Origin of the sequence: Spectribacter hydrogenoxidans, assembly GCF_031846275.1 — a bacterium.
Taxonomy (GTDB): Bacteria; Pseudomonadota; Gammaproteobacteria; order Nevskiales; family Salinisphaeraceae; genus Spectribacter; species Spectribacter hydrogenoxidans.
Genome location: NZ_JAVRIB010000010.1, coordinates 1 through 57,671 on the forward strand (window position 1 = coordinate 1; position 57,671 = coordinate 57,671).

A 57,671-nucleotide genomic window follows, 5' to 3' on the forward strand; every position below is an offset into this window, starting at 1 on the left:
GAGGGGTGGCGGCGCGTTGGTGCTTCGCGGAAGAACCCTCTCCCTGGCCCTCTCCCGCTTGGCGGGAGAGGGGATGGCTTCGGGACAGGGTGGTGGTCGTTCAGTCTGCCCAGGGAATATTCGCGGCCCAGCTCACCGCGATGGCCTCGCGGATGGCGGCGACGTCGGCATCCGGCACGGCGGCCGGGTCGCCCACTTCCCGGGTTTCGTAATGGAACACGTACAGCCGTGACACGAACTGGCCGAAGGGCAGCGAGGATTCGCCTTCCAGTTCGCCGTGGCCGCGGGTGGTGGTGACCACGCCCTGCCCCCAGTCCTGGCCGCGGTCGCGGTTGGGGTTGTAGAAGTACACCCGCCACTCGCCCTCGGGGCCACGCTCGATGCGCTCGATGGCAATGGCGTGCCAGCCCACGAATTCGCCGCGGTAGTCGGTGACCGCTACGCCGCAGGGCTGGACGTACACCAGTTGCCGCCCGCCGTTGTAGACCGGGTGGTAGGCGGCGTGGAACAGGCGGATGAAGTCGTCGCAGCCGCTGACGGCCTGGTCGTCGTCCAGCACCTCCGCGAAGCCGCGTTTGACCCACCAGCCGTGGAATTCGGGATTCACCCAGCGGTGGCCGTCACCCGGCCGGTCGATGGTGCGGCGGCTCATTTCCATGTAGACGCGGTCCAGGTGCGACGTGAGCACCAGCGATACCGGATCCAGCTCGGTGTGCAGCGACTTGGCCAGACCGGCGTCCAGACCGGCCGAGGCGATGGCGTCGCCCTCGAAATGCATCAGCAGCTCGCCGTCGCGGGCGGCGCGGGCGATCAGTTCCAGCAGATAGCCGGCGTCGTTCTGCGCCCACATGCTGATGGCGCGGGCGGCCTGACAGGTGGGGTTGTGGCCCTGGTCCACCCCGCGCGGCTGACCCAGCACGGATAGCGTCCCGGCCACCAGCAGCACGTTGGCGGTGGGCGGGGTCGGCCATTCGCTGGTAGCACGCAGCTGTTCGGCCACGTCTTCGTTCATGGGCAGCACCATCAGCCGGCGCAGGCCCGGCGGTACCGGGTCGAAGAACAGCGTGCCCTGCTCCAGCAGCCGGCACAGGCCATAGATGCAGCGGGCGGTCTCCGGGAAGATGGCGTAACCGATGATCTCGCTGACCAGGTCGCCGTGCGTTACCAGCACGACCCGGCCCACCGGCCCCAGGGCCAGCGCGTCGGGCAGGCGCTCTGGGGCATTCTCGGCGAGATAGCGCAGCAACAGCGCATGCTGCGGGGCAACCAGCCCGGTGCCGGCCATGGATTCTCCGAACACGCGGGCTTCCACCGCCAGCGTTTCCGGGTCCAGCGCGGTCAGCGCAGCGGTGTAATCGTCACCGGCGTGTTCGCGGGCCAGCTCGGTGGGCCCGTGCAGGGCGTCGATCAGCCGGCGGGCGCGGGTTTCGCTGTCGTCGCCGGTCGCGGCGTCGGTTTCATTTAGCGCCCGGTGCGCCGCATGCAGCAGATGCTCGATACGCTGGACCATGATCGGCCGTTGCTGCAGCACGCGCTCGGCCTCGTCCACCAGCGCGGCCAGCAGGCCGCTCATGCCCAGCGTGCGGACCAGAAATGCGAACAGCCGCTGCAGCCGCGGCCGCATCGGGTTGGGCTGTTCGCGGTCGGATTCGGTGGCGGTGGGGAACAGCAGGTCCAGATTGCTGGCCAGTACTTCGTCCAGGAAACGCCGCGCCGCCCCGGCGTCGAAATCCGGCGCGGGCTCGGCCTCGCCGGTGGCAATGGCCAGCAGACGCAGCTGATTCAGGCATTCCAGCGCCGGCATCATGCCGCCGCTGAGCAGCGTGACCCGCACCAGCCGGGGTTGCAGGTTGGCCGGCTCGGCCCAGTCCCCGCCCAGGAACACGCCGGCGCTGTCGAAGCGCGGCGCCAGGCGGTAGAGCGCGGCCACCCCGTCATCGCTGTCCAGCAGCCGGGGTACCAGCGCCAGCAGGCGGGTCTGGTGCATGCCCTTGCCGAAGCTGCGGGCAGCGGCCAGGTTGTCGAGCATGCGCTCGAACTGACCGATCTGCCGGTCGTTGGCCGGTGGAGGCGCGTTGTGCGGGTCGGGAGTTGCCATGAAAAGCGGCGGCCGGGTGGGTGCCGGTCCGCGACGAAGTCCGCCTGTGATATCGGCCGGCGACGATAACACAAGGGCCCGCGGGGGTTTCAGGCGATGGCGGTGATCACCAGTTGCAGGTTGTCCATCGCCTGATAGCGGTTGACGTCGAGCCGGTAGACGGCATGGATGCGTTCGCCAACCTTGTGCTCCTGATTGAAGGCGATGGCCGACAGGGCGGCGCCGCCCTCGGCCGGCATCAGGGTCAGCTTGAGATGCCGTTCCCCGACGATGCGCTGATCCAGCACGCGGAATTCGCCGTCGAACGCCGGTTCCGGAAACCCGGCGCCCCAGGGGCCGCCCTCGCGCAGGGCCCGGGCGGTGTCCAGGCTGAAGTCGTCGCCGCTCAGGGCGCCGTCGGTATCGATGATGCCGTCGAGCATCGCCGGGGTGACCCAGCGGTCCACTTCAATGGCAAAGGCATCGCGGAAACGATCCAGGTCGTGTGCTGCCAGGCTCAGGCCTGCCGCCATGCCGTGGCCGCCGAACTTGTCCACCAGCCCGGGATGGGCGGTGGCCACGTTGGCCAGCACGTCGCGGATGTGCACGCCCGGCACGGACCGGGCCGACCCCTTCAGCCCGCCCGCGCCGGCCCGGGCGAACGCCACAACCGGCCGGTGGTAGCGCTCGCGAATGCGGCCGGCCACCAGCCCCACGATGCCCTCGTGCCAGTCCGCCTGATGCACGCAGAGCCCGGACGGCAGACCGGCGTCGCCCAGGTCCAGGGCTGCCAGCGAGGTCAGCGCCTCGTCCTGCATCTGCGACTGACGTTCGCGGCGCTCGGCGTTGAGTTGTTCCAGCACCAGCGCGGCCGAATCGGCCCCATGGGCATGTGCCGCCAGCAGGCATTCCACCCCCAGCGCCATGTTGTCGAGCCGCCCGGCCGCGTTAAGACGCGGGGCCAGGCCGAAACCGATGTCGGTGGCCACCAGCCGGTTCAGTTCGCGTCCGGCCATCTGCGCCAGGGCGGCAATGCCCGGCCGGGCGCGACCGCGGCGAATGCGCTTGAGGCCCTGGGCCACCAGCACGCGGTTGGTGTGGGTCAGCGGCACCACGTCGGCCACCGTGCCCAGGGCCACCAGATCGAGATAATCCGCCAGCACCGGTTCCGGCTGCTCGCGGAACCAGCCGCGGTCGCGCAGCCGCGCCCGCAGGGCCAGCATCACGTAGAAGATCACCCCCACGCCGGCCAGCGCCTTGTCCGGAAACGGACAGTCCTTGCGATTGGGATTGACGATGGCATCGGCGGCCGGCAGTTCGGGCGGCGGCAGATGATGATCGGTCACCAGCACCCGGCAGCCCAGCGCATGGGCGGCCGTCACGCCGTCGTGACTGGCGATGCCGTTATCCACGGTAATGATCAACTCGGGGGCGAATTCGCTGGCCGCGGCCACCACCGACGGACTCAGCCCGTAGCCGTGCCGGGCCCGGTCCGGCACCAGATAGTCCACCTGCCGGGCGCCGAAGGCCCGCAGCAGGTGCACGGCCAGGGCGGTGGCGGTGGCGCCGTCGGCGTCGAAATCCCCCACCACCAGAATGCGCTGGTCGGCGGTCAGCGCCTGTTCGATCAGATCACAGGCGGCGTCGATATCTGCCAGCTGGCGGAAGTCCGGCAGACGGGCGAGGTCCAGTGACAGCGCGTCGGCGTCCCCCACCCCGCGGGCAGCGTAGACGCGGCGCAGCAGCGCCGGCAACGAGGCCGGCAATGCGTCGATGGCAGCCTGAAGCGGGCGGCGGCGCAGCACCAGCCCGGTCCCGTCCCGGGCCGGGATGCGGTGGAGTTCGGCGTCGGCCACCAACCTCGGCGTCAGACCGCTTCGCCGATCACCGCGCTGACCGCATCCAGCGTGGCCGGCACGGTTTCGATCTTGCTGCCCTGGCTGATGGCGATGTCCGGGTCCTTCAGGCCGTGGCCGGTGAGGGTGCACACCACGCTGGTGCCGTCGGCAATGCGGCCACGGCTGATATCGCGCAGGGCCCCGGCCAGTGAGGCGGCCGACGCCGGTTCGCAGAACACGCCCTCGCGGGCGGCCAGCTGCTTCTGGGTGGCCAGGATTTCCTCGTCGGTGAGTTCATCGAACCAGCCGCCGGATTCCTCGCGCACCACCCAGGCGGCATCCCAGCTCTGCGGATGACCGATGCGGATGGCGGTGGCCACCGTGTCGGGCTCATCCACCATCGAACCGCGCAGGAACGGCGCACTGCCATTGGCCTGGTAGCCCACCATGGTGGGGCGCTCGCCGTTGCCGCCGCCGGCGTAGGCGCAGCGCCCGCCGCAATAACTGCAGGCCTTGGTGACCGCGTCGTGATGCGTGGCGGCGCATTCGCTGTAGCCGATCCAGTGCGCGGTGATGTTGCCGGCGTTGCCCACCGGCAGACAGTGATAATCCGGGGCGCGGCCGAGGTCCTCGACGATCTCGAACGCGGCGGTCTTCTGCCCCTGCAGGCGGTAGGGGTTGATCGAATTGACGATGGTGACCGGCGTCTGCTCGGCCACTTCGCGCACCAGCCGCATGCCGGCGTCGAAATTGCCCGCGATCTGGATGATGCGGGCGCCGTGCATCATCGCCTGGGCGAGCTTGCCCATGGCGATCTTGCCGTCCGGGATGAGCACAAAGGCGGTAATGCCCGCCCGTGCCGCATAGGCCGCCGCCGCGGCCGAGGTATTCCCGGTGGACGCGCAGATGATGGCCTTGGCGCCCTCCGCCACCGCCTGGGTCACGGCCATGGTCATGCCGCGATCCTTGAACGAGCCGGTGGGATTGAGCCCCTCGTACTTGACGTACAGCTCGCCGCCGAAACCGATGTCCCGCGGGATGTTGTGCAGGCGGATGAGCGGCGTCGCGCCCTCCCCCAGGCTGATCAGGCGGGCATCATCCGCGACCGGGAGGCGATCCCGGTAGCGCTCGATCAAACCCGTATAGCGTTGGCTCATCAGGACAGTCTCCGCGGCACCCGGGCCGAACCGTACTCAAATCGAAACACGAAACACCAAACTCCAAACGGCAACGCCTAGTCCTCGAACTGCGCCACGCGCATGTGCACCAGGCCAGGCCGCGTGTACGGCAGATCATCCAGGCTGTCGAAGAATTTCATCATCTGGCCCTCGATCACCGGCTTGGTGACGATGATGATCAGGGCGTCGTCGCCGGCGGTTTCCGGATCCTTCTGCAGGATCGCCTCGATGCTGATCTCGTGCTGGGCCAGCAGGCCGGTGATCTGGGACATCACGCCCGGCTCGTCAGCCACCTGCACCCGGAAGTAGTGGCCGCAGAAGAAGCCTTCGTTGCCGAGGATCGGCGTGTCGGTGATCTGGTCCGGCTGGAAGGCCAGATGCGGCACGCGGCCGGTCGGGTCGACACTCATGATACGCACGGTGTCGATCAGGTCGGCCACCACCGCCGAGGCGGTGGGACCGGCACCGGCGCCGGCGCCATAATAGACGGTCGGCCCGACGGCGTCGCCGTAGACCATCACGGCATTCTTCTCGCCCTCCACATTGGCCAGCAGCGCCTTTTCCGAGACCAGCGTGGGGTGCACGCGCAGTTCGATGCCGCCGTCGTTGCGCCGGGCGATGCCCAGGTGCTTGATGCGGTAGCCCATTTCCTCGGCATAGGCGATGTCGTCGGCGTGGATGCCGCGAATGCCCTGGGTATAGATGCGGTCGAACGACAGCGGAATGCCGAAGGCGATGGAACCGAGGATCGCCAGCTTGTGGGCCGCGTCGATGCCGTCCACGTCGAAGGTGGGATCGGCTTCGGCATAGCCCAGCGCCTGGGCCTCGGCCAGGGCCTCGGCGAAATCGGCGCCCTCGAACTTCATCTGGCTGAGGATGAAGTTGCCGGTGCCGTTGATGATGCCGGCCAGCCATTCGATGTGATTGGCGGCCAGGCCCTCCCGGATCGCCTTGATGATGGGGATGCCGCCGGCCACGGCGGCCTCGAACGTCACCACCACGTCGTGCTTGTCGGCGGCGGCGAAGATTTCGTTGCCGTGCAGCGCGATCAGGTGCTTGTTGGCGGTGACCACGTGCTTGCCCTGCTCGATCGCGGCCATCACCAGCTTGTAGGCGTCATCCTCGCCGCCGATCAGCTCGAGCACCACGTCGATATCCGGATCGTTGACCACCGCGAACGGGTCGGTGGTCAGGGTGATGCCGTCGGTGGGGCATTCCCGCGGCTTATCGAGGTTCTGCACTGCCGCGTGGGTGATGCGCACCACGCGGCCTGCGCGCCGCCCGATCTCCTTCGCGTTGTGCGCCAGCAGGTTGACGGTGCCGGCACCCACGGTGCCCAACCCCAACAGACCGACATTGACCGGTTTCACGCTGATCTCTCCCTTTGTTTGTTTGACTCGCAGCGCCGCCTGCAGCGGCGGCGCCGGGATTGGCCGGTTCAGGCCGTCGTCATGCCATCGCCGAATCGCGCCGCAGCATGCGCTTGATGTTGCGCAGCGCCTGACGGATTCGCTGTTCGTTCTCGATCAGCCCGATGCGGACATGATCATCACCGTACTGGCCGAAGCCCACGCCCGGCGACACCGCCACCTCGGCATCGCGCAGCAGCCGCTTGGAGAATTCCAGCGACCCTTCCGCGCGGTACATCTCCGGCACCGGCGCCCATACGAACATCGTGGCCCCGGGCTTTTCCACCTCCCAGCCGATTTCGTTGAGCCCGTCGCAGAACACGTCGCGGCGAGCCCGGTACATCTCGCGGATTTCGCCCACGCACTCCTGCGGGCCGTTGAGGGCGGCGATGGCCGCTACCTGCACCGGCGTGAACATGCCGTAATCCAGATACGACTTCATCTTGGCCAGCGCCGCGATCAGCGTGGGGTTGCCACACAGGAAGCCGACCCGCCAACCGGGCATGTTGTAGCTCTTGGACAGCGAGAACGACTCCACCGCCACTTCCCTGGCGCCCGGCACCTGCAGGATGGATGGTGCCTCGTGGCCGTCGAAGACGAGATCGGCGTAGGCCAGATCCTGCACGATCCACAGATCGTACTCCCGTGCCATCGCTACCGCCTTTTCGAAGAACTCCAGCGTGGCGCATTCCGTGGTCGGGTTGCAGGGGAAATTCAGCAGCATCATCTTCGGGCGCGGCCAGGACTCCTTGATCGCCTTTTCCAGCTCCTCGAAGAAGTCGGACCCCGGCGTGAGCTGCACATGGCGCACGTCCGCACCGGCAATCACCGCGCCGTAGGGATGGATCGGATAGGCGGGATTGGGCACCAGCACCTGGTCGCCGCGTTCCAGCGTGGCCAGCATCAGGTGGGCCAGGCCCTCCTTGGAGCCTATGGTGACGATGGCCTCGCTATCCGGATCCAGCTCGACGTCGTAGCGCCGCTTGTACCAGTCGCAGATCGCCAGCCGCAGCCGTGGAATACCCTTGGAGACCGAATAGCGGTGGGTGTCCCCGCGCTGGGTGACTTCCACCATCTTGTCGACGATGTGCTGCGGCGTGGGCTGATCGGGATTGCCCATGCCGAGGTCGATGATGTCCTCCCCGCGCGCTCGCGCCGCCTTCTTCAGATCGTTGACGATGCTGAATACGTACGGCGGCAGCCGTTCGATACGGGGGAAGCTGGCTTTCGAGGAGGACAAACGCGTGGGCTCCGGCAACGGGCTGGTCACGAATGAATGAGCCGCCCCGAGGGCGGCCCATCCCCGCGCCGCACCTGCGACGCAATGGCGGAATTTTGCCAGAAAGCCCGCCTCGCAACCAGATCAACGCGGCGGCAGCACCTCGCGTGGATTGATCGGGGCGCCATCGCGGCGGACTTCGAAGTGCAGCGCCGGCTGCTGATTCGGGCCCACCCCCATTTCCGCGATCGCCTCGCCCACCTTCACCTGCCGCCCCTGTTCCACCAGCAGCTTGCGGTTGTAGCCGTAGGCGGACAGGAAGTGCTCGTCGTGCTTGATGATCACCAGATTCCCGTAGCCCTTGAGTCCGGTGCCGCTGTAGACCACCCGGCCGGCCTGGGCGGCATGCACCGTGTCACCCGCCTTGCCACCGATATCGATGCCGCTGAGCGATTCGCCGCCGGTATAGGCCCGCAGCACGGCGCCGCCGGCCGGCCAGCGCCAGCCGTCCGGCCGCGGGCGGCTGGCAGGCGGTGTGGGACTCGGTGCCGGCGCCGGCGTGGGTTTGGTCGCGGGCTGCTCACGGCGCGAGGCAGACGAGGACGTTTCCTCTTGCGACGATGACGGCGTTTCGGCACGCACCGGGCCGTAGGGGTCCAACGTGAGTTCCTGGCCGGGATAGATGGTGTAGGGCGGGTCGATACCGTTCCAGCGGGCCAGGTTCTGCCACTTGATGCCGTAATCCCAGGCGATCGAGTACAGCGTCTCGCCCCGCGCCACCGTGTGCAGTTCGGGCCGGAACGTCTGCCGCAGAGAGCAGCCCGCCAGCAGCGCTGCTACCAGCAGCGCTACAACTGGTACCAGAGCACTCCGACGGCGATGAGCAGCACCATTGTCCATCCGATCCAATCGACGTACCGCAACAGTCGACGCTCCAGCGCCGGGCCGAACCAGCGCACCAGCGCCGCCACCAGGAAGAACCGCCCGCCACGGCCGATGGCCGAGGCGGCGACGAACGGTAGCAGCGGCATGGCGCCGGCACCTGCCGCAATCGTAAACACCTTGTAGGGAATGGGCGAGAAACCTGCCACCAGCACCGCCAGGAAACCCCATTCGGCAAACCAGTCGCGCACCCGGACATAGCCCTCCCAGTAGCCCATCGTCTGCATCCAGACGGTGGCCGCGTCGAGCAGGAACACACCGATAAAGTAACCGGCCACCCCGCCCAGCACCGAGGCCAGCGTGGTGATCGCTGCCAGCCGCCAGGCACGTTCCGGCCGCGCCAGGCACATGGGCGCCAGCATCACGTCCGGCGGAATGGGAAAGAAGGAGGATTCGGAAAAACTCAGGCCCGCCAGCCACCAGGTGGCGCGGGGATGGGCCGAGGCTCGCAATACGGCATCGTAGAGCCGCCGCCAGACGCGCGTCATTCGAGGCCGGCCACCAGCGGCACGAAACTCACCGGATCGAGCTCGCGGGTGGTGACCTCCCGGCCCTGGCGCTGCATCACCATCAGCCGCTGATTGCCCGGCGCGCCGACTGGTGCCACCAGCCGGCCGCCGTCGGCCAGCTGATCGAGCAACGCGGCGGGGACTTCCTCGCCCGCGGCCGTGATCAGGATGCCATCGAACGGCCCGTAATCGGGCAGGCCCAGGGTGCCGTCCGACAGCCTTACCCGCACGTTGATGTAGCCCAGCTCCCGCAGGCAGGCCCGGGCCCGCTGATACAGCGGCGGGATGCGCTCCAGGCTGTAGACCGAGCGCACCAGTTCCCCCAGCACCGCGGCCTGATAGCCGCTGCCGGTGCCGATTTCCAGCACCGTGTCCGGCGGTTCGCCCTCACCCAGGAGCAGCGCGGTCATGTGCGCCACCACGAACGGCTGGGAAATGGTCTGGGCGTGGCCGATGGGCAGGGCCGTGTCCTCGTAGGCCTTGTAGGACAGCGCTTCGTCGATGAACGCGTGGCGCGGTACGCGTGCCATCGCCTCCAGCACGGCCTCGTGGGTGACCCCGGCCCGGCGCAAGCCGGCCACCAGCCGGTCGCGCGCCCGCTGCGAGGTCACGCCCAGGCCACGGGCATGCGGATGCCGCGTGACGCTGGTCACAGCCCCTGCACCCACCCCGCGATCTGGTCAAGCGCGGCGAACCGGGTGACATCGGTCTGGATCGGCGTCACCGACACCCGCTTGTTGGCCACCGCGTGGAAATCGGTACCGGCGCCGGAGTCGGACTCGGCCCCGGCCGGGCCGATCCAGTAGATGGGATTGCCGCGCGGATCATTCTGGCGCACCACCCGTTCGGCACGGTGGCGGTTGCCCAGGCGCGTGGCCTCGTAGCCGGCCAGCTCGTTCAGGGGGCAGTCGGGGACATTCACGTTGAGAATGGTATCGGCCGGCAGCGGGTCGCGCTGCAGCAGATCGACGATGGAAACCGCCACCTGCGCGGCGGTGTCATAGTGGGACGGCGACTCGCCGTGCAGCGACACCGCCACCGCCGGCAGGCCCAGAAAGCGGCCCTCGGTGGCAGCGGCCACGGTGCCCGAATAGAGCACGTCGTCGCCCAGATTGGCGCCGGCGTTGATGCCGGAGACCACCATGTCGGGCTCCCAGTCGAGCAGGCCGGTGAGCGCGATGTGCACGCAGTCGGTGGGCGTGCCGTCCACGCAGTACACCGACGCCTCGTCGGAACGGACCCGCAGCGGCTGTTCCAGCGTCAGGGAATTGCTGGCGCCGCTACGATTGCGGTCGGGCGCCACGGTGACCAACTCATGACCGGCCGCGGCCAGGGTCTGGCGCAGGCAGGTCAGGCCGGGTGCGTGGCACCCGTCATCATTGGAGAGCAGAATGCGCATGCAGGGTGCTGACAATAGTTATAAAGTGGCGCCGGATAACGGCGCGGCAGCAGCCGTTATGGTAGCGCATCGGGCCGTCAACCGCTGATCACCATGGATCGAAAGTCGACCAGGACACTGACTCCGGAAGAGCGCGAACTGTTCCGCCGCGAGGCCGCCGACGCCGCACCCCTGAGTGCCAGCCAGCGGCGCCGCCCGGAGCCGACGCCCCCCTCGCCCCGCCCGCTGTCGCGCGAGGCCGACGAGGCCGCGGTGATCGCCTCCCTGCTCGATCAGGACCCGGAGGACGTGGAAACCGGCGAGGAATTCATGTTCCGACGGCCCGGTATTCAGCTGGCTACCCTGCGCCGTCTGCGCCGCGGCCAGTACCGCTGCGACGCGGAACTGGATCTGCATGGCCAGTTCGTGAGCACCGCCCGCCATGCGCTTGCGGTATTCCTGGCCGAGGCCCGCGACCTCGATCACCGCTGCGTGCGCATCATCCATGGCAAGGGTCTGCGCTCGGGCAACCGCGGGCCGGTGCTGCGCCAGAAGGTGGCCGGCTGGCTGCGCCAGCGCAACGAGGTGCTGGCCTACTGCTCGGCCCGCCGGGTGGACGGCGGCACCGGGGCGGTCTACGTCCTGCTCAAACGCGCTTGAGCAGCTTGTCCAGCCGCTTGCGCAGTATCTCGAACGGCTGATAGCCCTCGGTGAGACGCTTGTAGCCCTGGGGATGGCTGAGAATCACCGCCGGCATGCCACGCATCCCGAACTGGTGCCGGCGATGGAAATCCTCCTGGGTGGCCTCCCGCGTGTTCGGATCATTCAGGCAAGCGGCAAACGCCGCGGCATCAGAGGTCAGGCCCTCCGCCAGTTCGAGCAGCACGGCCTCGCGGGTGACGTCGCGGGCCTGCCGGTAGAAGGCACCCTGTAGCCGGTCGAAATAGGCCAGCGCCATGTCCGGGGCCAGCCGGCGCATGGCCACCACCGCCCGGCAGGCCGGCTCGGTGTCGTAGACGAAGCCCTCGGGCATGGCACCCTCGAACTCGAATGTCAGGCCGGTATGGGCCTGGACCTCCGCCCAGTGATGCAGCACCCAGCGTCGCTGGCCCGGCGGCAGCACCATGGCATTGCCCGGATACAGGCCGCCGGTGATCAGCTCCACGCCGATCCGGTCGCCATAGGCGGCCACCAGTCGGCGCATTTCCGGGCCGAATCCATAGCACCAGGAACACATCGGGTCGGCAATGTAGAGCAGGCTGGTGTCGGTCATGCCGACTCGGCGGATCGCTCTCTCGAGGGTTCGGTGACACTGGCAATCTCGCGCACCACCATGGTGGCAAAACTGCCCGCGGGCAGCGAGAAGGTCATTCGCAGACAGGCCGCGCCCGGCCAGTCCCAGACCAGATCCGGCACCACCGCCCGCAGCGGCCGGCGGGCCGCGTCCACCTTGTGCCTGACCAGGCCGTCCAGCCACGCCTCGAACGGCGCGATGACTTCATTCTCCAGTACCAGCACCTCACCCTCGACTTCGGCCCGACCGCGGCCGGGCAGCGGGCCGCTGGGATGAATGTCGAATTCCGCCAGCCGGCGTTGCAGGGTGTCGCCGGCGATTTCATCACCCGGCGGCTGAAAGCCGCTCTGGCTGCCGGCCAGACAGACGAACTCGCCGGGCAGCAGCTGGTTCCAGTCGCCACGCTCGACCCGCCGCGCCAGCACCTGGTTGAACATGTGGGAACGGGCGGCCGACAGCGCGAAGCTGCGCCCCGACGGCTTCATCCGCCGGCCGGCGAACAACTGGTCGACCAGGTCTAGATTGCGGGCCCCGTGGCCGAAGCGCTGGGCACCGAAGTAGTTGGGAACCCCGGTGTCACGCACCCGGACGAGTGCCTGTTCGATGTCGTCACGATCGCCCTCGACCGATCGCAGGCAGAGCTCGAACCGGTTGCCGCGATGGGTGCCGCGGCGCAGCTTGCGGTCATGGCGGGTCATCGCCAGCCATTCGACGCCGTCCAGATCGGGCGGATCCGCCGGCGCCTGCTTGATCGGCATGGGCAGGGAGAACCACTGGGTGGTGACGGCGTGCCGATCCTTGAGGCCGGCCATGCCGATATCCCGCGAACGCAGGCCGTAATGATCGGCCAGCCGGTCCGCCAGCGCCACGGTGTTCCAGCCGGTCTTGCGGGCCTGCAGCCAGAGGTGCTCGCCCTCCCCGGTGAGGGTGACGGGCATCAGTTCCTCGACCCGGAAGTCGGCATCCTCGGCCCGCATCAGGGCGCGGGCATCCGGTGCCGGCCCGGCAGTGGGCAGCGGGATAACCGGATCGGGTCTGGCGGCAGGGACGCCGGTCAACGGCGATCGATGACCAGGTAGAACTGCTCGCCTTGCTTGATCATGCCCAGGTCGGAGCGGGCACGGCCTTCCATCGCCTTGCCGCCGTCGTCGAGTTCGGCGATTTCGGCCGCCATCGCGTCGTTGCGGGCGCGCAGCACCTCGTTCTCGCCGGCCAGGGTCTCGATCTCCTGGCTCAGCCGGTGGGTATCGGCATACCCGCCGTCACCGACCCACAGCCGGAACTGCAATCCGGCAATGAGCAGGCACAGCGCAATGATGGCGATGCGATCCATGGACGGAGTGTAGCGCCCTGACGGGGCAAATGCACTGGCCCGGCCGTCACTGATGGTCAGACCGGAAACGCCTCGCGGCCGGGGTATTTCGCCCGTTCGCCCAGGGCCGCCTCGATGGCCAGCAGCCGGTTGTACTTGGCCACCCGGTCGGAACGGGACATGGACCCGGTCTTGATCTGGGTGGCGCGGGTGGCCACGGCCAGATCCGCGATGGTGGCGTCCTCGGTCTCCCCGGAGCGGTGTGACACCACCGCAGCGTAGCCGGACCGGGTGGCCAAATCGATCGCCCGCAGGGTTTCGGTGAGGGTGCCGATCTGATTGGGCTTGATCAGGATGGCATTGGCCACGCCGGCGTCGATGCCCTGGCGCAGGATGCGGGTGTTGGTCACGAACAGGTCGTCGCCGACCAGCTGCACCTTGTCGCCCAGCCGCTCGGTGAGCAGCTTCCAGCCATCCCAGTCGTCCTCGGCCATGCCGTCCTCAATGGTGAGGATCGGATACTCGTCCACCAGCCCGGCCAGATAATCGACGAAACCGGGGGCGTGGAAGTCCTTGTTCTCGGAGGCCAGATGGTAGCGGCCGTCGCGGTGGAACTCGGTGCTGGCCACGTCCAGCCCCAGCCAGACGTCCTTGCCCGGCTTGTAGCCGGCCCGTTCGATCGCGGTGACCAGCGTCTCCAGCGCCGCGGCGTTGGAGGGCAGGTCCGGGGCGAAACCACCCTCGTCACCCACCGCGGTGCTCTGCCCACGCTCACCCAGCAGCTTCTTCAGGTGCTGGAAGATCTCGGCACCGCAACGCACGGCATCGGAAAAGGATTTCGCGCCGACGGGCAGGATCATGAATTCCTGCAGATCGACGTTGTTATCGGCATGGGCGCCGCCGTTGATTACGTTCATCATCGGCACCGGCAGCTCGCGGGCATCATCGCCGCCGAGGTGCTGATAGAGCATCTCGCCGGCATCGGCTGCAGCCGCATGCGCGGTGGCCAGCGACACCCCGAGAATGGCGTTGGCGCCGAGCCGGCCCTTGTTGTCGGTACCGTCGAGATCGATCATGCGCTGGTCCAGACCGGCCTGGTCATCGGCGTCGAAGCCCTTGAGCGCCCGGCCGATTTCGCCGTTCACGCTGGCCACGGCCTTGGTCACGCCGCGGCCCAGGAATCGATCCTTGTCACCGTCGCGCAGTTCCACGGCTTCCAGCGAGCCGGTGGAGGCCCCGGAGGGCACCATCGCCCGGCCCACAGCGCCAGACTCGAGCACCACCTCGGCGGCTACCGTGGGATGCCCGCGGGAATCGATGACCTGAAGACCCTTGATCGACTTGATTTTCGACATAAACGATTTTTACCAACTAACTAAATTAAAACGATTCTTCGAGATACGGATGACGTTTGGCCACACTGTCCAGCGCCTGCAGTGTCTCCAGCAATTCCCGTACACGGTTCAGGGGCAGCGAATTCGGCCCATCGCAAAGCGCTTCGTCGGGCCGCGGATGAGTTTCCATGAATACCCCGGCGACGCCGGCCGCCACCGCGGCCCGGGCCAGCACCGGAATGAATTCGCGCTGGCCGCCGGATACCGCCCCCTGCCCACCGGGCAACTGCACCGAGTGGGTGGCGTCGAACACCACCGGGCAGCCGTGGTCGCGCATGGCGGCCAGACCACGCATGTCCACCACCAGATTGTTGTAACCGAAACAGAAACCCCGCTCGCACAGCAGCAGCCGATCACCGCCGCCGGCAGCCACCGCCTTTTCCACGATGCGGGCCATGTCCCAGGGCGACACGAATTGCCCCTTCTTCAGATTGACCGGCCGGCCGGTCGCGGCCACCCGCTGGATGAAATCGGTCTGCCGGCACAGGAAGGCCGGGGTCTGCAGCACGTCCACCACCTCGGCCACCGGGGCGATCTGTTCCTCGGTGTGGACGTCGGTCAGCACCGGCACGCCGATCTGCTCGCGCACCGACTGGAGGACTTTCAGGCCTGCCTCGAGGCCGGGCCCGCGGTAGCTGTCGTGGGAGCTGCGGTTGGCCTTGTCGAACGAGCCCTTGAACACGTAGGGAATACCCAGCTCGCGGGTGACCTCGGCCAGATGCCCAGCCACGTCAAGCGCCAGTTGCGGGGATTCCAGCGTATCCGGGCCGGCGATGACGAACAGCGGCGCCCGCGGCCCCACTTCGAAACCACAGAGATTCATGCGATCCGGCGTTCGCGCGCCGCCGTCACGAATCCGATGAACAGCGGATGTCCGTCGCGCGGTGTGGAGGTGAATTCGGGATGGAACTGGCAGCCGAGAAACCAGGGATGGTCGGGCAACTCCAGGATTTCCACCAGATCGTCCTCGATCGAAAAGCCCGAGAACTTGAGCCCGTGATCGGCCAGCACCTGCCGGTACTGATTGTTGAATTCGAAGCGATGGCGATGGCGTTCAAGTACCTCATCGCGCCCGTAGAGCCGCGCGGCGAGGCTGCCGGGGACCAGTTCGCAGCGCTGTTCGCCCAGGCGCATGGTGCCGCCCAGATCCGAGGTTTCGCTGCGCCGTTCCACCCCGCCACCGACGTCGTGCCATTCGGTGACCAGCGCGATCACCGGTTCGGTGGCATAGGGCTGGAATTCGGTGCTGTGGGCGCCGGTCAGACCGGCCACATGCCGGGCGAACTCGATTGCCGCCACCTGCATGCCCAGGCAGATCCCCAGATACGGGATTCCCGATTCACGGGCATGGCGCGCCGCGGCGATCTTGCCCTCGATGCCGCGCTCGCCGAAGCCGCCGGGCACCAGCACCGCGTCACAGCCGTCCAGCACACTCGGGCCCTCGGATTCGATCTGTTCGGAATCCACGTAGCGGATGTTGACCCGCGTGCGGGTGTGCAAACCGGCGTGGGCCAGCGCTTCGTTGACCGACTTGTAGGCGTCGGCCAGATCCACGTACTTGCCCACCATGGCGACATTGACATCCACGTCCTGGCGGGCGCGGGCGGCCACCAGTTCGCCCCAGCCGGACAGATCGGCGGGACCGGCGCTGAGGCCGAAATGCTCGATCACCAGCCCGTCCAGGTGCTGCGCCTGCAGTAGCGAGGGAATCTTGTAGATGTCGTCCACGTCCTCGGCAGCGATGACGTGGCGCTCGTTGACGTTGGTGAACAGCGCGATCTTGCGACGCTCACCATCCGGCAGCGGTCGGTCGACCCGGCATACCAGCACGTCCGGCTGGATGCCGATCGAGCGCAGCTCCTTGACCGAATGCTGCGTGGGTTTGGTCTTCATCTCCCCGCTGGAGGAGATGTAGGGCACCAGCGTGAGATGCATGAATAGCACCCGGTCGCGGCCCAGTTCCACCCCCAGCTGACGGATGGCCTCGAGAAACGGCAGGCTCTCGATATCGCCGACGGTGCCGCCGATCTCCACCAGACAGACCTGGGCTCCTTCCGCGCCTTCGAGAATGCAGCGCTTGATCTCGTCGGTGATGTGGGGAATCACCTGCACCGTGCCGCCCAGATAGTCGCCGCGGCGTTCCCGGCTGATCACGTTGTTGTAGATCTGGCCGGTGGTGAAGTTGGAAAGTCGCGAGGTACGGTGCTTCAGGAAGCGCTCGTAATGCCCCAGATCCAGATCGGTTTCCGCGCCGTCGCGGGTGACATAGACCTCACCGTGCTGGAACGGGCTCATGGTGCCCGCATCCACGTTCAGGTACGGGTCCAGCTTGATCATGGAGACTTCGAGTCCGCGCGATTCCAGCAGCGATCCCAGCGACGCGGCGGCGATGCCCTTGCCCAGCGAAGACACCACCCCGCCGGTCACGAAGATATAGCGAGTCGCCGACGATTCGGAGGTCATGCGGGTCCCGGAAGCGAGAAGGTAAGCGGAAAAAGTCCGGCGCGAACGCGTCAGCGCGCCATGCTAGCCCAATCCTCCCGCCCTCACAACGTGGCGGGCGGCCATCCGGGCAGGCGGACCGCCCAGCGCAGCGGCGGCAACACCGCGCCATCCGGCAGTTCGGCGGGGTCGGCAACCAGCCAGTCGGCCACCGCCACCAGGCGCTCGTCGGCGAACACCAGCGGCAGGCGTTCGCGTACCCAGGGCGGGACGCCCGCCTGCCGGCAGAGCTCGCCCAGGGATGCGTGATGGGCACGTCCCGGTAGCCGCAGGCGTTCGCCGCCGCGCCGCAGTTGCACCCGCAGCGGGGCCGGGCACGGGGCCTCGGCGCGGAGTTCTCCCAGTCCGACCGGCAGGGCCAGCGGCCGGTCGCCGTCCCAGTCCGCCTGCCAGCTGGCCGGCACCGGCGGCAACGGGGCGAAGGCGAACAGCCGGCCGCCGAAACGGCGCAACTCCGCCCCCGGCCAGGCAACCCGCGGCTGGCGTGAGGCGGCAGCATGCAGCGCCTGTTGCCGAATCTGGGCCAGATGGCGCTGGTCCGGACAGCTCAGACCGATCTCACGCAGCCAGTATCGCAGCAGGTTGCGTTGACGGTCGGCTCCGAGCTGGCGCAGGGCCTCGACATCGAGTGCCTCGCCCCGGGCGCTTCCGGCCAGATCCACCGCCGCGAGTTCATCGAGCAGCCGGCGCGCTTCCGCGGCGCCGGCCGCGGCGCGTGACAGCGACGTCGCCGCCGCCGGCCAGCGTGCCGCCAGCGGCGGCCAGACCCGCTGGCGGAGGTAGGTGCGGTCCACCGCATCGTCGTGATTGCTGGGATCCTCGATCCAGGTCAGCCCCAGCTCCCGGGCCCGGGCCAGCAGATCCACCCGGGTGACGTGCAGCAGTGGCCGCGCCGGCCGCCCAGCCGTGGGGCCGTCGGGCATGGCTGCCAGCCCGGCCACGCCGCTGCCGCGCAGTGCCTGCAGCAGGAAGGTCTCGGCCTGATCGTCGGCATGATGAGCGGTAACCAGCTGCTCACCCGGCTGCAACGCTGTGACCAGGGCCCGGTAGCGGGCCTCGCGGGCCGCCGCCTCGGGACTGTCCCCCTGCCCGCTCGGCACCTGCACATCTCGCCGCTCGAGGACCAGATCCAGCCCCGCGCAGACTGCCGCGCAGTGCTCGGCCCAGCGGACGCAATCCGGATGCATGCCGTGACAGACGTGAACGGCTCGCACGCGACCCGGAGCGATTGCGGCGAGTTCGTGCAGCAGTACCGAGGAATCCACGCCGCCGCTGAACGCCACCAGCCAGCGGCCATCATCAGCCGAGTCGACCAGACCGGTCAGGGCGTCACGGATTCGCTGGCGCGGCGAAGCCACCGCGGCGTCCGGTTCAGGCCTTGAAGTCGCCGAAGCGCATCAGGCGTTCATGCCGGCCGTTGACCAGGTCGGTACCACCGGTTCCCAGCAACTGGTTGACCGCGGCGTCCAGGCGCTCGCCCAGACGGTTGGCCATGGCGCCGAAATCACGGTGAGCGCCGCCCAGCGGCTCGGGGATGATCTCGTCGATCAGCCGGTGCTCATGCAGGCTCCGGGCGGTGAGCTTCATCGCGTCGGCGGCCTCCTGGGCCTTGTCCGAACTCTTCCAGAGGATCGAGGCGCAGCCTTCCGGGGAAATCACCGAGTAGACACTGTATTGCAGCATCGCCACGTGATCGCCGACCCCGATGGCCAGCGCCCCGCCGGAGCCGCCTTCCCCGATCACGGTGCAGACAATAGGGGTACGCAGGCGCGACATTTCCAGCAGGTTGCGGGCAATGGCCTCGCTCTGGTTGCGCTCCTCGGCGCCGATGCCGGGATAAGCGCCGGGGGTGTCGATGAATGTGAGCACCGGCATGCGGAAACGCTCGGCCATCTGCATCAGCCGCAGGGCCTTGCGATAGCCCTCCGGCTTGGGCATGCCGAAGTTGCGATGAATCTTCTCCTTGGTATCACGGCCCTTCTGATGGCCGATGACCATCACCGGCCGGCCGCCAAGGCGGGCCGGGCCGGCGATGATGGCGGGATCGTCCGCAAAATGGCGGTCGCCGTGCAGTTCCTCGAAGTCGCTGAAGATGGCGTCGATGTAGTCGCGGGTGTAGGGCCGCTGCGGGTGCCGCGCCAACTGCGTAATCTGCCAGGGCGAGAGCTTGCCGAAGATTTCCTCGGTGAGACTGCGGCTCTTGCTTTCGAGGCGGCCGATCTCCTCGTTCAGATTGACCTCGCTGCCGTCGGCAACGAATCGCAGTTCTTCGATCTTGGCCTGCAGTTCCGCGATCGGTTTCTCGAAATCCAGATACTCGAGGTCTTTGGTTGCCATGCCGTTCCTGTTGTTCTAATCAATCGCCGTCAGGCTGCGGATGCGTCGCCGCGGCGGCGGTAGCGGATGTCCACCGACTCCGGCCCCAGCAGACCGCGCAGGTCCTGCAACAACGCTTCGCAGGCCCGCACGCGCCGATCCGGAATGGTCAGAACCCCCCGACCCACCGCATTTTCGTACCGCACGATGATCCGGCAGCCGCCCTCCGCGCCATACCGGTCGAGACAGCCCACGAGTTGCTGCAGGTCCGGCGACGACGACGCCGACAACTGTAACAGCAAGCGGCTGGCAAAACGTTCCCGGGCGGCGTCCACGTCCATGATCTCGTCGGGCTGGACGCGGTAGGCCTCGGTGTAGTCGTCCCACTGCAGCTGGCCCCGCACCACCAGCAACCGATCCTGCGCCAGCAGATGCTCGAACCGGGCGGCCTTCTCCTCGAACAGCGGGCACTCGATGCGGCCGCTGCGATCATCCAGGGTGATGATCACCCGCCGGGCACGACGCACGCGGCGCAGTTCCACCACCAGCCCGGCGATCACCACCTCACGTCGCCCGTTGCGCTCGCCGGGCCGTTCGCCATCGCCCACCAGATCGCTGATGCGGCCGCTGGTGAAGTGACGCAGCTCGTGTTCCCAGGCATTGATGGGGTGGCCGGTTAGATACAGCCCGAGGGTGTCACGCTCGGCCTTGAGGCGCTCCTCCTCGGGCCATTCCGGCAGCGTGGCCAGGGCCGGGCCGGCGGCGTGATCCGGGATCGGATCCAGCCCGAACATGTCGTTCTGACCCACGGTGGCGGCGCTGCGGTGCTGAACCGCCGCGGCCAGCGCATCACCCAGACCGGCCATCAGGCTGGCACGGTTGGGGCCCAGCGGGTCCAGTGCGCCGGCGCGAATAAGGGCCTCGAGGGTGCGGCGGTTGAGCTTGCCGGTATCGATGCGGCGGCAGAAGTCGTGCAGATCGGCAAAGGTGCCGCCCGCCTCGCGCTGGCCGATCATCGCCTCGATGGCGCCGCGCCCCACCCCCTTGATCGCCCCCAGGCCGTAGCGGATGGTGCCGTCGTCGACCACGGAGAAGTCGTACGCCGAGGCATTCACGTCAGGGCCCAGCACCTCAATGTCCATGCGCTGGCACTCGTCGATCAGGGTCACCACCTTGTCGGTGTGATCCATGTCCGCCGACAGCACCGCGCACATGAACGCGGCCGGGTAATGGGTCTTGAGCCAGGCGGTCTGATACGAAACCAGTGCGTAGGCCGCCGAGTGCGACTTGTTGAAGCCGTAACCGGCGAACTTCTCGATCAGGTCGAAGATGTAGGCAGCGGTGTCGCCTTCCACCCCCTGGGCCTCGGCGCCCTCGACGAACACCGCCCGCTGCTTGGCCATTTCCTCGGGCTTCTTCTTGCCCATTGCCCGGCGCAGCAGGTCCGCCCCGCCCAGGCTGTAACCGGCCAGTTCGCGGGCGATCTGCATCACCTGCTCCTGGTAGAGAATCACCCCGTAGGTGGGCTCCAGCACCGCTTGCAGGCGGGAATGCGGGTACTGGATCTTCGCCCGGCCGTGCTTGCGGATGATGAAGTCCTCCACCATCCCCGATTCCAGCGGTCCGGGCCGGTAGAGCGCCACCAGGGCCACGATATCCTCGAACTGGTCCGGCAGCAGTCGCTTGATCAGTCGCCGCATGCCGGCCGATTCCAGCTGGAACACGGCGGTGGTGTGGCCGGACTTGAGCAACTGGTAGGTGGGCGCGTCGTGCATCGGCACGTGGCGGATGTCGATGGCCGCCCCGCCCTGGGCCTCGAGCCGCCGATTGGCGATCGCCACGGCGCGATCGATGATGGTGAGCGTACGCAGCCCCAGGAAATCGAACTTGACCAGGCCCACCGCCTCGACGTCGTCCTTGTCGAACTGGGTCACCCGGTTGCCGCCGTTGGGTTCGCAGTACAGCGGGGTGAAGTCGATCAGATCGCTGGGGGCGATCACCACCCCGCCGGCATGCTTGCCGGGATTGCGGGTGAGCCCCTCCAGCTTGAGGCACAGGTCGATGAGGTAGCGGACCTCGTCGTCGTTGTCGTAACCCTCGCGCAGCTCGTCGGACTCGCCCAGCGCCCTTTCCAGGGTCATGTCGACGGCAAAGGGCACCTGCTTGGCGATGCGGTCGACATAGCCATAGGGATGCCCCAGCACCCGGCCGACATCGCGGACCACCGCGCGGGCGGCCATGGTGCCGTAGGTGATGATCTGGGAGACCCGGTCCTCGCCGTAGCGCTGGGCCACGTACTCGATCACCCGGTCCCGGCCGTCCATGCAGAAATCGATATCGAAATCCGGCATGGAAACCCGTTCCGGATTCAGAAACCGCTCGAAGAGGAGGTCGTAACTCAATGGGTCCAGGTCGGTAATACCAAGCGCATAGGCCACCAGTGAACCGGCGCCGGACCCGCGCCCCGGCCCCACCGGCACCGCATTGGCGCGAGCCCAGGCGATGAAGTCGGCCACGATCAGGAAGTAGCCGGGAAACCCCATCGACTCGATCACGCCGAGCTCGTGATCCAGCCGCTGGCGGTAGGTGGACTCGGCCGCCGTGCGTGCCTCCATGTCCGGGAACAGGTCCGCCATCCGTGCGGCCAGGCCGACTTCCGATTCCGACCGCAGGTGCGACGCCGCAGTGTGACCCTCGGGGACCGGGAAGTCCGGCAGGAAGTTCTCTCCCAGCGACAGCGTGAGATTGCAGCGCCGGGCCACCTCTACCGTGTTGGTCAGGGCCTCGGGCAGATCGGAGAAGGCCGCCGCCATCTCCTCGGCCGTTTTCAGGTACTGGTCCGCGGTGTAATGACGGGTGCGGCGGGGATCGGCCAGCGTCGTGCCCTGGTGGATGCACACCCGGGCCTCGTGGGCCTCGAAATCGTCGCCGTCGAGGAAACGCACGTCGTTGGTTGCCACCACCGGAATGTCCAGCGCCAGACCCAGTTCCAGGCTGGCGGCCACGCAGGCCTCCTCCCCGGCCCGGCCGGTGCGCGTCAGTTCCAGGTAGAAGCGGTCGGGAAAGCGTTGCTGCCAGCGCCCGGCGGCGGCTCGGGCCAGGTCCGGCTTGCCGGCCATCAGCAACCGCCCGATCTCGCCGTGATCGGCCCCGGACAGGGCAATCAGTCCGTCCGTGCGGCCATCCAGCCAGTCCGGATGGGTGATGGCCTGTCCCCGCTGCTGCCCCTGCAGATAGGTCTGGGTGAGGATTTCGCAGAGGTTGCGATAACCGCGGCCGTCCTGGCACAGCAGCGTGGCCCGGGCCGGGCCCTCGTCGGCGCGCTCGCGCAGCCACAGGTCGGCGCCGATGATCGGCTTTATGCCGGCGGCCAGGGCCGCGCGGTAGAACTTCACCATGCCGAACAGATTGGCGTTGTCGGTGATCGCCACCGCCGGCATATCGGCGTTGCGCGCGGCCTCGAGCAGCGGCTTGATCCGCACCAGCCCGTCCGATAGCGAGTATTCGGTGTGCAGTCGCAGATGGACGAATTCGGCCGGCATGGCGAGGGATGTTAACGCAGCGTCCGGTCTCCGGTCAGCGCCGTGCGTGCGGCCATGGCCCGGCGCACCGGCGCGAAGCTTTGCCGGTGTGCGATGCAGGGTCCGAGCCGCTCGAGCGCTGCCCGGTGCGCAGCGGTGGGATACCCCTTGTGTTGCGCGAATCCATAGCCGGGGTGGACCTCGTCCAGCGTCACCATGAGCTGATCGCGGGCCACCTTGGCGAGAATCGATGCCGCGCTGATGGCCGGTTCCGAGGCGTCTCCGCCCACGATGGCGCGCGCCGGCAGCACCAGCGCCGGGCAGCGATTGCCGTCCACCAGCACCAACCCGGGCTGCGGGGCCAGACGTGCCACCGCCTGCTGCATGCCCAGCATGGTGGCCTGGAGAATGTTGAGGCGATCGATATCGCCGGGCGATACCACGGCCAGTGCCCAGGCCACGGCGCGGATGCGAATCTCCCCCGCCAACCGCCGGCGCGCGCTCTCGCTGAGCGTCTTGGAGTCGGCCAGCCCGGCGAACTCGCCGTCCGGCAGGATCACGGCAGCCGCCACCACCGGCCCGGCCAGCGGACCGCGGCCGGCTTCGTCTACGCCGGCAGTGCGTGCCACGGAGGCGATTCGATGATTTCGGCCACGGCCCGGGCAGCACCCTGATTGGCGCCGCGGCGCAACTGCTCGTGCAGACTCTCGAACGCGTCGATCTGATCCGTGCGCGCAGCCTGCGAGGTCAGCAGTCGATACAGCCAGGGCCCGAGCACCTCCGGCCGTGCCTCGTTCTGAAGCACTTCAGGTACCAGCATGCGGTCGGCCAGGAGGTTGGGCATGCTAACCCAGCGCACCTTGATCAGGTCCAGGGTGCGGGCGATGTGGTAACTGACCGGCGACACCGCATAGGCCACCACCATCGGGGTCTTGGCCAGCAGCGCTTCGAGAGTGGCCGTGCCCGAGGCAGTGAGTACCACTGACGCCGCCCGCATAACCTCCCGCGCGCGGCCGTTGATCAGGGTGATATCCAGCTCCGGCGCCAGCGCCTGCCGCTGCGCCTCGATCTTCGCCCGCAGCGAGGGCTTGGCTACCGGGATCACGAACCGGACCTCGGGCAGACGCGCGCGCAGCCAGCGGGCGGTGGCCAGAAACCGCGGGCCGAGGCGGTCGACTTCGGCATTGCGGCTGCCCGGCAGGATCCCCACCCAGGGCACGTCCGGCGCCAGACCCAGGGCACGCCGGGCGCTGTCGCCGTCCGGGTGCAGCGGCAGTTCGTCGGCCAGCGGATGGCCGACGAAGCGCACCGGCACGTGATGGCGCCGGAAGAAGGCTTCCTCGAACGGGAAGATCGACAGCATCATGTCGGCAGCCTCGCGCAGGTGGTAGACCCGCCGTTCCCGCCAGGCCCAGGCCGTGGGGCAGACGTAGTGGACCGTGGGAATGCCGGACAGCCGCAACCGCCGCTCCAGGCCGGTGTTGAACGAGGGTGCATCGATGCCGATGAACACGTCCGGTCGCCAGGCGATGATGCGCTGGATCAGATGGCGGCGCAGGCGGATCAGACGGGGAATTTCCCGCAGCACTTCACCAAGGCCGAACAGGGACAGGTCATCGATGCCGGCCAACGCCTCGCACCCGGCCTCCACCATGGCAGGGCCGGGTACGCCGAGAAACCGGGCATGGGGATAGCGGGCCTTGAGCGCCCGCAGCAGGCCGCCCCCGAGCGTGTCGCCCGAGAGCTCGCCCGCCACCACGGCGATCCGCGGGCCGGTATCGCGCATGGCTGCTACCGGATGATGCCGCGCTTGGAGCGGTTCAGCGACGCGAGGAAGATATCCGCCGCTGGATTGGCCTCGGCCAGCGGCGCCAGCGTCTCCCGGGCGGTGTCGAACAGCAGCTTGGCGCGATAGACAGTGCGATAGGCCTGCTTGACCGACCGCACGTCCTCTTCGGTATAGCCACGCCGCCGCATGCCCACGGAATTGATGCCGTGAGGCTGGGCGGTGTAGCCAGAGCAGCGCACGAAGGCGGGTACGTCGCGGGTCACCCCGGTGCTGTAGCCGAGATAGGCCAGCGTGCCTACCTGGGTGAACTGGTGCACCATCGCGAAGCCGGCCAGGATGCAATGGTCCGCCAGGTTCACATGACCCGCGAGACTGGCACCGTTGGCCATGGTGATGCCGTCGCCCAGCACGCAGTCATGGGCAATGTGAACGTAGGCCATCAACAGATTGTGATGACCGATCCGGGTCACCCCTTGGTCGAAGAGCGTGCCCCGGTGGATGCTGCAGAACTCGCGGATGGTGTTGCCATCGCCGATCTCGACCCGGGTGGGCTCGCCCTTGTAACCGCGGTGCTGCGGCTCTTCGCCCACGGAGCAGAACTGGAAGATGCGGTTGTCGCGGCCGATGCGCGTGTGGCCGCTGATCACCACGTGCGGGCCGATGCGTGTGCCGGCCCCGATCTCGACGTCCGGGCCGATCACGCTGAACGCGCCAACCTCCACGTCGTCTGCCAGCTGCGCCTCCGGATCAACCCTGGCGCTGGGGTCAATCACCGCCATCGCTGACTCCATCGGGGCGTGCGGGCGTCGCCATGAGGTCCGCCGCACAGGCCAGTTTGTCTTCCACCCAGGCCTCGCCCCGGAACTTCCACAACCGGCGCTTGGCCGAAATGATCTGCACTTCCAGCCGCAATTGATCGCCGGGCATCACCTGACGCTTGAACCGCGCCTTGTCGATGCCGGCGAAGTACACCAACGTGCCTTCGTCACGGGTGTTGGCCGTACGCATACCCAGAAGCAGGCCGGCCTGGGCCAGCGCTTCCAGGATCAGCACGCCCGGCATCACCGGCTGGTCGGGGAAGTGCCCCGGGAAGAAGGGTTCGTTCATCGAAACGTTCTTCAGCGCCGTAATGCGCTCGCCCGGAATGCACTCCAGCACCCGATCAACCAGAAGAAAGGGAAACCGGTGCGGTATCTGCTGCAGAATCCCGATGATGTCGTCGCGGTGGTTCAAGCCCTGTCTCCCTTGTCATTATCCGGTTTTTCGAGCGCCCGCAGGCGCTGTTCCAGGCGGTCCAGCTTGCGGATCAATGCCAGCCGCCGACGCCAGTCCCCGGCCGGCATCGCCTTGAGCGTGGAGGAATACACTCCCGGCTCCGTGATGTCCGACGGCACCTGCGTGGCGCCGGTCAGTACTACGTCATCGACGATGCGCAGGTGGTCTCCGATACCCACACCGCCCCCAATCATACAGCGCGCTCCCACCTCGGTGCTGCCGGCTATTCCAGTACACCCGGCGATCACCGTGAGGGCGCCGATGCGGCAGTTGTGCGCAATGTGCACCTGGTCGTCCAGCTTGACCCCGCGCTCCAGTAGCGTATCGCCGATGGTGCCACGATCGATGGTGCAGCCGGCGCCGACCTCGACGTCATCCTCGAGCCGCACTCCGCCAAGTTGCGGAATCTCAACCCAGCCATCATGGTCACGCGCCAGCCCGAAGCCGCGACCACCTATGATCGCTCCAGGTCCCACCCGCACACGGGCGCCGATAACCACCTCCCGGCCGAGAACGGCATTCGCACCGATCCGGCAATCCGGTCCCACGTGGCTGTCTGTCTCGAGCACACAGCCAGCCGCCAGCAGCGTTCCGGCCGCCACACTGGCGCCCGCCTCCACCACCACATGCGGCCCCACCGTCGCCCCAGGGTCAACGCTGGCGTCAGGGTCGACGAAGGCCGAGGGATGCACTCCGGGGGGCGGATGCGGCGGCAGAAACAGAGCAGCCACCCGAGCATAGGCGAGCTGGGGATTATCGGCGATCAGGGCCGGTACCGGACAGCGCTCCGCCATAGTCGGGGCCAGGACCACCGCGCCGGCGTACGTCTGCTCGAGAAACCCGGCCTGCTTGGGGTCGGCCAGGAAACTCAACCGCCCGGGCATGCCGGGCTGCAGTGAACAGACACCCGCGATGAGGCCATCCCCATCGCCCTGAAGGGTCAGCCCGAAACGCTCGGCAATGTCGCGGAGTGGAAACGCCACCTAGGGACGGCGTGGCTGATGCCTAGCGCGACTTGAGACGCTCGAGAACCTGGCCGGTGATGTCGACCTGATCCGTTGCAAACAGCACGCCGTCGCCGAGGATGAGGTCATAGTCACCGGATTCGGCGAACTCCTGGATCACCTCGCGCACGTCGTTGCGCAGGCCTTCCAGGGCCTTCTGCTCGGCGCGCTGAACATCCTCGTTGAATTCCGACTGGGCCAGTTGCAGTCGACGCTGCTGGTCGCGAATGCTCTGTTCGAGTTGATCGCGGGCTTCCGCACTCATCACCGAGCCGTCACGCTGCAGGCGCTGCACGTCCTCGCGCAGCTTTTCCTGGCGGGACTGGAGATCGTCTCGGCGGCTGGTGAATTCTTCTTCCATCTCGGCACGGGCGCGCTGGGCCTGCGGCGACTGGCTGACCAGCTGCGGGAGATTCACCACCGCGATCTTGAGCGACCCCTGCGCATGTGCCACGCCGCCGGCCAGCAGCATGGCTGCTACAACCGTCGTCAGAAATTTGGTTCCTCTCACGATTTAACCTCTCCAATGGTTTGATTGCATCCGGTCCGGGCGCCTTCACCTGCCAACCGCCGCGGCAGCATGCTAGAGGCCGACGCCGAACGAGAACTGAAACCGGTCCACGCGGTCATTCGGCCGCTCGTCCACGTACACCGCATAGCTTACCCGGAGCAGCCCGAAGAATGGCGTGAACCAGTAGAACGCCGCCCCGGCGGAGCTGCGCAGGTCGTCGTACTCGAATTCGTCCGCGCCGCTGAAGACGTTGCCGACATCGTAGAACAGGCTGAGCCGAGTGGATTTATTGTCACTTTCCAGGAACGTCGGGATCACCAGTTCGTTCTGCATGGTGGTCAGGAACTGGCCGCCGAAGGGGTTGTTGAAACTGTCCCGGGGACCGAGAAAGCCGTCCTGGAAGCCGCGCACCGAGCGGGCACCGCCGGCGAAGTAGTTATCATAGGGCGGCACGTCGCGACCCTTGCCCCAGACACCGGTGTCTGCCACCCGCAGGTTGGTCTCGAACACGAACTTGTCGGACAGCCAGTCGGACCAGGTGCCCACCGCGAAAAACTGCTCGTGCGTGAAGCTGGCGTTGTAGTACTCGACATCTGAGCCCGGCAGCTTGAAGTCGAAGTTGACCGAGGTATTCGCGCCGCGGGTGGCGAAGAACGACCGGTTACGGGTATCCCGGTTCCAGCCGGTGCGCAACTCGTAGGTGAAGAATTCCCGGCCGTTCTGGCGGATGAACTGCCGCAGTTCCGCCGAGGTCAGGAAGGTAGGCTGGCCGCCGAGCGTAATGGGATCGATACGGGTGGAAATCTCGTTGGTCTCGACCCCGAAGCCGATACGGAAGTTGGAATACTCGGAAATCGGGATGCCGAAGGTCGTCGCCGCGCCGATCGAGTTGAGGTCGAACCCGGAACCGAAGCGGATGATCTCCTCGGTGTCGCGATAGAACGCGGAGATCGTCCTGGAAATGCCGTCCTCGGTGTAATACGGATCGGTCCAGCTGCCGGACAGGGTCCGCGCGAAACTATTGGTTTCCGCCTGCAAGCGCAGGCGGTTGCCGGTACCGCGGAAGTTGCTGTGGCTGACACTGCCGTTGATCAGAAAGCCCTGGGCATCCGAAAACCCGACGCCGAACTGCAGAGTGCCGGCGGGCCGCTCGGACACGCTGAAATCGACATCCACCAGATCCTCCGAGCCGGGCACCGGTTCGGTTTCGACGGTGGCCTGCTCGATGAACTGCAGCCGTGCCAGCCGAACCCGCGAGCGTTCCACTGCGCGCCGGGCGAAAGTGGCACCCTCGAACTGGCGCATCTCGCGGCGCAGGGTCTCATCGTTGGTCTTCTGGTTGCCCGAGAACTGGATCCGGCGCACGTAGGCCCGTTTGCCCGGTTCCACGAAGAAGGTGACCTCGACGGTCTTTTCCTCGTCATCCGGCCGGGTGAGCGGGTCAACCTCGGAGAACGCATAGCCGAAATCGGCCAGGCCGGAGCTGATGCGATTGGCGGTATCGGTAACCAGCTGGCGCGAGAAGGTCTGACCCTCCCGGGCACTGACCAGGGCGCGCAGATTGGACTCGGGGACGATCAGATCACCCGCGAACTCGATGTTGCTGATGGTGTAGGCATCGCCTTCATCGACGTTAATGGTGAGGAAGATGTCGCGCTTGTCCGGCGACAGCGACACCTGGATGGAGGTGACGTTGAAACGGAGATAGCCCTGATCCTGATAGAACGAATTCAGCGTTTCCATATCCCCGAGAAGTTTCTCGCGGGAGTAATTGGCACGGCTGCGCCAGAAGGTCAGCGGATGGGCGTAGAAGGGTTTGACCGATTCCAGCGAGATGACATCCAGCAGTTCCTCGTCGCTGAAGTCCTCGTTGCCGACGATGTTGATGTCCGCAATCTTGGCGACCTGCCCTTCCTCGACGTTGATCGCGATGTCCACGCGATTGCCGTCGAGTTCGGTCACCTCAGTCTCCACGTTCACGGCGTAGAAGCCGTTGGCGTAATACTGACGCTGAAGCTCCAGCCGGAGCTGATCCAGCAGCGCCCGCTTGTAGAGTTCGCCCTCTGCCATGCCCTGCTGGCGCAGGCTTTCCTTGAGTTCGTCGCCACCGATCTGCTTGTTGCCCTCGATGGTGAAGGAGGCGATCTCCGGCCGCTCACGCACGTTCACCACCAGCGTGTTGCCGTCGCGACCGAGGGAGACGTCCTCGAACAGGCCGGTGTCATAAAGTGCGCGAATTGCCTGCGCACTGCGGGACTGGTCCACGCGGTCACCCACCGACAGCGGCAGATAGGTCAGCACGGTGCCGGACTCGAGCCGCTGCACACCCTCGACGCGGATTTCCTCGGCGGTAAAGGCGCTGAACGCCCATGCCCCCTGCCCCGCGAACAGCATCAGACCCGCGAACAGGACGAGACGACGACTGGCCGCCGCAATCACGATGGAAACCGGATGCTGTGGCGGCAAACAGAAGCCAGCAGGCAGCGCATGAAGATGCTCCCGAAGATCAAAGGCCCACGTAGTGCCCGGCCGTCAGCCGAGCAGTCGCATGATGTCGTTGTAGAAGGCCAGACTCATGAGCATAAGAAGCGCCAGCATCCCGGCCTGCTGGCCGATGATCTGGGCTTGCTCGGAGAGCGGCCGTCCGCGAATGATTTCGACGGCATAATACATAAGATGACCGCCGTCTAACACAGGCACCGGCAGCAGGTTCAGCACTGCCAGACTGACACTGACCAGCGCCAGGAACCCGAGGAACGCTTCCAGCCCGATGGTCGCCGTCTTGCCGGCGTAGTCGGCAATCTGGATCGGGCCGCTGATGTTCTTCCAGGAAACGTCGCCGATGACCATGCGCCAGAGCAGACGCACCGTCAGCGCCGTGATTGACCAGGTCTCGGCCACCGCCGCCGGGATCGCGGACAACGGATCCAGCCGGGTGACGGTGCGCAGATCCTCCCACTGGCTGGCGTCGACCGATATCTGCGCTCCCAGGCGTCCCACCGGACCATCCTCGCCATCCGCCCGGGCCAGGGTTATGGACAGGGTCATCGGCTGGCCATTCCGTTCGATCTTCAATTCAATCGTTTCGCCGGGTCGCGCCTGCACCCAGTCGACCAGCGCCTGCGGGCCGTCAAGCGACTCGTCGCCGGCCGCCAGCACCCGATCCCCGGCCTGCATGCCGGCCGCAGCCGCAGCGCTGCCGTCCAGTACATCGGCAATCACCGGCACGCCGCCCGGCTGGAACGGCTGCATACCCAGTTCGGTGAACAGCGTCTCGGGTTCGGCGGACACGCCGCTCAGGTCCAGCATCACCCGCCGCTGGCCGCCGTCGGCGGCGTTCACCGTCAGCGACACCATGTCGCCATCCAGCGTGCGCTGCAGCAACGTGAGGCGCAGTTCCTGCCAGGTCGGTGTGGACCTGTCGTCCACCGCCACCACCTGATCGCGCTGCTCCAGACCCGCCGCCGCGGCTCGGGTCTCGGCCGGCACCTCCCCGATCACGGGCTTGATACCACCGACACCCAGCATGAAGACAAGCCAGTAAGCGGCTATCGCAAAGAGGAAATTGATGCCGGGGCCTGCCGCGACAATGGCAATGCGGCTGGCCACCGGCTGACGATTGAAGGCTCGGTGTGCCTGATCCGCCGGCACCTCGCCCTCGCGGTCGTCGAGCATTTTGACGTAGCCGCCGAGCGGAATCGCGGACAGCCAGTATTCGGTGCCATCACGTCCGGTCCGACCCAGCAACCGGGGCCCGAAGCCCACCGAATACCGCAACACCTGAACACCGAGCCGCCGGGCGACCCAGAAATGGCCGAATTCGTGTACCGCCACCAGCACACCGATCGCGACGATGAATGCCGGTACCGACATCAGCCAGTCAGGCATGACACTCCCCAGGTTGAAGGCAATTCGTGAACGGGCGTTGGACCGCGGGGAACCGGATTCGATCCCGACACGGCCGGACAATCACAGCGGCAACCATTGCAGCCCCAGCGAGAACAGCGGTGCCGCCGCCAGCAGGCTGTCGATGCGATCGAGCACCCCGCCGTGCCCCGGAAACAGATTGCCGCTGTCCTTCACCCCGGCATGGCGCTTGAACATGCTCTGGGTCAGATCCCCGACGATGGAGATCGCTCCGGTCAGGACCGCCAGCAGAATGAATGCCAGGGCCACACCGCCGGCCAGATCCAGCCACCAGGCCCCGAGCACCCCGGCCAGTGTGGTCAAGGCCAGGCCGCCCGCAGCGCCTTCCAGGGTCTTGCCCGGACTGACGTTGGGCGCCAGCTTGCGCCGTCCCAGCGCCCGGCCGGCGAAGTAGGCGCCGGTGTCGGCGGCCCAGATCAAAATCAGCAGAAGCAGCATCAGCGTGGGGCCGGCCGGCCCGGCGTGCAGCCAGACCAGGGCCACGAAACAGGCGCTGAGCACGAGCAGGCCGCTGATCAAGGTCAGCGCCGGGCGTCCCAGGCTGGCGCCCCAACCGCGAGGGAAGGCCGGAATCCAGCGCACCGCCGCGGCCCACCAGACCAGTGCTGCCCCGAGCCAGGTCAGGACCAGACCCGGGTGCACCAACCCGTACCAGCCGCCGAGCATCACCAGGGCCGTGACCGCCGCGCCCGCCGCACGCGGGCCGGCCTCGCGAATGCCACCCAGACGGCCCCATTCCCAGGCGCCCAGTGTCAACAGCGAGCCGAGAATCAGGGCAACACCCGCGGTGGGCAGCCAGAGGATGGCGGCCACAACCAGCGGCAGCAATGCCAGTGCCGTGAGGATGCGGGTTTTCAGCATGGGTGGGCCTCGTCGATTCCGCCGAAACGCCGCTCGCGGCCGGCAAACCAGTGCACGGCCTCGGCCAGGGCGCCGGCATCGAAATCCGGCCACAGCGTGTCGGCGAAGTAGAGCTCGGTATAGGCCAGATCCCAGAGCAGGAAGTTGCTGATCCGCCGTTCGCCACCGGTGCGGATGAACAGGTCCGGACCGCCGTGGCCGGCCAGACTGGTCGCGCCGCCCAGGGCAGCTTCGTCAATCGCCTCGGGCGCCTGCTCGCCGTCGACACAGGCCCGCGCCAGCTGCTGCGCAGCCCGGACCAGGTCCCAGCGGCCACCGAAATCCACGGCGATCAGAAGATTCAGGCGATGGTTGGCCTCGGTGAGCCGCTCGGCCCGGCGCATATCGGCCTGCAGCGCCGGCGACAGCCGCTCCCGGGCACCGATGAACACAAGCCGCACACCGCGGGCCCGCAACTCGTGAATCTCGCGGCGGATCGTGCGCTTGAAAAGCGTCATCAGCAGCGACACTTCGGCGCCCGGCCGGCGCCAGTTCTCGCTGGAAAACGCAAACAGGGTGAGGGTGCGAATGCCCAGGTCGGGCGCGGCCCGGACCACCGCGCGGGTGGCTTCCGCGCCGGCCTTGTGGCCGTGGGCCCGGGGATAGCCCCGGGCACGCGCCCACCGGCCATTGCCGTCCATGATGATGGCGACGTGGCGTGGTCCGCCCGATTCCGCCGGCATGGCAGCAGCCGTCCCGCTCAGACCGTCATCACTTCCTGCTCTTTGTTATCGAGCAGCGAATCGATCCGGCCGACATGCTCGTCGGTCAGGGTCTGGATGCGGTTCTCCGCGCTGCGGGCCTCATCCTCGGTGATGTCCTTTTCGTTGACCAGTTCCTTGAAGTCCTGGTTCGCATCCCGCCGGATATTGCGCACCGCCACCCGGGTGTCCTCGGCTTCCTGGCGCAGGATCTTGACCAGGTCGCGGCGACGCTCCTCGGTCAGCGGCGGCAGCATCACCCGGATGACCTGCCCGCTGGTGGAGGGATTCAGGCCCAGATCCGAGGTCATGATCGCCTTCTCCACCACCGGCACCATGGATTTCTCCCAGGGACTGACGGTAATGGTGCGGGCATCTTCCACGCTCACGCTGGCGGCCTGGTGAATCGGCACCTTGGCGCCGTAATACTCCACTTCCACGTGGTCCAGCAGGTTGGCGCTGGCCCGGCCGGTGCGGATCTTGCTGAAGTTGTCCTGCAGCACGCTGATGGACTTGTCCATGCGCTGCTGCGCGTCCTTGATAATCTCGTCGATCATGGCGTCTCCGTGGAACCGGTGCGATTGTCGACCAGCGTACCCACCGTGGTGTCACCACGCACGATGCGGCCGAGATCGCCGGCCCGTTGAATGTCGAATACCCGAAGCGGCAGACCATTGTCCCGGCAGAGCACGATGGCGGTGGTATCCATCACCGCCAGACGGCCATCGATGACTTCGTCGTAACTGAGGTGCTCGTGGCGTATCGCGTTCGCGTCCTTGTTCGGATCGGCGCTGTAGATACCGTCCACCTTGGTGGCCTTGAGCAGCAGATCCGCACCGATCTCGATCGCCCGCAGGCTGGCTGCCGAATCCGTGGTGAAGAAGGGATTGCCCGTGCCGGCGGCGAAGATCACCACCCGGCCCTTGTCCAGATGCCGGATGGCCCGGCGGCGGATGTAGTCCTCGCATACCTGGTTAACGCGAATCGCCGACATCACCCGGGCGGTCATGCCGGCGCGTTCCACCGCGTCCTGCAGGGCCAGGGCATTGATCACGGTGGCCAGCATGCCCATCTGGTCCCCGGTCACCCGGTCCATGCCGGCCCCGGCCAGACCCGCGCCGCGGAAGATGTTACCGCCGCCGACCACGACCGCTATCTGAACACCCAGGGCTATCTGGTCGCCGATTTCACCGGCCAGGCGGTGAATCACCGCTGGACTGATGCCGTAGTCGGATTCGCCCATCAGGGCTTCGCCACTGAGCTTGAGCAGAATGCGGCGGTGGACCGGCTTGTCGGACATGCAGTCCTCTTATTGCTTGACCAGAATCACGCAGCCATGCGGCGGCACCGTCGGGTGCGCCCGCCGGTGACGGGCGACATCCCTGTTGTTCAGGCCGAGCCCTGGGCCTGGGCCCGCACCTCGGCGGCAAAGTCTTCCTCGACCTTCTCGATCCCCTCGCCCACTTCGAAACGAGCGTAGGCCAGCAGCGTGGCACCAGCCGCTTTCAGCAGCTTCTCCACCGTCTGGTCCGGATCCTTGACGAAGGGCTGACCCAGCAGTGTGATCTCGGCGAAATACTTGCGCAGGCGACCCTCGACCATCTTCTCGATGATGTCGTCCGGCTTGCCGCTGTCACGCGCCTGCTCGATCAGGAATGCCTTTTCGCGCTGACGCACGTCCTCTGGCACGTGGTCGGGCGAGGCGTATTCCGGGTTGGTGGCAGCCACATGCATGGCGATATCCCGCGCCAGCGCCTCGTCGCCGCCTTCCAGCGCCACCAGACAGCCGATCCGGCTGCCATGCAGGTAGGCGCCGATCACGCCGTTATCCGCAGTGATGCAATGCACCCGACGCACGGAGATGTTCTCGCCCAGCTTGGCCACCAGGGCCCGCCGCCGGGCGTCGACGGTCTCACCGTCCACTTCCAGTTCGGACAGCGCCTCGGCCTCCTCGACTCCGGCCGCCAGTGCGGCGCCGGCCACCTGCTCGGCGAAGGCAACGAAATCCGCATTGCTGGCAACGAAATCGGTTTCCGAGTTCACTTCCAGCAGCAGGGCGCGGCTGCCGTCATCGCTGACGGCAGTCACCGCGCGGCCTTCCGCGGCCACGCGACCAGCCTTCTTGTCGGCCTTGGCCAGACCGTCGCGGCGCATGTTCTCCGCCGCGGCGTCGATATCGCCATCCGCGGCCTGGAGCGCCTTCTTGCATTCCATCATGCCCGCGCCGGTTCGCTCGCGCAGGGCCTTGACCTGAGATGCACTGATCGTCATGGATCTTCCTTTCAATTCGGGATGTTGTGCAGCAGACTTCAGCTCTTGTCCGCGGTGTCCTCGTCGCCTTCCGGCTTGGCCTCGGCATCCACCGCAGCCACATCCTCAAGCGACGCCGTCGCGGCCGGTTCGGCCTCGGCTTCGGATTCCTGCAACACGGTGTTCTGGGTCACCTTGGGTGCTTCCGGTTCCGGTTTGGTTCCGGACTCGACCGCTGCCGGGGCGGCCGCTTCGGTCTCCTCGACCTCGACGAAATCACCGCTGTCGTCGGGACGCACGGAGATGCCGCGACCGGCGATGACCGCGTCGGCCATGACCTGGCTGTAGATGCGAATGGCACGAATCGCGTCGTCATTGCCCGGTATTACCATGTCGACCTTATCCGGGGAGCAGTTGGAATCCACCACCGCCACCACCGGGATGCCCAGCTTGCGGGCCTCGTCCACGGCGATGTTCTCGAAACCGACGTCGACCACGAACAGCGCATCCGGCAGGCTGGTCATGTCCTTGATGCCGCCGATGCCGCGCTCGAGCTTGTCCCGCTCGCGGGACAGTTCCAGGCCTTCCTTCTTGGAAACCTTGCGGATCGAGCCGTCCTCGATCATCTGCTCCAGATCGTGCAGGCGCTGAATCGAGTTCTTTACCGTCTTGAAGTTGGTGAGCATGCCGCCCAGCCAGCGGTGATTGACGTAGGGCATGCCGCAGCGGGCCGCCTGTGTGCCGATGGCATCGCGGGCCGCGCGCTTGGTGCCCACGAACATCAGCTTGCCGCCGTTGGCGGCCAGTCGGCTGACGTAGTTGTAGGCGTCCTTGAGAAGCGGCAGGGTCTCCTCGAGGTTGATGATGTGGATCTTGTTGCGATGGCCGAAGATGTAGGGTTCCATCTTCGGGTTCCAATAGCGCGTGCGGTGGCCAAAGTGCACACCCGCTTCCAGCAGTTCGCGCATGCTGATATCGGTCATGAGTTGTCTCCGGGTTGAGCCTCCGCGCCACCCCATGCGGCAATCCCGGCTTGCAGTTGCAGGCAGGACACCCGGCCACATGTGCCGGTGGGCGTGAGAATTTTCAAAAGTACCGGCGAACCGGCCGCGTTACGAATAACGCCCGCGTTGCCGCGAGCGGCGGCGCTTTATACCATACTGCGCTTTGCCGGACCACCACATCGCCGCGGTAAACCCCCGTCGGCACTCGCCCGCGGCGCGCCCCGACCGGCCCCGCGGTATCCGCCCCGCCAACACTCGAGGCTTATGACCGTCACCATCAAGACCGCCGACGAACAGGACCGGATGCGCACCGCCGGCCGGATGGCCGCCAGCGTACTCGACATGATCGGGGAATATGTGCAGCCCGGCGTTACCACCGGCGAGCTCGATCGCCTGTGCCACGAGTACATCGTCGGCGAGCTGGATGCGATCCCCGCCCCGCTGAATTATCACGGCTTTCCCAAGTCCGTGTGCACCTCGGTGAATCACGTGGTCTGCCACGGCATTCCGGGGGACAAGAAGCTCAAGAAGGGCGACGCCTTGAACATCGACGTCACCGTGATCAAGGACGGTTATCACGGCGACACGTCCCGCATGTTCTTCGCCGGCGAACCGGGCGTGCAGGCGGCGCGCCTGTCCGACGTGGCCTACGAGGCCCTGTGGCAGGGCATCGACATCGTGCGCCCCGGCACCACCCTGGGCGACATCGGTGCCGTCATCCAGCACCACGTGGAAGCCAGCAATTTCTCGGTGGTACGCGAGTACTGCGGGCACGGCATCGGGCGTGAATTCCACGAGGACCCGCAGGTCCTGCACTATGGTCAGGCCGGCACCGGGCTAGCACTCGAGGCCGGCATGACCTTCACCATCGAGCCCATGGTCAATGCCGGGAAACGCCACGTTAAGGTGCTGCGCGACGGCTGGACAGTGGTGACCAAGGACCACACTCTGTCGGCGCAATGGGAACACACCCTGCTGGTTACCGCCGACGGAGTCGAGGTACTGACGCTGGGCCGGGACGCCTCTTGAATCCCGCGCCCGATCGCGCGCCGGCGGCAGCCGACCTGCAGGCCGAGCTGTTCGCTCACACCGAAGGCGTGGCGCCGCTGGAGATCAAGCCGGTCCGCGCCGCGCTCAAGTCGGTGCGGGAGACACTCGGCGAGGCGTTCGGGGCCGGCGTCCCCATCGACGAGCTGGTGCGGCTGCGTGCCGCCTGCACCGACCGTATTCTGGTCCGGGCCTGGCAGGAACTCCTGGGTGACAGCGACCCCCGCACCGCCCTGGTCGCGGTTGGCGGCTATGGCCGCGGCGAACTGCTGCCCAATTCCGACGTCGACCTGCTGATCCTCTACCGCGAGGGCTGTCTGGACGAGATTCGCGACGGCCTGGAGCGGTTCATCACCTTCATCTGGGATATCGGCCTGCAGATCGGCCACAGCGTGCGCTCGCCAGCCGAATGCACCGACGCGGCGGCCGATGATGTCACCGTCATCACCAATCTGATGGAGGCCCGCCGGCTGGCGGGCGATGCCGGCCTGGTGACCGAGATGGGAACACGGCTGCAGCCGGACCGGGTCTGGCCAACCGCAGCCTTCTTCCAGGCCAAGCTGGAGGAACAGCAGGCCCGCCACGCCCACTACGACGAAACCGCCTACAAGCTCGAACCCAACACCAAGGAATCACCCGGCGGCCTGCGGGACATCCAGACCATCGCCTGGGTGGCCAAACGCCATTTCGATACCGACACCCTCTACGGCCTGGTCGAGCACGGATTCCTCACCGAACGGGAATACCGGGAACTTCGCCGGGGGCAGTCCTTCCTCTGGCGGGTACGCTTTGCCCTGCACATGGTCACCGATCGCTGCGAGGACCGGTTGCTGTTCGACCACCAGGTGCGGGTGGCCGAAATGCTGGGCTACCAGGATGCCAGCCACAACTTGGCGGTCGAGCAGTTCATGCAGAGATATTACCGCAATATCAAGGCTCTATCAGCGCTTAATGATATTCTGCTGCAGCTTTTCAGCGAGGCAATCCTGCACGCTGGCGAAGACGCCGCGCCCCGGCCGATCAACGGCCGCTTTCAGGCCCGGCTGGGTTTCATCGAGGTGCGCGACGACGAAGTGTTCCGCCGTTCACCCCGGGCGCTGCTGGAAATCTTCTATCTCATGCAGACCCGCCCGCGGCTGGTGGGCATCCGCGCGCATACCCTGCGCCTGATGCGGCGGGACCGTCACCTGATCGACGAGGGGCTGCGCGGGGATGTGCGTAGCCGACGACTGTTCACCGAAATCCTGCGTCAGCGCAACGGCGTCACCCGCGCGCTGCGGCGAATGAACCGCTACGGGGTGCTGGGACGCTACCTGCCGGCCTTCGGGGACATCATCGGCCGCATGCAGTTCGATCTGTTCCACACCCTGACCGTGGACGAACACACGCTGTTCGTGATCCGCAATCTGCGCCGGCTGGCCCTGCCTCGCTTCGACCATGAACTGCCGGCGATCAGCCGGGTCATGCAGAGCCTGGACAAGCATGACCTGCTCTACATTACCGGCCTGTTCCACGATATCGCCAAGGGTCGCGGCGGCGACCACGCCGAGTTGGGGGCCGAAGACGCCGACGCGTTCTGCCGCGAGCACGGCATGGCCAGCGAGGACCGCGAAATGATCTGCTGGCTGATCCGCCAGCATCTGCTGATGTCCATGACCGCCCAGCGCAAGGACATCAACGACCCCGAGGTCGTCCACGAGTTCGCCCAGGCGGTGGGCACGGTGGAACGGCTGGACCGGCTCTACGTATTCACGATTTGCGACATCCGCGCCACCAACCCCAACCTGTGGAATTCCTGGAAGGAAAGCCTGCTCACCGAGCTCTATACCAATACCCGGCGCAACCTGGAGCGGGGCCTGGACAATCCGCTCCAGCAGGCCGAGTTGGTGGCCGAAAACCGCAGCGCGGCCGCCGCCCTGCTCACCCGCCGCAAGGTCCGCACTCCGGCGTTCAAGCAGGTCTGGGCCCGGCTGGATGACGATTACTTCCTTCGTCACAGCGCCGAGGAAATCGCCTGGCACACCGAGGCCATCGCCCGCCATCACCAGCAGGCCGATTCCTCCGATCAGTCGCTGGTGATCGTCGACAGCGTCGGCGATCAGGGCACCACGGTATTCGTCTACACCCGTGACCGGGATTACCTGTTCGGCCTGACCACCGGTGTCCTCGCACAGCTGGGATTATCGATCCTGGATGCCCGCATCAACACCACGGTGGACGACTGCACCATGGACAGCTACGTGGTCACCGAAAGCGACGGGCGCCCCATCACCGACGCCCGCCGGGGTGCGGAAATCGAGACCGCACTGGCCCAGGCCATCGCCAACCCGGAAGTCTCGGAAATCCGCGTCACCCGTCGCAGCTCCCGCCGCAGCCGCGCCTTTTCGGTACCCACACAAGTGTATTTCACTGTCGACCATCGCCACCAGCACACGGTGATGGAACTGACCACAGCCGACCGGCCCGGGCTGCTGTCGACCGTCGGTCAGATATTCCGCAAGCGCGGCATCCTGGTGGATACCGCCAAGATCGCCACCATCGGCGAACGGGCGGAGGACGTCTTCCACATCACCGACCGGGAGGGGGCGCCGATCAACGACCCGGTCGCGTTCTACCAGCTTCGCCAGATGCTGATGCGGGTGCTCGACCGGACCCGGGACGAAGCCACATGAACCCACGGCTGGCGCGTCTGCAGCCCTATCCCTTCGAGCGTCTGGCCGGGCTGCTGGCCGGGGCGGTTCCGCCTGCCGATCGGGCGCCGATTTCCCTGGGGGTGGGGGAACCCCAGCACCCGGCGCCGGACTGCGCCCGGCAAGCCATCGTCGACAATCTGGACGGCTTTTCCCGTTACCCCGCCACCCGTGGCGAGGCCGGACTCCGCGAGACGATTGCCGACTGGCTGACGCGACGTTTCGGGCTCGCAGACTGCCCGCCGGACCCCGATACCCAGATTCTGCCCGTCGCCGGGACCCGCGAAGCCCTGTTCGCTTTTGCCCAGACGGTAGTGGCCGGCCCGGACGCCCGGGTGGCCCTGCCCAACCCCGGCTATCAGATCTACGAAGGCGCGGCCCTGCTGGCCGGCGCAGAGCCCCTGTACCTGCCCTGTCGTGCAGACAACGGTTTCCGGCCCGATCTCGATGCGGTCACCGCCGCGCAGTGGCGACAATGCGAACTGGTCTACCTGTGCTCGCCCGGCAATCCGAGCGGTGCGGTACTGGATGCCGATTACCTGGCCCGGGCCCTGGCACTGGCCGAACGCCATGATTTCCTTCTCGCCGCCGACGAGTGCTACAGCGAGATCTACTTCGACGAGCAGGCGCCGCCCCCGGGCCTGCTGGAGGTGGCCGCGCGTCAGGGCAATGATCGCTTCCAGCGCTGCGTGGTCTTCCACAGTCTGTCCAAGCGGTCCAACCTGCCCGGCCTGCGCTCGGGCTTCGTGGCCGGTGATGCCGACGTATTGCGGCAGTTCCTGCGCTACCGCACCTATCACGGCGCCACCCTGGGCCCGCCGGTGCAGGCCGCCAGCCGGGCTGCCTGGTCGGATGAAACGCATGTCCTGGCCAACCGCGATGCCTATCGCGCCAAGCTCGACGCCGTCCTGCCCATTCTGGCCCCGGTGCTGGACGTGACCCGCCCGGCCGGGAGTTTCTATCTCTGGCCGGCTCTGCCCGAGCAGGTCGCCGGGGGCGACGACGAAACCTTCATCCGGGCCCTGTTCGAGCAGGAGAACCTGCGCGCCGTACCCGGCCGCTACCTGGGGCGCGAAGCGGGCGGCAGCAATCCCGGCAACGGCCGGCTGCGGCTGTCGCTGGTGGCCGGCGTCCCCGAATGCATCGAAGCCGCCCACCGCATCGTCCGGGTGGCCGAACGACTCGGGGCCTGATCCACCATGACTGGCAGCGGGCCGGCCCGCTGGTAGAATCCGCGTCCTTCATTCGCAATCAGACAACCCCATGGCCGATCTGCAGACCACCATTGAACAAGCGTTCGAGCAGCGCGATACCATCCGGCCCGACAGCGCCGACGCCGCCGTACGCGAGGCCGTTTTCGAGGCGATCGAACAGATCGACCGCGGACAGGTCCGGGTGGCCGAGCCCCGTGACGGCAAATGGGTGGTCAACCAGTGGCTGAAGAAGGCGGTGCTGCTGTCGTTCCGCCTGCGCGACAACACGGTGGTCGGCGGGGCCGAAACCCGCTACTTCGACAAGGTGCCGAGCAAGTACGCCGATTTCGACGACGCCGCCTTCCGCGCGCAGGGTGCCCGCGTGGTACCGCCGGCCACCGTGCGCAAGGGCGCCCACATCGCGCCCGACGTCGTGCTGATGCCTTCATTTGTGAACATCGGTGCGTTCGTGGGCCGCGGCAGCATGGTGGATACCTGGGCCACGGTCGGCTCCTGCGCCCAGATCGGGGAAGGCGTGCATCTGTCCGGGGGCGTCGGCATCGGCGGCGTGCTCGAGCCGCTGCAGGCCAATCCCACCATCATCGAGGACAACTGCTTCATCGGCGCCCGCTCGGAGATCGTCGAAGGGGTGATCGTGCGCGAAGGCGCGGTGATTTCCATGGGGGTATTCATCGGCCAGAGCACGCCGATCTACGATCGCGAAAGCGGCGAAATCACCCGCGGTGAAGTCCCGGCCGGTGCCGTCGTGGTCGCCGGCAGCCTGCCCAGGGACGGCGGCCACTATAGTCTGAACTGCGCCGTGATCGTCAAGCACGTCGATGCCGCCACCCGCGCCAAGGTGGGCATCAACGAGTTGCTGCGCAGCGCGGACTAAGCGGGCGTTTGCGCGCCCGCGTTTCCAGTTTCAGGTTTCGGGTTTCAAGTTGGGAAGAGAACCTGCAGTGAGCGTCATCCTTTACGGCCTGAAGAACTGTGACACCACCCGCAAGGCGGGCCAGTGGCTAGCCACGGCCGGCATCGACCATGCGTTCGTCGACCTGCACGACGACGGCATCACCGCCGAGCAGCTCGGCGGCTGGCTGGAGGCGCTGGGCTGGGAAGCCCTGCTCAACAAACGCAGCACGACCTGGCGTGAACTGCCGGACACGGACAAGCAGGCCATCGACGCGCAGCGCGCACGCAAGCTGCTCCAGCGTCACCCCACCCTGATCAAGCGGCCGGTGCTGGAACACGGCAGCGACCTGCTGGTGGGCTTTTCCGCCGCCCGCTACGAAGCCGCGCTGGCCGGTGCGGACTGATGGACAGCACGCTGGCACTGGCCCGGGAACTGATCGCCCGGCCGTCCGTGACCCCCGACGATGCCGGCTGTCAGCCGCTCATTGCCGGACGCCTGCAGGCCGCGGGTTTCCGGGTGGAAAACCTGCGCTTCGGCGACGTGGATAATCTCTGGGCCGTGGCTGGCGACCGCGGGCCGTTGCTGTGTTTCGCCGGCCATACCGACGTGGTCCCGCCCGGTCCCGCCGAGGACTGGCACACGGATCCGTTCGTGCCGCAGCTGGACGGCGACCGCCTGATCGGCCGGGGCGCCGCTGACATGAAGGGCAGCGTCGCGGCCATGGTGACCGCCGCTGAACGGTTCCGGGCCGGTTTCGGGGAACGCCAGCAAGGCCGGCTGGCGCTGCTGCTGACCAGCGATGAAGAAGGCGCGGCCCGCGACGGCACCCGCCGGGTAATGGAAACGCTGGGCGAAAGGGGCGACGCCATCGACTGGTGCGTCGTCGGTGAGCCCTCGAGCCGCGCGGTTCTGGGTGACACCATCCGGCACGGTCGTCGCGGCAGTCTGACCGGTCATATCCGGGCCCACGGCCGCCAGGGCCACGTGGCCTACCCCGATAGCGCGGACAACGCCCTGCATCGCCTGATGCCGGTGCTCACCGAACTGGCCGGGCATAGCTGGGACGCCGGCGATGATGACTTCCCGCCTACCAGCTTCCAGATTTCCAATCTCCAGGCCGGCACCGGCGCCGACAACGTGATTCCGGGCCATGCCGAGGCGCGATTCAACCTGCGTTTTTCACCCGCCCTGACCCCGGACGCGATCAGGGCAACCGTGGATGCGGTGTGCCAACGGCACGACCTGGTCTGCGATATCGACTGGCACCTGTCCGGCAAACCCTTCATCACGCGGGGCGGGGCCCTACTCGACGCCGTCAGCGACGCCTGTCAGGCCTGCCTGGGAGATCGACCCGTCCGCTCCACCGGTGGTGGCACCTCGGACGGCCGGTTCATCGCGCCCACTGGCGCGCAGGTGGTGGAACTCGGACCCGTCAATGCCACCATTCACCAGGCCAACGAATGGGTCTCGGCCGCGGATCTGACCACCCTGTCGAGGATCTTCGAAGACGTCATGCGACGCCTGCTGACCGCCGGCGACTGACACGGAATCAGCCGGACGTCCCGCCGCCGGCCCAGCGGTCGAGCTGCTCGTCCGCATGGTGATAGGCGCGGTAGACGATACCATCGATGTCCTCCCAGTCGAACATCCCTGACTCGCCCACCGGCATGTGCAGAACCAGATCGGCCTGGCGATCCAGTTCCCGAGTCTCCCGCTCGCTGGTGAGCGTGGCCGACTGGAACAGGATCTTGAAGATGTTCAGGTGCCGGGGGGCGCCGTCGACGCTGCTGAGCAGTTCAGGCAGTTCACCCCTGGCCTGTTCCACGCGCAGATCGGCGTTACGGCTGACGTCCGACACCAGCACCGGCCCCAGACCCATGGCGTGCATGGTCTCGAATGGAATACTGCGCATCAGGCCGCCGTCCACCAGCAGGTCGCCCTGGTAGACGGTGGGCGGGGCGATGCCCGGTACCGCCATACTCGTGCCAACCCAGTCGGCCAGGTGGCCGTGGTTGTGAACCACCGGCAACCCCCGGGTCAGATTGGTGCTTTCGCAGAAGAACGGCATCGGCAGCTCCTCGATGCGCCGTTCCCCGAAAATGCTTAACAGTTGCCGGCGGAATTTCTGCCCCGAGATCAGCGATACCCGGGAGAACGAGTAATCGTTGAGATAGTTGTGGGTCACGAACGTATCCCGAAGCGTATCCAGCACGGTATCGGAATCATGGCCACAGGCCACCAGTCCGCCCACGAATGCCCCCATGCTGGTGCCGCCCACCGCGTCCACGGCCAGGCCGCGGTCTTCCAGCGCCCGCAACAGACCCACGTGCGCAAAGCCCCGGGCGCCACCGCCACCCAGAACGACACACAGCGCCTGCCCCGAGATCAGACGCACCGCACGTCCCAGTGCCGCCGCCGGCAGCGAGGCGTCGATTCGATGCTGACGCTCGACCGCCAATACCGACTGCCAGTCCGCGCTCCGGGCCGGGGCCTCGTCATCGTCCCGGTCAAGCAGTAGCAACTCCACCGGGGCCCGGAGTTCCGCCTCGCGCAGCCAGGCGAGCACCCGGCTGCCGGCGGGATCACGGTCCCGGTGGGCGATGACCACGATCCGGTCGGCCTGTCGCACGCAGCGACGGGTCCAGGCATCCAGTTCGCCGGTGGCCTGGTAGACGAGATAGCGGTAGGCATCCTCGAGGCGGTTCAGCCAGCCGGCCACGCGGGCGTTGCCCCCGGCCTCGAAATCGGTAGCCGCCGCCCCCTCCCCCAGTGCCTGGTCCACCCTAGACGGATCGAGCCGCATCAGGGAGTCAAAGCCCGCCAGCGTTCGGCTGAACGCGCTGCCGATACCGCGGATATCGATACCGTCGTGCGCCGGCACCAATGCGTAGGTGCGCGCACTGCGACGGCGGTCACGCGGATGGGTAACCGCATCGTGACGCTGGCGTTCCAAAAGCTGTCGCACCAGCGCCAGCATCGCGGCGGGATGCCGCTGAACGACCGCCTCGAATGCCGATTGGCTGATGCGGAGTACGCGCGAATCCCGGAGGGCCAGAGCATCCGCGACACGGGGCTCACCCGTCACCAGCGCGACTTCGCCCACCGTCTGCCCGAGTCCCGCTTCCACGACTGCGGCCGGGGCACCGCGGTCCGCCGCGCGAATGACGCGCACCCGCCCGTGAACCACGAGGAACAACGCATCACCGGGCTGACCCCGTCGAAACAGGTACTCCCCGCCGCGGTAGTCACGCCATTCGGCGGCGTCTCCCAGCGCGCGCAGCGACCGCCGGTCCAGGGCCCGGAACAGCGGGCTGATCTTGAGGGCCGCGACGGCCTTCATGCGCTATCGCGCCCGCCGTCCGGCAGCACCGGCATCAGTAACCGGAATTGCTCAGGCCGCGTCCTGTTCCATGGCGTCGGTGTACTGGCCAAGTGCGGCGGCGCCGTTGCAACGGGCACGGCGATAGTAGGCCTGCTGGGCGGCCGGCACGTTGTCCGACTTGCCGGACCAGGCCGCCAGCGCCGGGGCCTGGAGGGCCCGACCGTAGGAGAACGACAACGTCCAGGGGGCGTCACCAAGCTGGTTCATCGCGTTGAGATGGCGGGTCGCCAGCTCGTCGCTCTGTCCGCCCGACAGGAACACGATGCCGGGCACCGCGGCCGGCACATGGCGACGCAGACAGCGCAGCGTGGTGGCCGCAACCTCGTCCACCCCCGCCTGCTGCGGACACTCGGTGCCCGAGATCACCATGTTGGGCTTGAGCAGCATCCCCTCGAGAAGAACCTGCTGGGCGACCAGTTCGTCGAATACACGCGTCAGGGTGCGTTCGGTGACCGCCTCGCAGCGCTCGATGTCATGCGGGCCATCCATCAGGACTTCGGGCTCCACGATCGGCACGATACCCGCCTCCTGGCAGAGGGCGGCGTAGCGCGCCAGAGCATGCGCGTTGGTGTCGATACAGTAATCCGTGGGCATGCCGTCACCGATGGTGATTACCGCACGCCACTTGGCGAAACGGGCTCCGGCCTTGGCATAGTCGGCCAGCCGTTCACGCAGTCCGTCCAGACCCTCGGTGATCTTTTCGTCGGGGCTGCCCGCCAGCGGCTTGGCGCCCTTGTCGACCTTGATGCCCGGGATCACGCCCTTGCGGGTCAGCAGGTCGGTAAACGGCGTGCCGTCCAGACCCGACTGGAACAGGGTCTCCTCGAACAGAATCACGCCGCTGATGAAAGCCTCGGCGCCCTCGGTGGTAAACAGCAGATCCCGGTAGGCCTGGCGATTGGCCTCGTTGGACTCGACGCTGATACCGGCCAGCCGCTTGGTGATCGTGCCGGTCGACTCGTCGGCGGCGAGGATGCCCTTGCCAGGCGCGACCAGCGCATTGGCGGTATCAATCAAGTGCTGCTGCATGCTTTCTTCCTCATGGCTATTGCCGCCGGATCTGGCGGCAGTCCCTGTACAACGAACTGACCAACTGTAATTAGCGGAGAGGGTGGGATGCGACCGTTTCGTCCGGAACGAAACGGGACAGCGCGCAAGCGCTGCCCGGAGGGCGTGTGCCAGGGAAGGTACACGTCAACCCACGAGGTTCCTCGGCGGCGCGATCCACCCGCATATTCCGCAATGCTCTCGTCAAAATTGTAATTGGCGGAGAGGGTGGGATTCGAACCCACGAGGGGCAAAACCCCTGCCGGTTTTCAAGACCGGTGCATTCGACCACTCTGCCACCTCTCCATTAAGAGTCGTCGGTCCAATTGGCGTCGCTCGGGCTTCCTGCCCGGCGCTCGCCGGGACGAATCAGTGATTCGTCTGTCTCCGGCTCGCCCACTCTGCCACCTCTCCATTAAGAGTCGTCGGTCCAATTGGCGTCGCTCGGGCATCCTGCCCTCGCTGGTATCCAGCGCTCTCCGGCCGGGCCTCCTGCCCGGCGCTCGCCCGCCATTGGATGTGTATGGTGCCGGGAACAGGAGTCGAACCTGCGACCTTGGCATTACGAATGCCCTGCTCTACCAACTGAGCTATCCCGGCCAAATCTAATTGTCGATCGTCAGTCGTCGCTCGGGCGTCCTGCCCTCGCTCAAAATCCGGCGCTACCCGGCCGGGTCTCCTGCCCGGCGTTTGGCCGGCGAAAGCCGTGCTTTCGCTTTCTCGGCCAAACCCAACTGAGCTATTCCGGCTAAATCTAATTGTCGATAATCAGTCGTCGCTCGCGATTGCCGGTCAGTCCTGTGTCGACTTCCCCTGCTCAAGCCATGTTCAGTGCTTGCGAAAGGACGCGAGAATGACTTCCGACGCAACGACAACCATGGATTCGCCGCGATTATAGAGAAACCATTCTATGGCCACAATTTCATCAACGGCCGAGGTTCGTCTCCCGGTCATTGCGCCTGTGGCCAGCAGTCGTCGCGCCGCGCCTCCGGTGCCGCCTCAACCATGCCGCGCTGGCCTGTTGCGGTGAGCGTCAGTGTCCCGCAGATGTCGGCAGTCTGAGGACCGACGGGTGCCGCGTGGATTTCGAATCCCCTTCGGTTGGCGGTGACAATCAGCAGACGGTAGTGCGGTGTCGCGTTATCGGGCACCGCCGCCGGCATCAGCCGGGGCACCCCGGTTTCCCGCGGATCACGGTCGGTTCCGGCGGCACCCGCGTAACTGCCGGTGCGATGGTGGTGGCGTTCCAGCTGCCGATGCAGTTCCTGGAGCGCCTGGCGCGCGGGCTCACGGTACTGCACGCGCTGCCATTCCGCGTATTGCGGCCATAGCGCCATGCCGATAGCTCCCACGAGAGCCAGCACGATCAGGCCTTCCAGCAGGCTGAAGCCGGCCTGTCCATCGCGAATTTCCTGACGCAACGACCATCCGTCGGAAAATCGGCCGCGCTCGTCGGATTGAAGGGGCAGTCGAGCAGCAGGATGTCGTTCCATGCAAATGGGGGTACACGCCGAGGATAGAGACATGGGGACTAGCGTAGCCTGCTGCCGGGCGGGATTCACGCTGATCGAACTGCTGGTCGGACTGGCGGTAGCGGCGGTGCTGCTGGTTGTGGCCGTGCCCGCCTATCGGGCCATGATCGAACGCAATCTGGTTGCCTCCCAGGCCAACAGCCTGCTGGCCGATCTGCACTTCGCCCGTAGCGAGGCCGTCACCCGCGGCCGGGACGTGACCGTCTGCAAGAGTGGCGACGGCCAGTCATGTACCGCGGATGGCGGTTGGCAGCAGGGCTGGATCATCTTCGTCGATACGACCAACAGCGGCGTCCGCGATGGTGCTGACGAACCACTTCTGCGAGTCAATAACCGGGCTCGCCGGGGCCTGGCGATTTCAGGCACCGGCACCCTGAGTGAGCGCGTGACGTTTGATTCCAACGGCTTCGCCGAAGGCACCGTCGGCACCCTCAGTGTGGCGCGACCTGACGATGTCGACGAACGTACGGATATCACCGTCCTGTTCAGCGGCAACATGCGCACCGAGAAATGCGGCCCTGCCTCCCCGTGCAAGTCATGACCCGGCAACGAGGTTTCACCCTGCTGGAAGCGCTAATCGCGCTGGTGGTGGTATCGATCGGGTTGCTCGGCCTACTTGGGCTACAGGCGGTCAGTCTGTCGAACACTCATGTATCGGCGACCCGCACCACCGCCAATGACGCCGCCAAGGATATTGCCGAGCGTATGCGCAGTAACCTAGCAGGGGTCGATGCCAATCATTACGCTGATATCGACCATCCGTCAGCCGGAAAGGCGCCGGGGTTCGACTGCGTTGATAGCAGCTGCTCCGCCCAGCAGATGGCCACCGTGGACGCCTACGCCTGGGATCAATCCATCGGCGCGCAGCTGCCCAACGGTCGCGGCCGCGTGGACTGTCTGGACAACGACCCAGCCGATGGTGACGCCTGCAGCCGAAAGTCCCCGCACCGGGTAACGGTGATCTGGCGCGAACGTGACCGCCAGGTGGAGCGCCAGGGGATCGAGGATTTCGATGCCTGCGACGATGAGGACGACGAAATCGATCAGCGCTGTTTCCAGCTGGAATTCGTGCCGTGAGCTCGTGGCAGCGTCAGGCCGGATTCACGCTCACCGAGTTGATGATCGGCATGGTCATCGGCCTGTTGTTGCTCGCAGGCATTCTGGAAATCCTGCTCGGCAATCGGGAAAGCTTCCGGGTCCAGCAGGAACAGGCGGCCCTGCAACAGAACGCACGGGTCGTGTCCTATTTTCTCGACACCATCGTGGCGCATGCCGGCTACTACCCGGATGCGTTCCTGGATGCCGAGCGGATCTTCCGCAACGGCGGCGATCCACTCCGGGGCGAAGACGGCAGGTTCGACGAAGTCACCATCCGCTTTCGTTCCGACGGCGCGATGAACGACTGCGCCGGCGGCCTGGTTGCTGAAGACGTCATTTCCACCAATCGTTTCTACGTCTCCGACACCGATAACGACGGCAACGCCACCCTGTTGTGCCAGCGATCGCTACGACAGGCCGACGGCAGCGCGGTGACACGCCCGGATGGCAGTACCGTGGGCGACAGCTTCCTGCCTTTGATCGAGAACGTATCGGCGCTTTCGATCCGCTACGGCATGGATACCAACGAGGATGGCTCCGTGGACCGCTATGGTGATGCGACTGCAGTGGCCGCGGTTTCAGATTTCGATCATGTTCACAGCGTGCACATGCAGGTGGTTCTGGCCAGCGAGGGCGATGTCCTGACGACGGCACGCGACGCCGGCGACGACCAGCAATTCGACGAAACGCTGTTCGACGACAATCTCGCTCTGCCCACCGACCGGCGTCAGCGTGTGCTGGTCGACCGGGTGATCGCCCTCAAGAACCGGCTGCCATGATGCGATACCACGGCCACCAGACTCCGCAGCAGGGATTCGTGTTGATCACCGGCATGATCTTCCTGATCGTGATCACTCTGCTGGCCCTGTCCACCATGGGTTCCACCACGCTGCAGGAACGCATGACCTCCAATCAGCGGGAGCGGTTCCGCTCACTGCAGGCCGCCGACGCAGCCCTGCGCGATGGCGAGCGGCGCCTCGGGCAGTTCGCCACCTACCCGGAGGCCGGCCGTGACCATACCTATGATCCGACGCCCGCGGACACCGAGACCAACGACACCAAGATCTGGCGGTTGTGGGCGGAAGACGCTCCACTGGCCGGGGTAGAAGCGGGCATCAATGGCTTTCTTGCCGATGCGCCCTGGGATGACGCCAACCAGGCCGACGAGCCAGAGCCGATCACATTCCATTTCTACCAAGCCGACGACGTCGAGGCGGCGGATCTGGGCCTGGTCGCCCTGCCTCGTATCTATATCGAAGAAGTGGCGTTTCGCGCCGACAACCTGGACCCGGATACAGCTGCGCGGGGCAGCGGCGCCACGCAATACCGCGTGACCGGCCGCGCGCAGGGCGGCAATCCCGGCGCCACCTCGGTTACCCAGAGCATCTACCAGAAGCGGTACTGAGCATAACCACAATGCAGATCGAAAAGACGCCTCAGTTGCTCGGCCCGGCCCTGCTTGGGGCCATGAGCCTACTGATTGCTCCGCCGGCAGTTTCAACACCGCTGGATATCGCCGATCAACCCCTGTTTGTCACCAACAGCGCCAAGCCAAACGTGATCGTCGCCGTGGATGATTCGGGTTCCATGGACTTTGAACTGCTGTTCGGCACGGACGGCGGCACGCTCTGGTGGAACCGGAATACCCGAAGCTTTTCCGACAGCAATGGCAACCTTTATTCGCCGGCACGTGACCAGCAGGGCAACTACTACAACTACACCTATCTGTTTCCGAACAACTGTAACGGCAATGGAGCACGGGATCGGCGCGCGTACTGCAGCAACAGCGACTACTTCGCCATCCCGCCCATTCCACAATTCGCCTTTGCCCGATCGCCGGACTTCAACCAGTCCTACTTCAACCCGTCCGTAACGTATAAACCATGGGTCGGCTACGACGACGCGGATCCCGACGATGCCTACGCCGACCCGGCCCGAGCCAGCGACCGCTTTGATCTTACCGGCGACGTGCGCGAAAACGACACCTACCAAAGTTTCGTGATCGGCCCGAACATGCTTTTGCCGGGCGGCCTCATCATCGATGCCGGCGGCGGCTGGTACCGCCTGAATGGCAACGCGACGGTCGACAACTACCGCTATCTCGCGATCGAGTACTTCCCCGCTACCTTCTACCTCGCATCACCGCTGCCGGATAGCTTCGGCTACACCGCGGCCCCTTTGTCAGGTGACGCGCCGGACGGCAGCGACCTATATGGCTACGAGATACGGCCCGGCAATTTCGCGACCGGAGCCCAATACCAGGCGATGATGCAGAACTTCGCCAACTGGTTCTCCTATTACCGCAAGCGCCATCTTGCGACCCGCGGCGGCATCGCGGGCGCGTTCGATCAAGTCAGCGGCTTCAACGTCGGGGCCTGCACCATCAACCAGACGGGCAGTCAAAACAGCAGTTCACTGAACTACTTCGACGTGACCATGCGGGATCTGGATGGTGAACGTGGCACGCTCATCGACTCGATTCTGGACATCGACTTCTCGCAGCCCCGGGGCACCCCGAACCGTCATGCCCTGCATTTCCTCGGCGAACAGTTCGCCCGCAACGACGAAGTGATCACGCAACCCTGCCAGCAGAACTTCGGCATCCTGTTCACCGACGGTTATACCGGTGACCGGGACTACACCGCGGGCGTGGACAATGCCGACGGCGGCCAGGGCAGCCCCTATGCCGACGGCAAGTCGAATACGCTCGGCGACACCGCAATGTACTACTACCGTCGGCTGGCCGACCGCCTGGACGGCGACTTCGAACGCGGCCGGGTTGCCGTTCCTGCGGCGTGCGAGCAGGACAACCCCGATCCGTGGCTGGACTGCAACGACGATCTGCACATGGTGACTTTCGGCGTCACCCTGGGCCAGCAGGGCATCATCTTCGGCACCGATGAAGACGCGACCGATGACCCCTATGCCAACCCGCCGAACTGGGACAGCCTGTCTCTGACCACCTATGGCCCCGCCCAGGTAGACGACCTCTGGCACGCCACCCTCAACGGGCGCGGAACCCTGCTCAACGCCAACACCCCCCAGGAAGTGGCCGACAACTTTGCCGCAACCCTGCAGGAGATCTCCGGCCGCCGCGGCTCGGCGTCGTCGTTGTCGATCAACACCGGTACCATCTCCAGCGATGCCCGGGTCTTCCAGGCCAGTTTCGTCAGCGGGCTATGGACCGGTGACCTTACCGCCGCGTCCATTTCGGACGGCACCGGGAACGGCGCCTGCGAGGACGGGGATGTCCTGGGACAGGTTTGCGGCCAGGAATGGTCAGCCGCGACCCAGTTGAACGCCATGAGCCCGGGCGAGCGGCAGATCATCACCTCCGACGGCAATGGCAACGCGGTTCCGTTTCGCGCTACGGCGCTGGGCCTTACCAACGATGAGGACAGCCAACCCCTCACGGCCGACCAGCTCGCGTATCTGCGCGGCGCCCGGGGCAATGAACGCCAGAATGGTGGCTCGTTCCGCAACCGCACCAGCCTTCTCGGCGATATTGTCTACTCCAGCCCATTGTATGTGGGGGCACCCAACCGCCTGCGGTATCCCTTCGACTGGGACGACGCCCGCCAGGACGGCAACCAGAGTACCGTCGAGGACCAGGCCAGCCTGCCCTACCGCTCGCTGACCGGCTCCAGCTTCATGGCCACCCACGCCGATCGCACCCCGATGGTGTATGTGGGCGCCGGTGACGGCATGTTGCACGGTTTCCGGGCGAGCGACGGCCGGGAGGCATTCAGCTTCATTCCCGGCAGCCTGCTGCCGGCACTCGATGACCTGACGAACCCGGATTACGATCACCGCTTCTACGTCGATGGCAACCCGGTAGTGGTGGATGCCGTGATCAATCATGACGGTGGACCGGCCTGGCGCACCGTCCTTGTCGCCGGTCTGCGAGGTGGCGGCAGCAGCATGTTTGCCCTAGATGTCACCGACCCAACGACTCTGACAGAGTCCAATGCGGGCGAGGTGCTGCTCTGGGAATTCGAGGATGTGGACCTGGGCAAGACCTTCAGCGAACCCAGCATCGTCCGCCTGCACAACGGCCGCTGGGCGGCGGTTTTCGGTAACGGCTACAACAGCGGCGGCGAATCCGCCGTGCTTTTCGTCGTGGATTTGTCCGACGGCAGCCTGATCCGCAAGATCGACACCGGTGCCTCACCCGCCGTCGAGGGCGACCCGGCTTTCAGCAACGGTCTGGGCAGCGTCTTCCCGGTGGATCTCGACGGTGATTTCATCACCGACTACATCTACGCGGGCGACCTGTACGGCAACCTCTGGAAATTCGATCTGACCGCTACCAGTGCCGCCGACTGGGGTACGGGATTCAACGGAAGCCCGTTGTTTACTGCCCGCAGTGCCGGCGGGCAGCGCCAGGTCATCACGACCGAGCCGCGGGTGGGGCTCCACCCGTACGGCCGCGAGTACGGGGTGATGGTGTATTTCGGCACCGGCAAGTATCTGGAACGTGGCGACAATATCCCCGACACCCGCGTAACCAACAGCTTCTACGGCATCTGGGACCTGGATGTTTTCAGCTTCACCGACAACCCGCCCTTTGCCACTAGCGTCAAGGCCGTTCCCGGGCGCGACCGGCTGACCCGGCAGCAGATACTGGACGGCCTCGGCCGCAGCGAGGACGGCCAGACCTATCGCGGTGTCACCCAGAACCCGGTTCCGTATCAGGACGGTGCCGACGACGCGGAAGCTACCATTGGCGGCGCGAACAAGCGGGGTTGGGTCCTGGATCTGCCATCCGGCAGCGGCGAATTGATCGATACCGACGCCACGTTGCGCGGACGTATCGTCGCCTTCAGCAGCCTGGTGCCCAGCGATGACGCCTGTTCCATCGGCGGCAACGGTTTCTTCATGGTCGTCGACGCCGCCAGCGGCGGCCGAACACCTTTCTCCGCCATCGACGTCAATAGCGATCTGACGTTCACTGCTGCTGATACCGTGTCCCTCAACGGCGAGACCATCAGGCCATCGGGGATCGTGTTCAGCAAGGCCGTGCCCGGCGAGGCCGGCTTCATGATCGCGCGGCCCCAGCTGGTGCCGGATGCCGATACCGGCGCAGGCGCTGCCTTCGACAATGCCATCATTCCGTTCAGCGACGGCTCCAAGGTCAGCCGTGCCGTCAACCCGGGCTACGAGGCCGACGGCCGCCGGAGTTGGCGGGAGCTGCGGCGATGAGCGCTCCCTCCAATCGAAAGACGGGCTTCAGCCTGATCGAACTGGTGATTGCGGTTGCCGTTGTCGGTATCCTGGCGGCCATCGCCTACCCCAGCTACGTGAATCAGGTGCGGGAAGCCCGCCGCACCGATGCTCAGCGACTACTGCTGGAAGCCGCCAATCGGCAGGAACGAGTCTACACAACGTCAAGCCCGAACAGTTATGCCGGGAAAATGGGGTCGGGCGGGCTTAACTATCCGAGCAACAGTGTCGAAACCGAGGGCGGCTGGTACCAGGTGGCAGCCAGCGGTACCGACGCCGATGCCAGCGGAAACTTCCAGGGCTTCATGCTGGAAGCCACCGCCCAGAAGGATCAGTTGGGGGATGACTGTGTCCGCCTGCGACTCGACCATCTCGGCCGACGCACCGCGTTCAACGCCGCCGACGGTGGCACGGATGTCAGCGCGGAATGCTGGTAGACCAAGGTTGGCACGCAGTTTCATCGATGGCCCGGACCAGCGCCTGACCCGCCGCTGGTGCACAGGCCACACCGTTGCGGAAGTGCCCGGTATTGACGAAGACCCCCGGCCATCCCGCCACCGGGCCAACAACCGGCTCGCCATCCGATGCAGCCGGTCGCAGTCCGGCCCAGTGAGCCTCGATCGGCAAATCCACAAGAGGCGCGTGCAGCGCGGCAGCGGCGGCCTCAAGCACCTGACGTCCTGCCGCGGTTGGCCTGGCGTCGAAGCCGCTTTCCTCAACCGTACTGCCGATCAGGATGCGACCATCAGCCCGAGGAATCGCGTAACAACCGTCATGAACCAGAATGTGGGGCAATGCGCCGGGCCGGCCGCGCAACAGCAGCATCTGACCCTTGACCGGGCGGATGCCGGCCAATGCTGGCATGCCCGGAATCTCGTCGGTCCACGCACCGGTAGCAACCACGCCGAAATCGCCCCGGAACCAGCCCTGTGCGGTTTCGAAACCCTGGAAGCCCTCAGCGCCGGCATGCAGCCGCGTGACCGCACACTGCTCCCGAATGGAGACGCCGGCCAATTGCAGCGCCGCCGCCAGCGCCCGACCCAGCCTCGGATTGCGCACCTGTGCCACGCAGGGCAGCCAGATGCCCTGCCGATGCTGGCTGCCGGGCAGCCGGCGGCCCAGCTCTCCGGATGCCCAGGCCGACCAGGCATGACCGGCGCGGGCAGCCCACTCCCGCGCCGTTTGCTGCTCGCCGGCATCCAGAATCACCACGCCGGTGCGGCGCAGTTCACAGTCGATGCCCGTCGCGGCATGCAGGTCCCGGCAAAGGGCGGGATACAGTCTGGCACCGGCGGCCGCGGCAGCCTGGACCGACTCGGGATAGCGCCAGGGATAGATCGGCCAGAGCACCCCGCCCCCGGCCCAAGAGGCACCGCGGGCCACGCGATCAGCCTCAAACAAGGTCACCGCATACCCGGCTTGCCGCGCGTACCAGGCCGTCATCAGGCCGATCAGCCCGCCGCCAGCAATCAGGATATGGTCGGGGCGCGCCATGACTCGTCTATTCTAACCTTCAAACGCTGGTCGGCCGCCCGTGACCGTCGGTCGGCTGACGCCTCGACTGTCACCAGCGGCTGCCGATAACGGGATCAATCATGGCCAGACCTGCTTTCTCGAAGGGTTTTACATTGCTGGAACTCCTTGTTGCCATCACCGTCTCGAGCATCCTGCTGGTCATCGGTATACCTGCCTTCATGCAAATGATCGCCGGCAACCAGCGCAGCGCGAACAGCGCCGATCTGTATAGCGACCTCGCCTTCGCCCGGGCAGAAGCCATTTCGCGCAACCTGCAGGTGGGGGTCTGTCCCAGTGACGATGGCGCAAGCTGCGCCGACGGTAGCGATTGGCGCCAAGGCTGGCTGATCTACGCCAACACCGATAACAGCACGGCGGGCGCCGAACCGGATGCGGACGAAGCGGTCCTTGCCAGCCACGGGGAGATCGAGGGGCAGTTCTCCCTGACCGCCAGCGGCATGACCACGCCGATCCTGTTCCTGCCCTCCGGCCGCAGCCGCAGCGACGGACGTTTCGAGCTGTGCCCCGATGATCCCGATCTCAAGGGTCGCGCCGTCGAAATCACCTCGACCGGTCGGCCGCGCATCGCCAATCTCGACTGCGGGGCGTGAGGTAGCAATGGCGATATCATCGCAACGCGGCTTCGGCCTGATCGAGATCCTGATCACGCTGCTGGTGTTTTCCATCGGTATTCTCGCCGTCGCCGGCCTGCAGGCCATTTCCAAGAAGAACAATTTCGATGCCCTGCAACGCACGGAAGCCGCCAACCTGGCCGGTTTCATCGTGTCCAGCATGCGGTCCAACCCCGCGGCCCTGGCCGACTACCTGGTCAGCCAGGGCAGCCCGCGCGGCAGCCGCGACCAGGTCTCGGCACCGGAAAAGGACTGCTACCAGGCCGATTGCTCGCCCGGCGAGCTGGCGGCATTCGATCTGTGGCAATGGGAAAAGGCGCTGGACGGCACGGGCGAAACGGTAACCGCCGACGGCGAGACCACGCCAACCGGCGGGCTCAGCCGCGCCAGTGCCTGCATCACCGGCCCGGCCGGTGGCGGCAGCGGGTTCTATACCATCGTGATTGCCTGGCGCGGCGTCACCCAGCTGGACACCGGCGGCGTCAACGCCTGCGGCACCGGTCGCGGCCTTTACGGCGCCCCCAGCGACACCACCGGCGGCGCAGCCGATGAAAGCTATCAGCGCGCCCTGGTGCTGGAAACCTTCATCGCGTCATGAACCCTTCCATCCGCCAACCTACCTCGCGGGGATTTTCGCTGGTCGAGCTGATGGTGGCCATGACCCTCGGTCTTCTCATGATCGCCGCTATCGGCACGCTGTTCGTGGCCAACAAGACCAACTACCGCCAGAACACCCTGATCGCGGAAATGCAGGACAACAGCCGATTCGCCATGCAGGCGCTGGTGCGTGACATCGGCATGGCGGGTTTCATGGGCGGCATGACCGACCTCGGCGCGATCGCCCGCGGCAGCGACACCCTGCCCGCCATCGCCTCGGACTGCGGCCCCGGGGCGGACGGCAGCGGCGGCTGGGCGCTGGATAACGCGCCGCTCGAGGTTCTCGACCAGCCCGGCACCGGTGCGACCGCCACCCATGCCTGTCTCGGCGACGAACCGCTGGTGCCCACCGCCGACGTGCTCACTGTTCGCCACGTTGCGGGGCTACCGGCAGCGGAACTGGACACTGCCGACGCGGAAGCAACATTGCGTGCCAATACCTTCTATCTGCAGACCAACCGCACGGTTGGCTCGCTGTTCTTCTCCGGC

52 protein-coding genes and 2 tRNA genes (1 of these 54 running past the window's edge) are annotated in these 57,671 nt (G+C 66.5%); 16 read left to right on the top strand and 38 right to left on the bottom strand.

Translation table 11 applies throughout. The features are described 5' to 3' along the window. Positions 1 to 100 precede the first annotated feature (100 nt). The 9 genes from RM532_RS10365 to surE all read right to left on the bottom strand — a co-directional run bounded on the left by RM532_RS10365 (position 101) and on the right by surE (position 10,571). The gene (locus RM532_RS10365; protein ID WP_311653258.1) at positions 101 to 2,098 is read right to left on the bottom strand and encodes a hypothetical protein; all 1,998 of its coding nucleotides are present in this window, start codon (positions 2,096 to 2,098) and stop codon (positions 101 to 103) included. An 89-nt stretch (positions 2,099 to 2,187) separates the two neighbouring features. After that, a complete protein-coding gene (gene recJ, locus RM532_RS10370; RefSeq protein ID WP_349255308.1) occupies positions 2,188 to 3,885 on the bottom strand; it encodes a single-stranded-DNA-specific exonuclease RecJ in 1,698 nt (565 codons plus the stop codon). Between the two features lie 59 nt (positions 3,886 to 3,944). Then, entirely contained in the window at positions 3,945 to 5,072 is a 1,128-nt protein-coding gene (gene thrC, locus RM532_RS10375; protein WP_311653260.1) for a threonine synthase, read from the bottom strand. 77 nt (positions 5,073 to 5,149) lie between these two features. Next, on the bottom strand, positions 5,150 to 6,463 hold the full coding sequence (locus tag RM532_RS10380) for a homoserine dehydrogenase (RefSeq protein ID WP_311653261.1): 1,314 nt from the start codon (positions 6,461 to 6,463) through the stop codon (positions 5,150 to 5,152). A gap of 79 nt (positions 6,464 to 6,542) precedes the next feature. Beyond that, the gene (alaC, locus tag RM532_RS10385) at positions 6,543 to 7,772 is read right to left on the bottom strand and encodes an alanine transaminase (RefSeq protein WP_311653262.1); all 1,230 of its coding nucleotides are present in this window, start codon (positions 7,770 to 7,772) and stop codon (positions 6,543 to 6,545) included. 93 nt (positions 7,773 to 7,865) lie between these two features. Then, on the bottom strand, positions 7,866 to 8,621 hold the full coding sequence (locus tag RM532_RS10390) for a peptidoglycan DD-metalloendopeptidase family protein (protein WP_311653263.1): 756 nt from the start codon (positions 8,619 to 8,621) through the stop codon (positions 7,866 to 7,868). After that, positions 8,570 to 9,151: a YqaA family protein gene (locus RM532_RS10395; protein ID WP_311653264.1), complete on the bottom strand. Its 582-nt coding sequence runs from the start codon at positions 9,149 to 9,151 to the stop codon at positions 8,570 to 8,572. Before RM532_RS10395 ends, RM532_RS10390 begins: the two co-directional genes overlap by 52 nt. Then, positions 9,148 to 9,825 carry a protein-L-isoaspartate(D-aspartate) O-methyltransferase gene (locus tag RM532_RS10400; protein ID WP_311653265.1) on the bottom strand — a complete coding sequence of 226 codons (678 nt, stop codon included), beginning with the start codon at positions 9,823 to 9,825 and terminating at the stop codon, positions 9,148 to 9,150. Before RM532_RS10400 ends, RM532_RS10395 begins: the two co-directional genes overlap by 4 nt. Continuing rightward, positions 9,822 to 10,571 (bottom strand): 5'/3'-nucleotidase SurE, encoded by a 750-nt coding sequence (gene surE / locus RM532_RS10405; protein ID WP_311653266.1) that lies wholly within the window; start codon positions 10,569 to 10,571, stop codon positions 9,822 to 9,824. Before surE ends, RM532_RS10400 begins: the two co-directional genes overlap by 4 nt. A 93-nt stretch (positions 10,572 to 10,664) precedes the next feature. On the opposite strand from surE, the gene RM532_RS10410 reads away from it, so the two are divergent. Beyond that, on the top strand, positions 10,665 to 11,210 hold the full coding sequence (locus RM532_RS10410) for a Smr/MutS family protein (protein ID WP_311653267.1): 546 nt from the start codon (positions 10,665 to 10,667) through the stop codon (positions 11,208 to 11,210). Here the strand turns inward: RM532_RS10410 and RM532_RS10415 are convergent. The 23 genes from RM532_RS10415 to rpsB form a co-directional block, all read right to left on the bottom strand. Continuing rightward, positions 11,197 to 11,823 carry a DsbA family protein gene (locus RM532_RS10415; RefSeq protein WP_311653268.1) on the bottom strand — a complete coding sequence of 209 codons (627 nt, stop codon included), beginning with the start codon at positions 11,821 to 11,823 and terminating at the stop codon, positions 11,197 to 11,199. The genes RM532_RS10410 and RM532_RS10415 overlap by 14 nt on opposite strands. Further along, positions 11,820 to 12,902: a tRNA pseudouridine(13) synthase TruD gene (truD, locus tag RM532_RS10420; protein ID WP_311653269.1), complete on the bottom strand. Its 1,083-nt coding sequence runs from the start codon at positions 12,900 to 12,902 to the stop codon at positions 11,820 to 11,822. The genes RM532_RS10415 and truD overlap by 4 nt, the downstream gene beginning before the upstream one ends. Continuing rightward, positions 12,899 to 13,177 (bottom strand): septum formation initiator family protein, encoded by a 279-nt coding sequence (locus RM532_RS10425; protein ID WP_311653270.1) that lies wholly within the window; start codon positions 13,175 to 13,177, stop codon positions 12,899 to 12,901. The genes truD and RM532_RS10425 overlap by 4 nt, the downstream gene beginning before the upstream one ends. 56 nt (positions 13,178 to 13,233) lie before the next feature. Further along, positions 13,234 to 14,511 (bottom strand): phosphopyruvate hydratase, encoded by a 1,278-nt coding sequence (gene eno / locus RM532_RS10430; RefSeq protein ID WP_311653271.1) that lies wholly within the window; start codon positions 14,509 to 14,511, stop codon positions 13,234 to 13,236. Between the two features lie 25 nt (positions 14,512 to 14,536). Beyond that, a complete protein-coding gene (gene kdsA, locus RM532_RS10435) occupies positions 14,537 to 15,373 on the bottom strand; it encodes a 3-deoxy-8-phosphooctulonate synthase (protein ID WP_311653272.1) in 837 nt (278 codons plus the stop codon). Further along, the gene (locus RM532_RS10440; RefSeq protein ID WP_311653273.1) at positions 15,370 to 17,013 is read right to left on the bottom strand and encodes a CTP synthase; all 1,644 of its coding nucleotides are present in this window, start codon (positions 17,011 to 17,013) and stop codon (positions 15,370 to 15,372) included. Before RM532_RS10440 ends, kdsA begins: the two co-directional genes overlap by 4 nt. 83 nt (positions 17,014 to 17,096) lie before the next feature. Beyond that, positions 17,097 to 18,410, bottom strand: coding sequence for a tRNA lysidine(34) synthetase TilS (tilS, locus tag RM532_RS10445; protein ID WP_311653274.1), 1,314 nt, complete (start codon positions 18,408 to 18,410; stop codon positions 17,097 to 17,099). A 13-nt stretch (positions 18,411 to 18,423) separates the two neighbouring features. After that, entirely contained in the window at positions 18,424 to 19,389 is a 966-nt protein-coding gene (locus tag RM532_RS10450; RefSeq protein ID WP_311653275.1) for an acetyl-CoA carboxylase carboxyltransferase subunit alpha, read from the bottom strand. A gap of 29 nt (positions 19,390 to 19,418) precedes the next feature. Continuing rightward, positions 19,419 to 22,910 (bottom strand): DNA polymerase III subunit alpha, encoded by a 3,492-nt coding sequence (gene dnaE, locus RM532_RS10455; protein ID WP_311653276.1) that lies wholly within the window; start codon positions 22,908 to 22,910, stop codon positions 19,419 to 19,421. An 11-nt stretch (positions 22,911 to 22,921) separates the two neighbouring features. Next, positions 22,922 to 23,518: a ribonuclease HII gene (rnhB, locus tag RM532_RS10460; protein WP_311653277.1), complete on the bottom strand. Its 597-nt coding sequence runs from the start codon at positions 23,516 to 23,518 to the stop codon at positions 22,922 to 22,924. Continuing rightward, positions 23,497 to 24,675 (bottom strand): lipid-A-disaccharide synthase, encoded by a 1,179-nt coding sequence (gene lpxB, locus RM532_RS10465; RefSeq protein WP_311653278.1) that lies wholly within the window; start codon positions 24,673 to 24,675, stop codon positions 23,497 to 23,499. The genes rnhB and lpxB overlap by 22 nt, the downstream gene beginning before the upstream one ends. A 5-nt stretch (positions 24,676 to 24,680) precedes the next feature. Further along, positions 24,681 to 25,457, bottom strand: coding sequence for an acyl-ACP--UDP-N-acetylglucosamine O-acyltransferase (lpxA, locus tag RM532_RS10470; RefSeq protein ID WP_311653279.1), 777 nt, complete (start codon positions 25,455 to 25,457; stop codon positions 24,681 to 24,683). After that, a complete protein-coding gene (gene fabZ, locus RM532_RS10475) occupies positions 25,444 to 25,911 on the bottom strand; it encodes a 3-hydroxyacyl-ACP dehydratase FabZ (protein ID WP_311653280.1) in 468 nt (155 codons plus the stop codon). Before fabZ ends, lpxA begins: the two co-directional genes overlap by 14 nt. Continuing rightward, positions 25,908 to 26,936 carry a UDP-3-O-(3-hydroxymyristoyl)glucosamine N-acyltransferase gene (lpxD, locus tag RM532_RS10480; RefSeq protein WP_311653281.1) on the bottom strand — a complete coding sequence of 343 codons (1,029 nt, stop codon included), beginning with the start codon at positions 26,934 to 26,936 and terminating at the stop codon, positions 25,908 to 25,910. The genes fabZ and lpxD overlap by 4 nt, the downstream gene beginning before the upstream one ends. A 22-nt stretch (positions 26,937 to 26,958) precedes the next feature. Continuing rightward, a complete protein-coding gene (locus tag RM532_RS10485; protein WP_311653282.1) occupies positions 26,959 to 27,468 on the bottom strand; it encodes an OmpH/Skp family outer membrane protein in 510 nt (169 codons plus the stop codon). A 72-nt stretch (positions 27,469 to 27,540) separates the two neighbouring features. Beyond that, on the bottom strand, positions 27,541 to 29,907 hold the full coding sequence (gene bamA, locus RM532_RS10490; RefSeq protein WP_311653283.1) for an outer membrane protein assembly factor BamA: 2,367 nt from the start codon (positions 29,905 to 29,907) through the stop codon (positions 27,541 to 27,543). A 93-nt stretch (positions 29,908 to 30,000) separates the two neighbouring features. After that, positions 30,001 to 31,356, bottom strand: coding sequence for an RIP metalloprotease RseP (rseP, locus tag RM532_RS10495; protein WP_311653284.1), 1,356 nt, complete (start codon positions 31,354 to 31,356; stop codon positions 30,001 to 30,003). An 81-nt stretch (positions 31,357 to 31,437) separates the two neighbouring features. Further along, on the bottom strand, positions 31,438 to 32,256 hold the full coding sequence (locus RM532_RS10500; RefSeq protein ID WP_311653285.1) for a phosphatidate cytidylyltransferase: 819 nt from the start codon (positions 32,254 to 32,256) through the stop codon (positions 31,438 to 31,440). Then, entirely contained in the window at positions 32,250 to 32,978 is a 729-nt protein-coding gene (gene uppS, locus RM532_RS10505) for a polyprenyl diphosphate synthase (RefSeq protein ID WP_311653286.1), read from the bottom strand. The genes RM532_RS10500 and uppS overlap by 7 nt, the downstream gene beginning before the upstream one ends. Positions 32,979 to 32,995: 17 nt before the next feature. Next, positions 32,996 to 33,553: a ribosome recycling factor gene (gene frr / locus RM532_RS10510; protein WP_311653287.1), complete on the bottom strand. Its 558-nt coding sequence runs from the start codon at positions 33,551 to 33,553 to the stop codon at positions 32,996 to 32,998. Further along, complete coding sequence (gene pyrH, locus RM532_RS10515) at positions 33,550 to 34,296, bottom strand: UMP kinase (protein WP_311653288.1); 747 nt, start codon at positions 34,294 to 34,296, stop codon at positions 33,550 to 33,552. The genes frr and pyrH overlap by 4 nt, the downstream gene beginning before the upstream one ends. Positions 34,297 to 34,385: 89 nt before the next feature. Then, positions 34,386 to 35,267, bottom strand: a complete 882-nt coding sequence (gene tsf / locus RM532_RS10520; RefSeq protein WP_311653289.1) for a translation elongation factor Ts — start codon at positions 35,265 to 35,267, stop codon at positions 34,386 to 34,388. A 38-nt stretch (positions 35,268 to 35,305) separates the two neighbouring features. Beyond that, a complete protein-coding gene (gene rpsB / locus RM532_RS10525) occupies positions 35,306 to 36,229 on the bottom strand; it encodes a 30S ribosomal protein S2 (RefSeq protein WP_349255305.1) in 924 nt (307 codons plus the stop codon). Positions 36,230 to 36,514: 285 nt separating this feature from the next. On the opposite strand from rpsB, the gene map reads away from it, so the two are divergent. From map to dapE, 6 genes are all read left to right on the top strand, one after another. Further along, positions 36,515 to 37,279: a type I methionyl aminopeptidase gene (gene map, locus RM532_RS10530; RefSeq protein ID WP_311653290.1), complete on the top strand. Its 765-nt coding sequence runs from the start codon at positions 36,515 to 36,517 to the stop codon at positions 37,277 to 37,279. Further along, a complete protein-coding gene (glnD, locus tag RM532_RS10535) occupies positions 37,276 to 39,969 on the top strand; it encodes a [protein-PII] uridylyltransferase (RefSeq protein WP_311653291.1) in 2,694 nt (897 codons plus the stop codon). The genes map and glnD overlap by 4 nt, the downstream gene beginning before the upstream one ends. Beyond that, positions 39,966 to 41,180 (top strand): succinyldiaminopimelate transaminase, encoded by a 1,215-nt coding sequence (gene dapC, locus RM532_RS10540; RefSeq protein ID WP_311653292.1) that lies wholly within the window; start codon positions 39,966 to 39,968, stop codon positions 41,178 to 41,180. Before glnD ends, dapC begins: the two co-directional genes overlap by 4 nt. Before the next feature lie 70 nt (positions 41,181 to 41,250). Beyond that, the gene (gene dapD, locus RM532_RS10545; protein WP_311653293.1) at positions 41,251 to 42,075 is read left to right on the top strand and encodes a 2,3,4,5-tetrahydropyridine-2,6-dicarboxylate N-succinyltransferase; all 825 of its coding nucleotides are present in this window, start codon (positions 41,251 to 41,253) and stop codon (positions 42,073 to 42,075) included. 67 nt (positions 42,076 to 42,142) lie between these two features. Next, on the top strand, positions 42,143 to 42,499 hold the full coding sequence (locus RM532_RS10550) for an arsenate reductase (RefSeq protein ID WP_311653294.1): 357 nt from the start codon (positions 42,143 to 42,145) through the stop codon (positions 42,497 to 42,499). After that, positions 42,499 to 43,638, top strand: coding sequence for a succinyl-diaminopimelate desuccinylase (gene dapE / locus RM532_RS10555; protein ID WP_311653295.1), 1,140 nt, complete (start codon positions 42,499 to 42,501; stop codon positions 43,636 to 43,638). The genes RM532_RS10550 and dapE overlap by 1 nt, the downstream gene beginning before the upstream one ends. Positions 43,639 to 43,645: 7 nt before the next feature. Here dapE and RM532_RS10560 read toward each other — a convergent pair whose 3' ends face one another. The 5 genes from RM532_RS10560 to RM532_RS10580 all read right to left on the bottom strand — a co-directional run bounded on the left by RM532_RS10560 (position 43,646) and on the right by RM532_RS10580 (position 47,946). Continuing rightward, positions 43,646 to 45,436 carry a patatin-like phospholipase family protein gene (locus RM532_RS10560; RefSeq protein WP_311653296.1) on the bottom strand — a complete coding sequence of 597 codons (1,791 nt, stop codon included), beginning with the start codon at positions 45,434 to 45,436 and terminating at the stop codon, positions 43,646 to 43,648. A gap of 51 nt (positions 45,437 to 45,487) precedes the next feature. After that, the gene (locus RM532_RS10565; protein ID WP_311653297.1) at positions 45,488 to 46,507 is read right to left on the bottom strand and encodes a class I fructose-bisphosphate aldolase; all 1,020 of its coding nucleotides are present in this window, start codon (positions 46,505 to 46,507) and stop codon (positions 45,488 to 45,490) included. A gap of 235 nt (positions 46,508 to 46,742) precedes the next feature. Continuing rightward, positions 46,743 to 46,831 (bottom strand) — tRNA-Ser (locus tag RM532_RS10570). A 218-nt stretch (positions 46,832 to 47,049) separates the two neighbouring features. Next, positions 47,050 to 47,125: transfer RNA gene (locus tag RM532_RS10575), tRNA-Thr, on the bottom strand. Positions 47,126 to 47,475: 350 nt separating this feature from the next. Further along, a complete protein-coding gene (locus tag RM532_RS10580) occupies positions 47,476 to 47,946 on the bottom strand; it encodes a type IV pilin protein (RefSeq protein ID WP_311653298.1) in 471 nt (156 codons plus the stop codon). A 103-nt stretch (positions 47,947 to 48,049) separates the two neighbouring features. Here RM532_RS10580 and RM532_RS10585 point away from each other — a divergent pair, with 103 nt between their 5' ends. From RM532_RS10585 to RM532_RS10610, 6 genes are read left to right on the top strand one after another with little or no spacing between them, the layout of a single operon-like run. After that, the gene (locus RM532_RS10585) at positions 48,050 to 48,598 is read left to right on the top strand and encodes a GspH/FimT family pseudopilin (RefSeq protein WP_311653299.1); all 549 of its coding nucleotides are present in this window, start codon (positions 48,050 to 48,052) and stop codon (positions 48,596 to 48,598) included. After that, entirely contained in the window at positions 48,595 to 49,134 is a 540-nt protein-coding gene (pilV, locus tag RM532_RS10590; RefSeq protein ID WP_311653300.1) for a type IV pilus modification protein PilV, read from the top strand. Before RM532_RS10585 ends, pilV (RM532_RS10590) begins: the two co-directional genes overlap by 4 nt. Next, a complete protein-coding gene (locus RM532_RS10595) occupies positions 49,131 to 49,934 on the top strand; it encodes a PilW family protein (protein ID WP_311653301.1) in 804 nt (267 codons plus the stop codon). Before pilV (RM532_RS10590) ends, RM532_RS10595 begins: the two co-directional genes overlap by 4 nt. Next, positions 49,931 to 50,560, top strand: a complete 630-nt coding sequence (locus tag RM532_RS10600) for a pilus assembly PilX family protein (RefSeq protein ID WP_311653302.1) — start codon at positions 49,931 to 49,933, stop codon at positions 50,558 to 50,560. Before RM532_RS10595 ends, RM532_RS10600 begins: the two co-directional genes overlap by 4 nt. An 11-nt stretch (positions 50,561 to 50,571) precedes the next feature. After that, a complete protein-coding gene (locus tag RM532_RS10605) occupies positions 50,572 to 54,357 on the top strand; it encodes a pilus assembly protein (RefSeq protein WP_311653303.1) in 3,786 nt (1,261 codons plus the stop codon). Beyond that, positions 54,354 to 54,815: a type IV pilin protein gene (locus tag RM532_RS10610; protein WP_311653304.1), complete on the top strand. Its 462-nt coding sequence runs from the start codon at positions 54,354 to 54,356 to the stop codon at positions 54,813 to 54,815. The genes RM532_RS10605 and RM532_RS10610 overlap by 4 nt, the downstream gene beginning before the upstream one ends. Here the strand turns inward: RM532_RS10610 and RM532_RS10615 are convergent. Next, the gene (locus tag RM532_RS10615) at positions 54,796 to 55,872 is read right to left on the bottom strand and encodes an NAD(P)/FAD-dependent oxidoreductase (protein ID WP_311653305.1); all 1,077 of its coding nucleotides are present in this window, start codon (positions 55,870 to 55,872) and stop codon (positions 54,796 to 54,798) included. The two genes, RM532_RS10610 and RM532_RS10615, sit on opposite strands and share 20 nt — an antisense overlap. A 101-nt stretch (positions 55,873 to 55,973) precedes the next feature. On the opposite strand from RM532_RS10615, the gene RM532_RS10620 reads away from it, so the two are divergent. The 3 genes in view from RM532_RS10620 to RM532_RS10630 are tightly spaced (at most 7 nt apart) and all read left to right on the top strand, a layout consistent with a single transcriptional unit that may run on beyond the window. Continuing rightward, a complete protein-coding gene (locus RM532_RS10620) occupies positions 55,974 to 56,504 on the top strand; it encodes a GspH/FimT family pseudopilin (RefSeq protein ID WP_311653306.1) in 531 nt (176 codons plus the stop codon). A 7-nt stretch (positions 56,505 to 56,511) separates the two neighbouring features. Then, positions 56,512 to 57,123 (top strand): type IV pilus modification protein PilV, encoded by a 612-nt coding sequence (gene pilV / locus RM532_RS10625; RefSeq protein ID WP_311653307.1) that lies wholly within the window; start codon positions 56,512 to 56,514, stop codon positions 57,121 to 57,123. Beyond that, positions 57,120 to 57,671, top strand: partial view of a PilW family protein gene (locus RM532_RS10630; RefSeq protein ID WP_311653308.1) — the 5' portion only. It continues 510 nt past the right edge of the window; 552 of the gene's 1,062 nt are visible here — the first part of the coding sequence; it begins with the start codon at positions 57,120 to 57,122; its stop codon lies off the right edge, out of view. Before pilV (RM532_RS10625) ends, RM532_RS10630 begins: the two co-directional genes overlap by 4 nt.

Bases quoted from the DNA above. Each gene is read 5' to 3' on its own strand.
- RM532_RS10365 (WP_311653258.1), bottom strand. From the start codon at position 2,098: ATGGCAACTCCCGACCCGCACAACGCGCCTCCACCGGCCAACGACCGG.
- thrC (WP_311653260.1), bottom strand. From the start codon at position 5,072: ATGAGCCAACGCTATACGGGTTTGATCGAGCGCTACCGGGATCGCCTC.
- RM532_RS10390 (WP_311653263.1), bottom strand. From the start codon at position 8,621: ATGGACAATGGTGCTGCTCATCGCCGTCGGAGTGCTCTGGTACCAGTT.
- RM532_RS10395 (WP_311653264.1), bottom strand. From the start codon at position 9,151: ATGACGCGCGTCTGGCGGCGGCTCTACGATGCCGTATTGCGAGCCTCG.
- surE (WP_311653266.1), bottom strand. From the start codon at position 10,571: ATGCGCATTCTGCTCTCCAATGATGACGGGTGCCACGCACCCGGCCTG.
- RM532_RS10410 (WP_311653267.1), top strand. From the start codon at position 10,665: ATGGATCGAAAGTCGACCAGGACACTGACTCCGGAAGAGCGCGAACTG.
- RM532_RS10415 (WP_311653268.1), bottom strand. From the start codon at position 11,823: ATGACCGACACCAGCCTGCTCTACATTGCCGACCCGATGTGTTCCTGG.
- RM532_RS10425 (WP_311653270.1), bottom strand. From the start codon at position 13,177: ATGGATCGCATCGCCATCATTGCGCTGTGCCTGCTCATTGCCGGATTG.
- eno (WP_311653271.1), bottom strand. From the start codon at position 14,511: ATGTCGAAAATCAAGTCGATCAAGGGTCTTCAGGTCATCGATTCCCGC.
- kdsA (WP_311653272.1), bottom strand. From the start codon at position 15,373: ATGAATCTCTGTGGTTTCGAAGTGGGGCCGCGGGCGCCGCTGTTCGTC.
- RM532_RS10440 (WP_311653273.1), bottom strand. From the start codon at position 17,013: ATGACCTCCGAATCGTCGGCGACTCGCTATATCTTCGTGACCGGCGGG.
- RM532_RS10450 (WP_311653275.1), bottom strand. From the start codon at position 19,389: ATGGCAACCAAAGACCTCGAGTATCTGGATTTCGAGAAACCGATCGCG.
- dnaE (WP_311653276.1), bottom strand. From the start codon at position 22,910: ATGCCGGCCGAATTCGTCCATCTGCGACTGCACACCGAATACTCGCTA.
- lpxB (WP_311653278.1), bottom strand. From the start codon at position 24,675: ATGCGCGATACCGGCCCGCGGATCGCCGTGGTGGCGGGCGAGCTCTCG.
- lpxA (WP_311653279.1), bottom strand. From the start codon at position 25,457: ATGGCGGTGATTGACCCCAGCGCCAGGGTTGATCCGGAGGCGCAGCTG.
- rseP (WP_311653284.1), bottom strand. From the start codon at position 31,356: ATGCCTGACTGGCTGATGTCGGTACCGGCATTCATCGTCGCGATCGGT.
- RM532_RS10500 (WP_311653285.1), bottom strand. From the start codon at position 32,256: ATGCTGAAAACCCGCATCCTCACGGCACTGGCATTGCTGCCGCTGGTT.
- uppS (WP_311653286.1), bottom strand. From the start codon at position 32,978: ATGCCGGCGGAATCGGGCGGACCACGCCACGTCGCCATCATCATGGAC.
- frr (WP_311653287.1), bottom strand. From the start codon at position 33,553: ATGATCGACGAGATTATCAAGGACGCGCAGCAGCGCATGGACAAGTCC.
- pyrH (WP_311653288.1), bottom strand. From the start codon at position 34,296: ATGTCCGACAAGCCGGTCCACCGCCGCATTCTGCTCAAGCTCAGTGGC.
- tsf (WP_311653289.1), bottom strand. From the start codon at position 35,267: ATGACGATCAGTGCATCTCAGGTCAAGGCCCTGCGCGAGCGAACCGGC.
- rpsB (WP_349255305.1), bottom strand. From the start codon at position 36,229: ATGACCGATATCAGCATGCGCGAACTGCTGGAAGCGGGTGTGCACTTT.
- map (WP_311653290.1), top strand. From the start codon at position 36,515: ATGACCGTCACCATCAAGACCGCCGACGAACAGGACCGGATGCGCACC.
- dapC (WP_311653292.1), top strand. From the start codon at position 39,966: ATGAACCCACGGCTGGCGCGTCTGCAGCCCTATCCCTTCGAGCGTCTG.
- dapD (WP_311653293.1), top strand. From the start codon at position 41,251: ATGGCCGATCTGCAGACCACCATTGAACAAGCGTTCGAGCAGCGCGAT.
- dapE (WP_311653295.1), top strand. From the start codon at position 42,499: ATGGACAGCACGCTGGCACTGGCCCGGGAACTGATCGCCCGGCCGTCC.
- RM532_RS10560 (WP_311653296.1), bottom strand. From the start codon at position 45,436: ATGAAGGCCGTCGCGGCCCTCAAGATCAGCCCGCTGTTCCGGGCCCTG.
- RM532_RS10565 (WP_311653297.1), bottom strand. From the start codon at position 46,507: ATGCAGCAGCACTTGATTGATACCGCCAATGCGCTGGTCGCGCCTGGC.
- RM532_RS10585 (WP_311653299.1), top strand. From the start codon at position 48,050: ATGGGGACTAGCGTAGCCTGCTGCCGGGCGGGATTCACGCTGATCGAA.
- pilV (WP_311653300.1), top strand. From the start codon at position 48,595: ATGACCCGGCAACGAGGTTTCACCCTGCTGGAAGCGCTAATCGCGCTG.
- RM532_RS10600 (WP_311653302.1), top strand. From the start codon at position 49,931: ATGATGCGATACCACGGCCACCAGACTCCGCAGCAGGGATTCGTGTTG.
- RM532_RS10605 (WP_311653303.1), top strand. From the start codon at position 50,572: ATGCAGATCGAAAAGACGCCTCAGTTGCTCGGCCCGGCCCTGCTTGGG.
- RM532_RS10610 (WP_311653304.1), top strand. From the start codon at position 54,354: ATGAGCGCTCCCTCCAATCGAAAGACGGGCTTCAGCCTGATCGAACTG.
- RM532_RS10615 (WP_311653305.1), bottom strand. From the start codon at position 55,872: ATGGCGCGCCCCGACCATATCCTGATTGCTGGCGGCGGGCTGATCGGC.
- RM532_RS10620 (WP_311653306.1), top strand. From the start codon at position 55,974: ATGGCCAGACCTGCTTTCTCGAAGGGTTTTACATTGCTGGAACTCCTT.
- pilV (WP_311653307.1), top strand. From the start codon at position 56,512: ATGGCGATATCATCGCAACGCGGCTTCGGCCTGATCGAGATCCTGATC.